Origin of the sequence: Nocardioides potassii, assembly GCF_021648885.1 — a bacterium.
Taxonomy (GTDB): domain Bacteria; phylum Actinomycetota; class Actinomycetes; order Propionibacteriales; family Nocardioidaceae; genus Nocardioides; species Nocardioides potassii.
On sequence record NZ_JAKJHZ010000005.1, the window covers coordinates 333814 to 390948 of the forward strand.

The 57135-nt window shown below is 72.1% G+C and carries 55 protein-coding genes (2 of these 55 cut by a window edge); 43 read left to right on the top strand and 12 right to left on the bottom strand.

Annotated elements, in window-relative coordinates; all coding sequences use genetic code 11:
* The 11 genes from L2K70_RS06075 to L2K70_RS06125 all read left to right on the top strand — a co-directional run.
* Positions 1-214, top strand: partial view of a phosphotransferase gene (locus tag L2K70_RS06075; protein ID WP_236400378.1) — the 3' portion only. It extends 116 nt beyond the left edge of the window; only the last 214 of its 330 coding nucleotides appear in the window; the start codon falls outside the window, past its left edge; it ends in the stop codon at positions 212-214.
* A gap of 194 nt (positions 215-408) precedes the next feature.
* A complete protein-coding gene (rimM, locus tag L2K70_RS06080) occupies positions 409-981 on the top strand; it encodes a ribosome maturation factor RimM (RefSeq protein ID WP_236400380.1) in 573 nt (190 codons plus the stop codon).
* Positions 978-2168: a tRNA (guanosine(37)-N1)-methyltransferase TrmD gene (gene trmD / locus L2K70_RS21570; RefSeq protein ID WP_236400382.1), complete on the top strand. Its 1191-nt coding sequence runs from the start codon at positions 978-980 to the stop codon at positions 2166-2168. The genes rimM and trmD overlap by 4 nt, the downstream gene beginning before the upstream one ends.
* Before the next feature lie 204 nt (positions 2169-2372).
* Entirely contained in the window at positions 2373-2723 is a 351-nt protein-coding gene (gene rplS / locus L2K70_RS06090; RefSeq protein WP_236400384.1) for a 50S ribosomal protein L19, read from the top strand.
* A gap of 117 nt (positions 2724-2840) precedes the next feature.
* On the top strand, positions 2841-3584 hold the full coding sequence (lepB, locus tag L2K70_RS06095; protein WP_236400387.1) for a signal peptidase I: 744 nt from the start codon (positions 2841-2843) through the stop codon (positions 3582-3584).
* Positions 3585-3670: 86 nt separating this feature from the next.
* A complete protein-coding gene (locus L2K70_RS06100; RefSeq protein WP_236401539.1) occupies positions 3671-4387 on the top strand; it encodes a ribonuclease HII in 717 nt (238 codons plus the stop codon).
* Positions 4384-4692 (top strand): DUF2469 domain-containing protein, encoded by a 309-nt coding sequence (locus L2K70_RS06105; protein ID WP_236400389.1) that lies wholly within the window; start codon positions 4384-4386, stop codon positions 4690-4692. The genes L2K70_RS06100 and L2K70_RS06105 overlap by 4 nt, the downstream gene beginning before the upstream one ends.
* A 129-nt stretch (positions 4693-4821) precedes the next feature.
* Positions 4822-5223, top strand: a complete 402-nt coding sequence (locus L2K70_RS06110) for a YraN family protein (protein ID WP_236400391.1) — start codon at positions 4822-4824, stop codon at positions 5221-5223.
* The gene (locus L2K70_RS06115; protein WP_236400393.1) at positions 5223-6824 is read left to right on the top strand and encodes a YifB family Mg chelatase-like AAA ATPase; all 1602 of its coding nucleotides are present in this window, start codon (positions 5223-5225) and stop codon (positions 6822-6824) included. Before L2K70_RS06110 ends, L2K70_RS06115 begins: the two co-directional genes overlap by 1 nt.
* A gap of 113 nt (positions 6825-6937) precedes the next feature.
* On the top strand, positions 6938-8017 hold the full coding sequence (gene dprA / locus L2K70_RS06120; protein ID WP_236400395.1) for a DNA-processing protein DprA: 1080 nt from the start codon (positions 6938-6940) through the stop codon (positions 8015-8017).
* Between the two features lie 28 nt (positions 8018-8045).
* Complete coding sequence (locus tag L2K70_RS06125) at positions 8046-9008, top strand: tyrosine recombinase XerC (RefSeq protein ID WP_236400397.1); 963 nt, start codon at positions 8046-8048, stop codon at positions 9006-9008.
* Positions 9009-9061: 53 nt separating this feature from the next.
* On the opposite strand, the gene L2K70_RS06130 is transcribed toward L2K70_RS06125, so the two are convergent.
* Complete coding sequence (locus tag L2K70_RS06130) at positions 9062-9631, bottom strand: peptidoglycan DD-metalloendopeptidase family protein (protein ID WP_236400398.1); 570 nt, start codon at positions 9629-9631, stop codon at positions 9062-9064.
* A gap of 434 nt (positions 9632-10065) precedes the next feature.
* Between L2K70_RS06130 and rpsB the strand changes: the two genes are divergently transcribed.
* From rpsB to L2K70_RS06170, 8 genes are all read left to right on the top strand, one after another.
* On the top strand, positions 10066-11046 hold the full coding sequence (gene rpsB / locus L2K70_RS06135) for a 30S ribosomal protein S2 (protein WP_236400400.1): 981 nt from the start codon (positions 10066-10068) through the stop codon (positions 11044-11046).
* Positions 11047-11141: 95 nt separating this feature from the next.
* On the top strand, positions 11142-11954 hold the full coding sequence (tsf, locus tag L2K70_RS06140; protein ID WP_236400403.1) for a translation elongation factor Ts: 813 nt from the start codon (positions 11142-11144) through the stop codon (positions 11952-11954).
* A 175-nt stretch (positions 11955-12129) separates the two neighbouring features.
* The gene (pyrH, locus tag L2K70_RS06145) at positions 12130-12843 is read left to right on the top strand and encodes a UMP kinase (RefSeq protein ID WP_236400405.1); all 714 of its coding nucleotides are present in this window, start codon (positions 12130-12132) and stop codon (positions 12841-12843) included.
* Positions 12844-12910: 67 nt separating this feature from the next.
* Positions 12911-13465, top strand: a complete 555-nt coding sequence (gene frr / locus L2K70_RS06150) for a ribosome recycling factor (RefSeq protein WP_236401540.1) — start codon at positions 12911-12913, stop codon at positions 13463-13465.
* A gap of 10 nt (positions 13466-13475) precedes the next feature.
* On the top strand, positions 13476-14393 hold the full coding sequence (locus L2K70_RS06155) for a phosphatidate cytidylyltransferase (RefSeq protein WP_236400407.1): 918 nt from the start codon (positions 13476-13478) through the stop codon (positions 14391-14393).
* 75 nt (positions 14394-14468) lie between these two features.
* Positions 14469-14822 (top strand): hypothetical protein, encoded by a 354-nt coding sequence (locus tag L2K70_RS06160; RefSeq protein ID WP_236400409.1) that lies wholly within the window; start codon positions 14469-14471, stop codon positions 14820-14822.
* Between the two features lie 64 nt (positions 14823-14886).
* The gene (rlmN, locus tag L2K70_RS06165; protein WP_236400411.1) at positions 14887-16020 is read left to right on the top strand and encodes a dual-specificity RNA methyltransferase RlmN; all 1134 of its coding nucleotides are present in this window, start codon (positions 14887-14889) and stop codon (positions 16018-16020) included.
* Between the two features lie 97 nt (positions 16021-16117).
* A complete protein-coding gene (locus L2K70_RS06170; protein WP_236400412.1) occupies positions 16118-17329 on the top strand; it encodes a glycosyltransferase family 4 protein in 1212 nt (403 codons plus the stop codon).
* Positions 17330-17333: 4 nt separating this feature from the next.
* Here L2K70_RS06170 and L2K70_RS06175 read toward each other — a convergent pair whose 3' ends face one another.
* Together L2K70_RS06175 and L2K70_RS06180 are read right to left on the bottom strand one after the other, a co-directional pair.
* A complete protein-coding gene (locus L2K70_RS06175) occupies positions 17334-18404 on the bottom strand; it encodes an LOG family protein (protein WP_236400414.1) in 1071 nt (356 codons plus the stop codon).
* Between the two features lie 76 nt (positions 18405-18480).
* Positions 18481-19383, bottom strand: a complete 903-nt coding sequence (locus tag L2K70_RS06180) for a serine protein kinase RIO (RefSeq protein ID WP_236400416.1) — start codon at positions 19381-19383, stop codon at positions 18481-18483.
* A 176-nt stretch (positions 19384-19559) separates the two neighbouring features.
* Here L2K70_RS06180 and L2K70_RS06185 point away from each other — a divergent pair, with 176 nt between their 5' ends.
* The 8 genes from L2K70_RS06185 to L2K70_RS06220 all read left to right on the top strand — a co-directional run bounded on the left by L2K70_RS06185 (position 19560) and on the right by L2K70_RS06220 (position 27355).
* Positions 19560-20996: a M1 family metallopeptidase gene (locus L2K70_RS06185; RefSeq protein ID WP_236400417.1), complete on the top strand. Its 1437-nt coding sequence runs from the start codon at positions 19560-19562 to the stop codon at positions 20994-20996.
* 16 nt (positions 20997-21012) lie between these two features.
* Entirely contained in the window at positions 21013-21588 is a 576-nt protein-coding gene (locus L2K70_RS06190; protein WP_236400419.1) for an acyl-CoA synthetase family protein, read from the top strand.
* A 33-nt stretch (positions 21589-21621) separates the two neighbouring features.
* The gene (locus L2K70_RS06195) at positions 21622-22728 is read left to right on the top strand and encodes a 1-deoxy-D-xylulose-5-phosphate reductoisomerase (RefSeq protein ID WP_236400421.1); all 1107 of its coding nucleotides are present in this window, start codon (positions 21622-21624) and stop codon (positions 22726-22728) included.
* A complete protein-coding gene (locus tag L2K70_RS06200; RefSeq protein ID WP_236400424.1) occupies positions 22725-24071 on the top strand; it encodes a M50 family metallopeptidase in 1347 nt (448 codons plus the stop codon). Before L2K70_RS06195 ends, L2K70_RS06200 begins: the two co-directional genes overlap by 4 nt.
* Before the next feature lie 59 nt (positions 24072-24130).
* A complete protein-coding gene (gene ispG, locus L2K70_RS06205; protein WP_236400426.1) occupies positions 24131-25282 on the top strand; it encodes a flavodoxin-dependent (E)-4-hydroxy-3-methylbut-2-enyl-diphosphate synthase in 1152 nt (383 codons plus the stop codon).
* A gap of 73 nt (positions 25283-25355) precedes the next feature.
* Positions 25356-26213 (top strand): GNAT family N-acetyltransferase, encoded by an 858-nt coding sequence (locus L2K70_RS06210; RefSeq protein ID WP_236400428.1) that lies wholly within the window; start codon positions 25356-25358, stop codon positions 26211-26213.
* 72 nt (positions 26214-26285) lie between these two features.
* Complete coding sequence (locus tag L2K70_RS06215; RefSeq protein ID WP_236400430.1) at positions 26286-26879, top strand: RNA polymerase sigma factor; 594 nt, start codon at positions 26286-26288, stop codon at positions 26877-26879.
* Positions 26876-27355, top strand: coding sequence for a hypothetical protein (locus L2K70_RS06220; protein WP_236400432.1), 480 nt, complete (start codon positions 26876-26878; stop codon positions 27353-27355). Before L2K70_RS06215 ends, L2K70_RS06220 begins: the two co-directional genes overlap by 4 nt.
* Before the next feature lie 7 nt (positions 27356-27362).
* Here L2K70_RS06220 and L2K70_RS06225 read toward each other — a convergent pair whose 3' ends face one another.
* The gene (locus L2K70_RS06225; RefSeq protein ID WP_236400434.1) at positions 27363-28637 is read right to left on the bottom strand and encodes a S8 family peptidase; all 1275 of its coding nucleotides are present in this window, start codon (positions 28635-28637) and stop codon (positions 27363-27365) included.
* A gap of 80 nt (positions 28638-28717) precedes the next feature.
* On the opposite strand from L2K70_RS06225, the gene L2K70_RS21575 reads away from it, so the two are divergent.
* Positions 28718-31303: a CHAT domain-containing protein gene (locus L2K70_RS21575; protein ID WP_236400436.1), complete on the top strand. Its 2586-nt coding sequence runs from the start codon at positions 28718-28720 to the stop codon at positions 31301-31303.
* A 2-nt stretch (positions 31304-31305) separates the two neighbouring features.
* On the opposite strand, the gene L2K70_RS06235 is transcribed toward L2K70_RS21575, so the two are convergent.
* Entirely contained in the window at positions 31306-32286 is a 981-nt protein-coding gene (locus L2K70_RS06235) for a hypothetical protein (protein WP_236400438.1), read from the bottom strand.
* Positions 32287-32405: 119 nt separating this feature from the next.
* On the opposite strand from L2K70_RS06235, the gene L2K70_RS06240 reads away from it, so the two are divergent.
* Both L2K70_RS06240 and L2K70_RS06245 read left to right on the top strand, forming a co-directional pair.
* A complete protein-coding gene (locus L2K70_RS06240) occupies positions 32406-34184 on the top strand; it encodes a proline--tRNA ligase (RefSeq protein ID WP_236400440.1) in 1779 nt (592 codons plus the stop codon).
* A 118-nt stretch (positions 34185-34302) separates the two neighbouring features.
* Entirely contained in the window at positions 34303-35025 is a 723-nt protein-coding gene (locus L2K70_RS06245) for an HAD family hydrolase (protein WP_236400442.1), read from the top strand.
* A 238-nt stretch (positions 35026-35263) separates the two neighbouring features.
* On the opposite strand, the gene L2K70_RS06250 is transcribed toward L2K70_RS06245, so the two are convergent.
* Entirely contained in the window at positions 35264-35692 is a 429-nt protein-coding gene (locus L2K70_RS06250) for a DUF4439 domain-containing protein (RefSeq protein WP_236400443.1), read from the bottom strand.
* The gene (locus L2K70_RS06255; RefSeq protein ID WP_236400445.1) at positions 35689-36186 is read right to left on the bottom strand and encodes a hypothetical protein; all 498 of its coding nucleotides are present in this window, start codon (positions 36184-36186) and stop codon (positions 35689-35691) included. Before L2K70_RS06255 ends, L2K70_RS06250 begins: the two co-directional genes overlap by 4 nt.
* Before the next feature lie 117 nt (positions 36187-36303).
* Here L2K70_RS06255 and rimP point away from each other — a divergent pair, with 117 nt between their 5' ends.
* The 8 genes from rimP (at position 36304) to L2K70_RS06295 (ending at position 44633) form a co-directional block, all read left to right on the top strand.
* Positions 36304-36825 carry a ribosome maturation factor RimP gene (rimP, locus tag L2K70_RS06260; protein WP_236400448.1) on the top strand — a complete coding sequence of 174 codons (522 nt, stop codon included), beginning with the start codon at positions 36304-36306 and terminating at the stop codon, positions 36823-36825.
* Entirely contained in the window at positions 36825-37802 is a 978-nt protein-coding gene (gene nusA / locus L2K70_RS06265; RefSeq protein ID WP_236400450.1) for a transcription termination factor NusA, read from the top strand. Before rimP ends, nusA begins: the two co-directional genes overlap by 1 nt.
* A gap of 94 nt (positions 37803-37896) precedes the next feature.
* Positions 37897-38190 (top strand): YlxR family protein, encoded by a 294-nt coding sequence (locus L2K70_RS06270; RefSeq protein ID WP_308195773.1) that lies wholly within the window; start codon positions 37897-37899, stop codon positions 38188-38190.
* A gap of 97 nt (positions 38191-38287) precedes the next feature.
* Positions 38288-41032, top strand: coding sequence for a translation initiation factor IF-2 (gene infB, locus L2K70_RS06275; protein WP_236400452.1), 2745 nt, complete (start codon positions 38288-38290; stop codon positions 41030-41032).
* A 128-nt stretch (positions 41033-41160) separates the two neighbouring features.
* Positions 41161-41652, top strand: coding sequence for a 30S ribosome-binding factor RbfA (gene rbfA, locus L2K70_RS06280; RefSeq protein ID WP_236400454.1), 492 nt, complete (start codon positions 41161-41163; stop codon positions 41650-41652).
* On the top strand, positions 41652-42524 hold the full coding sequence (gene truB, locus L2K70_RS06285; RefSeq protein ID WP_236400456.1) for a tRNA pseudouridine(55) synthase TruB: 873 nt from the start codon (positions 41652-41654) through the stop codon (positions 42522-42524). Before rbfA ends, truB begins: the two co-directional genes overlap by 1 nt.
* Positions 42525-42720: 196 nt before the next feature.
* Positions 42721-43656: a bifunctional riboflavin kinase/FAD synthetase gene (locus L2K70_RS06290; protein WP_236400458.1), complete on the top strand. Its 936-nt coding sequence runs from the start codon at positions 42721-42723 to the stop codon at positions 43654-43656.
* Positions 43653-44633, top strand: coding sequence for a hypothetical protein (locus L2K70_RS06295; protein WP_236400460.1), 981 nt, complete (start codon positions 43653-43655; stop codon positions 44631-44633). The genes L2K70_RS06290 and L2K70_RS06295 overlap by 4 nt, the downstream gene beginning before the upstream one ends.
* A 181-nt stretch (positions 44634-44814) precedes the next feature.
* Here L2K70_RS06295 and L2K70_RS06300 read toward each other — a convergent pair whose 3' ends face one another.
* From L2K70_RS06300 to L2K70_RS06315, 4 genes are read right to left on the bottom strand one after another with little or no spacing between them, the layout of a single operon-like run.
* The gene (locus tag L2K70_RS06300) at positions 44815-45057 is read right to left on the bottom strand and encodes an HPr family phosphocarrier protein (RefSeq protein WP_056602465.1); all 243 of its coding nucleotides are present in this window, start codon (positions 45055-45057) and stop codon (positions 44815-44817) included.
* A 49-nt stretch (positions 45058-45106) separates the two neighbouring features.
* Positions 45107-47194 carry a PTS fructose transporter subunit IIABC gene (locus tag L2K70_RS06305; protein ID WP_236400463.1) on the bottom strand — a complete coding sequence of 696 codons (2088 nt, stop codon included), beginning with the start codon at positions 47192-47194 and terminating at the stop codon, positions 45107-45109.
* A complete protein-coding gene (locus tag L2K70_RS06310; RefSeq protein WP_236400465.1) occupies positions 47191-48144 on the bottom strand; it encodes a 1-phosphofructokinase family hexose kinase in 954 nt (317 codons plus the stop codon). Before L2K70_RS06310 ends, L2K70_RS06305 begins: the two co-directional genes overlap by 4 nt.
* The gene (locus L2K70_RS06315; protein ID WP_236400467.1) at positions 48141-48908 is read right to left on the bottom strand and encodes a DeoR/GlpR family DNA-binding transcription regulator; all 768 of its coding nucleotides are present in this window, start codon (positions 48906-48908) and stop codon (positions 48141-48143) included. The genes L2K70_RS06310 and L2K70_RS06315 overlap by 4 nt, the downstream gene beginning before the upstream one ends.
* 96 nt (positions 48909-49004) lie before the next feature.
* Here L2K70_RS06315 and ptsP point away from each other — a divergent pair, with 96 nt between their 5' ends.
* The 4 genes from ptsP to L2K70_RS06335 all read left to right on the top strand — a co-directional run bounded on the left by ptsP (position 49005) and on the right by L2K70_RS06335 (position 54687).
* Positions 49005-50693, top strand: a complete 1689-nt coding sequence (gene ptsP / locus L2K70_RS06320; protein WP_236400469.1) for a phosphoenolpyruvate--protein phosphotransferase — start codon at positions 49005-49007, stop codon at positions 50691-50693.
* A gap of 53 nt (positions 50694-50746) precedes the next feature.
* Positions 50747-52483: an alcohol dehydrogenase catalytic domain-containing protein gene (locus tag L2K70_RS06325; protein WP_236400471.1), complete on the top strand. Its 1737-nt coding sequence runs from the start codon at positions 50747-50749 to the stop codon at positions 52481-52483.
* Positions 52484-52630: 147 nt separating this feature from the next.
* Positions 52631-54136, top strand: a complete 1506-nt coding sequence (locus L2K70_RS06330) for a PTS mannitol transporter subunit IIBC (RefSeq protein ID WP_236400473.1) — start codon at positions 52631-52633, stop codon at positions 54134-54136.
* Between the two features lie 116 nt (positions 54137-54252).
* Complete coding sequence (locus tag L2K70_RS06335) at positions 54253-54687, top strand: PTS mannitol transporter subunit IIA (RefSeq protein WP_236400476.1); 435 nt, start codon at positions 54253-54255, stop codon at positions 54685-54687.
* A gap of 82 nt (positions 54688-54769) precedes the next feature.
* Here L2K70_RS06335 and L2K70_RS06340 read toward each other — a convergent pair whose 3' ends face one another.
* Positions 54770-56905, bottom strand: coding sequence for a molybdopterin-dependent oxidoreductase (locus tag L2K70_RS06340; RefSeq protein WP_236400478.1), 2136 nt, complete (start codon positions 56903-56905; stop codon positions 54770-54772).
* A gap of 116 nt (positions 56906-57021) precedes the next feature.
* Between L2K70_RS06340 and L2K70_RS06345 the strand changes: the two genes are divergently transcribed.
* Positions 57022-57135, top strand: partial view of a DUF6458 family protein gene (locus L2K70_RS06345; RefSeq protein WP_236400480.1) — the start only. 153 nt of this gene lie beyond the right edge of the window; 114 of the gene's 267 nt are visible here — the first part of the coding sequence; its start codon is at positions 57022-57024; its stop codon lies beyond the right edge, outside the window.

Genomic DNA, 57135 nt, shown 5'->3' on the forward strand with positions numbered 1-57135 from the left:
CGGGAACAGGTACGGGTCTGCGCACCCGGCGGCGCTGGCCCGCGCGGCCGGGCTGGCCGCCGAGCTCGCCCGCGACGAGACCGACGAGGTGGTCTGCCACGGCGACCCGCACGCGGGCAACGTGCTCGCCCGCGGGGACGGGTGGGCGTTCGTCGACGCCGACGGGTTCGGTGGAGCGGGTCACCACCGGGCTCTACCTCCACTGGTTCGGTGAGCACGACGAGGCCGAACAACTCCTCGCCGTCGCCGACGTGCTCCTACCCTGAGCGGCGGTTCCGAGGTTCGGATGGGTGGCGGCCCACGAGATGCTCGAGCCCCGAACCGGTGTCGTGTGCCGCCACCCTCGCCGCCGCGCTGGGCTGTGAGTCGCTGGGAGGCTCACAGGCCAGTCCCTCTACGCTTGCGCGCGTGAGTGACGAGGACATCGAGGTCGTGGTCGGCCGGATCGGCAAGCCCCACGGCATCCGCGGCGAGGTCACCCTCGACGTACGCACCGACGAGCCCGAGCGCCGCTTCGCCCCCGGTACGACGTTGCGCGCCCAGCCCCCGGCCGGCGCCGACCGACGCCCGTCCACACTCACCGTCGCCCGCGCCCGCTGGCACCAGAGCACCCTGCTGGTCGCCTTCGAGGAGCTGCCCGACCGCAACGCTGCCGAGGCCGCGCGCGGCACCGTCCTGCACGCCACCATCGGCCACGACGAGGCTCCCGAGGACCCGGACGAGTACTACGACCACCAGCTCGTCGGGCTGGCCGTCGTCGGCCTCGACGGCACCGCCCTCGGCGAGGTCTCTGCCGTGGTCCACGGCTCCGCCCAGGACCTGCTGACCGTCCGCACGCCCGACGGACGCGACGCGCTGGTGCCGTTCGTGTCCGCCCTCGTCCCGGAGGTCGACCTCGAGGCCGGACGGCTGGTCGTGGCGGACCGCCCGGGGCTGGTGTCGCCGTTCCCCGACGAGGTCGACGAGGGGCAGGACCGGTGAGGATCGACGTCGTCACGATCTTCCCCGACTACCTCGCCCCGCTCGAGCTGAGCCTGCCGGGCAAGGCGCGCGACAAGGGCCTGCTCGACCTCGCCGTCCACGACCTGCGGCGGTGGACCACCGACCGCCACCACACGGTCGACGACACCCCCTACGGCGGCGGCGCCGGGATGGTGATGAAGCCCGAGCCGTGGGGCCTGGCTCTCGACGAGGTCGCACGCGGCGCGACGATCGTCTTCACCACCCCCAGCGGGGAGCCCTTCACGCAGGCGCTCGCCCACGAGCTGAGCGGCCACGAGCACCTCGTCTTCGCCTGCGGACGCTACGAGGGCATCGACCAGCGGGTGATCGAGCACGCCGCCACGATCGGGACGGTCCGCGAGATCAGCCTGGGCGACTACGTCCTCAACGGGGGCGAGGTCGCCGCGCTGGCGATCACGGAGGCCGTCGTCCGCCTGCTGCCGGGCTTCATGGGCAACGCCGAGTCGCTGGTCGAGGAGTCGCACGCGGACGGCCTGCTGGAGTACCCCGTCTACACCAAGCCCGCCTCCTGGGAGGGCCGTGAGGTCCCCGAGGTGCTGCTCTCCGGCGACCACGCCCGCATCGCGCGCTGGCGGCGCGAGCAGGCCGAGCGCCGCACGGCGGAGCGGCGCCCGGACCTCCTGCCGGCGACCGGCGCGGTCGGCGGCCTCGACGACCTCGACGTACGCCCTGCCGTGCCCGCCGACGCCGGGGAGCTGTTCACCCTGCAGCGCGCCTGCTGGCTGCAGGAGCTGGAGGCCAACCCGGGGGTCGAGATCCCGGCGCTGCGCGAGTCCCTCGACGACGTGCGTCGCGGGCTGGAGGGCTGGGTGGTCCGCGTCGTGCGGGAGCCGTCCTCGGGCCGCCTCGTCGGCGCCGTCCGCGGCAAGGTCGACGCGCACGGGGAGTGGGACATCGGCCGCGTCATGGTCGCCCCCGACCTGCAGGGGCGTGGGCTCGGCCGGGGACTGCTCGAGCTGGTGCAGGACCTGGCTCCGGCGGAGGTCGAGACCTACGTCCTGTTCACCGGGGAGCGGTCGTTCGACAACCAGCGGATGTACAAGAAGGCCGGCTTCCGGCTGCGTCCGGACCGGAAGGCGCCGCCGGGCGCCGTGGTGATGACGAAGCGGGCCCCGGCACGTCCGGAGCAGCGGATTTCCGGCTGACCGGCGCCTCTGGCAGACTTCTCCACTGGTCTGCTCGAGGCCAGGGTCGCCCGGACGCACCCACGCCCACCGCGTGGTGCACCGCCCCGGGGTCCGCCGTACCGCACCTGCCACAGGGGGCGCACCGGCACGGCCGCACCGAGCGCCGGACACGTCCATCACCACACACCGCGGCTGACCTGTGGCACTCGCGAGGAGCAGCACATGACCAACCTCATCACCGAGCTCGGCAACTCCATCAAGCGCGACGACGTCCCGGACTTCCGCGCCGGCGACACCGTCAAGGTCCACGTCAAGGTCATCGAGGGCAGCCGTTCGCGCGTCCAGGTGTTCCAGGGCGTCGTGATCCGCGTCCACGGCTCGGGCATCGGCCGCACCTTCACCGTCCGCAAGGTCTCCTTCGGCGTCGGTGTCGAGCGCACCTTCCCGATCAACTCCCCGATCTTCGAGCAGATCGAGGTCGTGACCCGTGGTGACGTGCGCCGCGCGAAGCTCTACTACCTGCGCAACCTCCGCGGCAAGGCCGCCAAGATCAAGGAGCGCCGCGAGGCGTGATCCCGACCAGGGACTGGTTAGTCTCTGCGCGTGACTTCTGATGACCGCGGTCCTTCGTCCATCTCCACGGACGAGGGACCGCGGTCTTCTGGTTCCGGCGGGCGTCCGGCGGAGGGCGTGAGCGACACGCCGCGGCGCTCGAAGCGCAAGCAGCTGCCGCTGTGGCAGGAGACCATCCTGCTGCTGGGGGTGGCGCTGGTCCTCGCGATCGTCATCAAGACCTTCTTCGTCCAGGCCTTCTACATCCCGTCGGAGTCGATGGAGCCGGGCCTCATCCTCAACGACCGGATCCTCATCCAGAAGGTCTCCTACTGGGGCGATGGCACCCCCGAGCGCGGCGACGTCGTCGTCTTCAAGGACCCGGGCGGCTGGCTGCCGCCCAACGAGAGCGCGGGCCCGAGCAACCCGGTCGCGAAGGTGATGGCCAAGATCGGTCTCTACCCGACCGGCGGGCACCTCGTGAAGCGCGTCATCGGCGTCGCCGGCGACACCATCGTGTGCTGCGACGAGAAGGGCCGGCTCTCGGTCAACGGGCAGCCGCTCAACGAGTCCTCGTACGTCAAGCGCATGGGCGCCAAGTGCAACGGCCCGATGCCGACGGGCGGCCGGTGCGACGAGGAGTGGTCCGTCGGTCCGATCCCGGAGGGCCACATCTTCGTGATGGGCGACAACCGCTCGCGCTCGGCCGACTCCTCGCAGAAGATGTGCCGCCCCGACGAGACCGAGTGCGTGCCGGGCGACGAGTTCGTCCCGGTCGACCTGGTCGTCGGCAAGGTATTCGTGCTGCTCTGGCCCGCCGACCGCTTCCGCTGGAACACCCGTCCGGCCACGTTCGAGGACGTGCCGGACCCGTCCTCGTGAGCCTCGTGACCGGGTCGACCGGGTCGACCATCGCGGTCGCCTCCTCTCTGTCCGTGCCCCTGCCCGCTCCCGCGCGCTCGGAGCGCGTGACCGTGCGCCGCGACGCCGGGATCTACGGCTACGAGCGTGCCCTGCGCCGCGCGGGCCTCGACCCGATCGCCGGCGTGGACGAGGCCGGTCGGGGCGCGTGCGCCGGCCCGCTCGTCGCGGGCGCCGTCGTGCTCCCGCCGGGCAAGGCCGGCATCGTGCCGGGCCTGGCCGACAGCAAGCTGCTCACCGAGGCGGCCCGCGAGCGCGTCTACGCCCAGGTCGTGCGCCGCGCGCTCGCCTGGTCGGTCGTCGTCATCGAGTCCGAGGAGTGCGACCGGCTCGGCATGCACGTCGCCAACCTCGAGGCGCTGCGACGCGCGGTGGCCCGCCTCGGGACGCGTCCGTCGTACGTCCTCACGGACGGGTTCCCCGTCGACGGCCTCGGCGTCCCCGGCCTCGCGGTGTGGAAGGGGGACCGGGTCGCGGCCTGCATCGCCGCGGCGTCCGTGATCGCCAAGGTCACCCGCGACCGGCTCATGGTCGAATTGCACGAGCGGTGGCCGCACTACGACTTCCGCACCCACAAGGGCTACTGCACCGCCGAGCACGACGCGGCGCTCGCCGAGCACGGCCCGTGCCCGCAGCACCGGATGCGCTTCGTCAACGTACGACGCGCCGCCGGGCTCGAGCCGCTCGCCGAGGCATCGGCCACTAGGGTCGTCGATGGCGCTCCCGGCGGGGCCGGGGACGAGTCGACGGAGGAGGACGCATGAGCGCGGAGGATCTCGAGAAGTACGAGACCGAGATGGAGCTCACCCTCTATCGCGAGTACCGCGACGTCGTCGGCATCTTCAAGTACGTCGTCGAGACCGACCGCCGGTTCTACCTGTGCAACCAGGTCGACGTGAAGGCCCGCTCGGAGAGCGGCGACGTCTTCTTCGAGGTCTCGATGACCGACGCCTGGGTCTGGGACATGTACCGCCCCGCCCGCTTCGCCAAGAACGTCAAGGTGCTCACCTTCAAGGACGTCAACGTCGAGGAGCTCGCGCCGCGCGACATCGACCCGCCCAAGGACTGACCTCCAACCGTCCACAGCCGGGCCAGTCAGCCCCTTCTCCACAGGACCCGGGCCCGGTCGCCGCCTGGTGTCCGTGCCGCGCGATCTGCTGGTGCCTTCCCGCACCTGACAGAGACGGTAGGCACCCCGATGGCTCGATCCGCAGCAGCGTCCCCCTTCACGCCCGACCCGGCCGCCGAGCGCAGGCGGCTGCTCGGCGAGCGCGGCGAGACCATCGCCGCCCGTCACCTCGTTCGCGGGGGCATGGAGCTCCTCGACCGCAACTGGCGCTGCGACGCCGGCGAGATCGACCTGGTCCTCCGCGACGGGCGGGTGCTGGTCATCTGCGAGGTCAAGACCCGTAGCTCCGAGGCGTTCGGGACGCCTCTCGAGGCGGTCGGCCCGGCGAAGGCCGACCGGCTCCGACGGCTCGCCGTGCGGTGGCTCCGTGCGCATGACGTCCATCCCGACGACGTGCGCATCGACCTGGTCGGGGTGCTCGCACCGCCCGGCGGTCCGGTCGAGGTCGAGCACGTCGAGGGGGTCGGCTGATGGCCTTCGCGACCGCCCGGTCGCTCGCCCTTCGCGGTGCGGTCGGGCACGTGATCGACGTGCAGGTGGACGTCTCGCCCGGGCTGGTGACCACCACCCTCGTGGGCCGGGTCGACAAGAGCCTGTCCGAGGCACGCGACCGGGTGCGGATGGCGATCAACAACGACTGCGGCCGCTGGCCGGCGACCAAGCGGGTGACGATCCTGCTCGCTCCCGCCGACCTGCCCAAGACCGGCACCCACTACGACCTGGCCATCGCGATCGCGGTGCTGGCGGCCGACCAGCAGCAGAAGGACCTCACGCCCGACCTGCTCGACGGCTGGGCCTTCATCGGCGAGCTGTCCGTCTCCGGCGCCCTGAGGCCGGTGCCCGGCGTGCTGCCGATGGCGATCGCCGCGGCTGCGCACGGCATCACTCGCGTGTTCGTGCCCGAGCCGCAGGCCGCGGAGGCGGGGCTGGTGCCGGGCATGACGGTGTTCGGGGTGCGGTCGCTGGCCCAGGTGTCCGCCGTGCTGCGGGGTGCCGAGGTGCCGGACGCACCGCCGGTCGTCGCTGCGTCGGCCACCTCCCTCAGCACGTGGAGCGGAGAGGGACGGCTCGACGACGTGGACATGACCGACCTCGACGGCCTCGAGGACGTCCGCTACGCCGTCGAGGTGGCGGCCGCCGGCGCGCACCCGCTGATGCTGGTCGGGCCGCGCGGCACCGGGAAGACGTCGATCGCCGAGCGGATCCCCTCGATCCTCCCCGACCTCACCATCGAGCAGTCGCTCGAGGTCACCGCGCTGCACTCCGTCACGGGTGTCCTGCCCGACGGGGCCGGCCTGCTGCGGCGACCTCCGTGGTTCGCGCCGCACCACTCCGCGAGTGCCGCGAGCGTGCTCGGGGGCGGCACCGGCAAGGTGCGGCCCGGGCAGGTGAGCCTGGCCCACCACGGGGTCCTGTTCCTCGACGAGTTCCCGCACTTCCGGTCCGACGTGATCGAGGCGATGCGCCAGCCTCTCGAGTCGGGGGAGGTGACGATCGCGCGGGGCGAGGAGACCGCGACCTACCCGGCTCGCTCCCTCGTCGTCCTGGCGGCGAACCCGTGCCCGTGCGGCAACTTCCACGGCCTCACCGGCGGATCCTGTGACTGCACCGAGCAGCAGCGCGCCCACTACCGCCGCAAGCTGTCCGGGCCGATCCTGGACCGCGTCGACATCTGGATGGAGGTGCGGCCGCAGCATCGGCGGCGGTCCGGCTCGTGGGGTGAGCCGCCGGAGTCGTCTGCGGACGTGCGTGCGCGCGTCACGGAGGCGCGGCTACGACAGGCGCACCGGTTCCGGGACTGCACGTGGGAGCTCAACTCGTCCTGCCCGGGGCCTGCCCTCGCCGAACGCTGGCCGCTCGAGCGCGACGCGCAGCGGCTGGTCGACCAGGAGCTCGCTGCGGGGACGTTGACCAGGCGCGGTCTGACCCGCGTCCAGCGCCTGGCGTGGACGGTGGCCGACTGCGCCGGGGTGGACCGACCCGGTGAGCCCGAGGCGCGGATCGCGCTGGCGCTGCGCTCGGACGACGCGTCCCGGGCCCTTCCGGCACATCTCATTCGGGTGGCGTCGTGAGCGCGACCCGTCCAGGCGCCGGTCGGGCCGGCGGGGAGGGCGGGACCCCGCTGCGGTCCGTGCCAGCTGTTACGGACGCCGACCGGTTGGCCCGCGTGACGCTGAGCTGTGGCGTGGAACCGGGCGACGGTACGACGTCGTCGCTGGTCCGCCAGATCGGAGCCGTCCGGGCGCTCGAGCAGTCGCTGGTGGCGACCAGCGAGACCGGCGTCGCCGAGCAGCTCGCCGCCCGGTTGTCCGAGGTCGACCCCGAGCGCCGGCTCGACCAGGCCGCGCGGTGCGGCATCCGCTTCGTCGTGCCCGGCGACCCCGAGTGGCCGGTCGGGCTCGACCAGCTCGACCCGGCGATCACCAAGGACGGGTTCGGCGGTACCCCGCCGGGGCTCTGGGTCAAGGGCCCGATGCCGCTCACCGAGCTGGGGAGGTCGGTCGGTGTGGTCGGTTCCCGCGCCGCCTCGGTCTACGGCGTGGAGATGACGCGCGCCATCTGCGCGCACCTGGCGGCGGCCGGTGTCCCGGTGGTGTCGGGTGGCGCCCTCGGGATCGACTTCGAGGCGCACGACGCGACGTTGCGCGCCGACGGGGCGACGGTGGCGGTGCTCGCGTGCGGCGTGGACCGCGTCTACCCCGCGCAGAACCGCAGGCTCCTCCACCACCTCGCCGCCGAGTTCGCCGTCGTCTCCGAGCAACCGCCCGGCTCGGCGCCCACCCGGCTGCGGTTCCTGGCCCGCAACCGCCTGATCGCCGCGCTGACCGCCGGCACCGTCATCGTCGAGGCGGCGCTGCGCAGCGGCGCGCTCAACACCGTCGGGTGGGCGGAGGCGATCAACCGGCAGGTGATGTGCGTGCCGGGCCCCGTCACCAGCTACACCTCGCAGGGGGTCAACCACCTGCTGCGCGAGGGCCGCGGCACGGTGGTCACCGGCGGGGCGGAGGTCCTCGAGCTGGTCGCGGAGGCAGGGGAGCACCTGGTCGAGGAGCCGCGCGGTGAGACCCGGCCGCGCGACTCCCTCACCCGGGTCGAGCAGCAGGTCATCGAGTGGGTGCCGGTCACCGAGCGCGCGCAGGTGGACTCGATCGCCCGGCTGGCCGGACTCCACGTCCGGACGGCCGAGGGAGCGCTGCGCCGGATGAGGGAGAAGGGCTTCGTCGTGCTCGACGACCACGGGTGGCGGGTCGCGCCTGACGTGTGAGGCGGCCCCGCCCGCCTACGCTGCGAGGGTGACGGAGAGCGCAGCGCGACGCGACGGCGGAACGGAGCCCGACACCGGCCTGCCGGAGGGCTTCGCGCGGCTGCTCGGCGACTACGAGCGTCACCTCGTGTCCGAGCGCGACCTGGCCCCGCACACGGTCCGCGCCTACCTCGGTGACGTGTCCAGCCTGCTGGACCACTGCGGGCGCCTGGGCTCCGTCGAGGTGACCGACCTCGACCTCCGCACCCTCCGCAGCTGGCTCGCGAGGCTGCAGACCACCGGTCGCAGCCGTACGACGATCGCGCGACGTGCGACGGCGGCGCGGGTCTTCACCGCGTGGCTCCACCGGACCGGACGGCTGCCGAGCGACCCCGGCGCAGCCCTCGGGTCACCCAAGAAGCACAAGACGCTCCCGCCCGTGCTCCGCCCCGACGAGGCCGAGGCGCTGATCCGGTCCGCGGCAGAGCTCGCCGACGACGGCACGCCGGTGGGGCTGCGCGACGTGGCGATGCTCGAGCTGCTCTACGCGACCGGCATCCGGGTGGGCGAGCTCGTCGGCCTCGACATCGACGACGTCGACGACGAGCGCCGCGTCGTACGGGTCTTCGGCAAGGGACGCAAGGAGCGCTCGGTGCCCTACGGCACGCCTGCCGGCCGGGCGATCGACCGCTGGCTGGCCACCGGTCGCCCGGCCTTGCGGGTCGAGGGATCGGGCGCCGCGCTCTTCCTGGGCGCCCGGGGCCGCCGGATCGACCAGCGGGCGGTCCGCACCCTGGTCCACCGGCGGATCGCAGACGTCCCGGGTGCGCCCGACATCGGCCCCCACGGCCTCCGGCACACCGCGGCCACGCACCTGCTCGAGGGCGGTGCCGACCTCCGGTCGGTCCAGGAGCTCCTCGGCCATGCCTCGCTCGCCACGACGCAGCTCTACACGCACGTCACGACCGACCGCCTCCGTCGCGCCTACCAGCAGGCCCACCCCCGCGCGTGATCCTCGGCACTGCCGCGGCGGCGGCCCGCCGACGTACGACGGCGTGCACGGCCTCAGGCGAGGAAGTCGAGCTGGCGGCTCCACCGCTGGAGCGCGGGAGCCCACGGTCCTCGCGCCTCGACGGGGTCGTCGCGCCAGAGCGGCAGCAGGCGCACCGGACCGCCGCCGACGAGCGTGAGGGGGTCGAGGTAGACCTGGTCGCCGCCCGAGCCCTCGATCAGGCCCCAGTGGAGGCAGGCCGCCGGGAAGCAGTGGCTGTCGATGACGACGAGCCGGCCCAGCACCTGTCCAGCCGCGACGACGTCCCCGGCGCCGACAGCAGCCACCACGGGCTCGTAGGTCGTGCGCCGGCTGCCGTGCACGACCGTGACCACCGGCTTGCCGCCGATCGACCCGGCGAAGCCGACCCTGCCGGGGAGCGCGGCCAGGACCGGCTGCCCGGGCGTGCCGGCCAGGTCCACGCCGCGGTGCCCCGAGGCGTACGGCGACGGCGGCGGCTCGAAGCCGCGGACGACCTGCGGCTCGGGCGCGAGCGGCCACCTGCCCGCCGGGTCAGGAGAGCTCGCGCGGGCGGGGGAGGCCCCGACCACCAGGACCACGAGGACGACCACGAGGACTCGCACGCACCGATCCTCGGGCCCCCACGCGGCACGGGCGTCGTACGGTGAGCGAGCCTGTGGACGACCGCCCCGCGACCCCGCCTGTGGACGACTGCGGGACCGCTCGTCCCCTGCTCGTCCCCTGCTCGCCGTGAGCGTGCCCAGCGATTCGCTCCCGCGGGTCTGCGTGCGTACGATGTGCGGAGCAGTCCTCATGGGCTGACTTCGCACGCTCGCAGACCGCGTCGGAATGCATCCCTGGTTCCGGACCGCCCGTGGGCGTCGGTCCTCAGTTCCGCCCCAGCCTCACCGGGGCGGATCGGACCGGCGCGTGAGCGTCAGGGCACCCGGCACCCGCCGGGCGCACGAACTGAAAACCAACAGGAGCCCCGCTCCGGGCTCGACCTGCCGAAGGTCGGGCACGTCCGCGAGCGCGTTCCGCAACAACAGGAGAACCCATGGCAGTCGTCACCATGCGCCAGCTGCTCGAGAGCGGCGTCCACTTCGGTCACCAGACCCGTCGCTGGAACCCCAAGATGAAGCGCTTCATCATGACCGAGCGCAACGGCATCTACATCATCGACCTGCAGCAGTCGCTCGCCTACATCGACCGCTCCTACGCCTTCGTCAAGGAGACCGTCGCCAAGGGCGGCGTCATCATGTTCGTCGGCACGAAGAAGCAGGCCCAGGAGGCCATCGCCGAGCAGGCGACGCGCGTCGGGATGCCCTACGTCAACCAGCGTTGGCTCGGCGGCATGCTCACCAACTTCCAGACCGTCCACCAGCGGATCAACCGCCTCAAGGAGCTCGACGAGGTCGACTTCGACAACGTCGCCGGCTCGGGTCGCACCAAGAAGGAGCTCCTGCAGATGAAGCGGGAGCGCGACAAGCTCGACAAGACCCTCGGCGGCATCCGCGAGATGTCCAAGGTCCCCTCCGCGGTGTGGATCGTCGACACCAACAAGGAGCACCTGGCCGTCGAGGAGGCGCGCAAGCTGCGGATCCCGATCATCGGCATCCTCGACTCCAACTGCGACCCCGACGTCGTCGACTTCCCGATCCCGGGCAACGACGACGCCATCCGCGCGGTCGGCCTGCTGACCCGCGTGGTCGCCGACGCCGTCGCCGAGGGCCTCGTGGCCCGCTCCGGCGCCAAGGCCACCGACGGTGACGAGACCGTCGGCGCCGAGGAGCCGCTGGCCGAGTGGGAGCGCGAGCTCCTCCAGGGCGACGCCGAGAAGACCGCCGTCGCCGCGACCGGTGGCGACGCCACCACCGAGGCCCCGGCCTCCGAGGCGACCGGTGCCGCTGCCGAGGCCCCGCAGGCCGACGCCGCCGCCGAGGCCGCGACCGACGCCCCCGCCGAGACCGAGGCCCCGGCCGAGTCCGAGGCGGCCGAGGCGCCCGCCGCCGACGCGGAGACCGCGAAGCAGGACTGATCACGGACGCCGGCCGCGGGGACACCCCCGCGGCCGGGCGCCGCGCGTCCGGCCCCCCCACCCCTGTTCGACACAGCTCTTCGGGAAGAGGGACCATGGCTGACTTCACCGCCGCCGACGTCAAGAAGCTCCGCGAGCTGACCCAGGCCGGGATGATGGACTGCAAGAAGGCGCTCACCGAGGCCGACGGCGACTTCGACAAGGCCGTCGAGCTGCTCCGGGTCAAGGGCGCCGCCAAGGCCGCCGCCCGCGGCGCCGAGCGCGAGACCGCCGCCGGCCTCGTCGCCACGGCCGGCAACGCGCTGGTCGAGCTCAAGAGCGAGACCGACTTCGTCGCCAAGAACGAGGACTTCATCGCCAAGGCGCAGCAGATCGCCGAGAAGGCCAACGAGGTCAAGGCCACCGACACCGAGGCGCTCAAGGCCGCCGAGCTCGACGGCAAGACCGTCGGCGAGGTCGTCGAGGACCTCGCGATCACCATCGGCGAGAAGATCGAGCTCGGCGAGGTCGCCTACTTCGAGGGCAACACGGTCACCTACATGCACAAGCGTGCCGCCGACCTCCCGCCGGCCGTCGGCGTGCTGGTCGAGTTCGAGGGTGACGAGGCCGCCGCCCGCGGCGCCGCGATGCAGATCGCCGCGATGAAGGCCCAGTACCTCACCCGCGACGAGGTCCCCGCCGACGTCGTCGAGACCGAGCGCAACATCGCCGAGCAGAAGACCCGCGAGGAGGGCAAGCCCGAGCAGGCGATCGCCAAGATCGTCGAGGGTCGCCTCGGTGGGTTCTACAAGGAGATCGTCCTGCTCGAGCAGGAGTCGGTCACCGAGTCGAAGAAGTCGGTCAAGGCCGTCCTCGACGCCGCCGGCACCACCGTCAAGCGGTTCGCCCGCTTCGAGGTCGGCGCCTGAGGCACCGCACCACCCGACACCGCGAGGGGTCGTACGCCGTCGGCGTACGACCCCTCGTCGCGTCCCCGGGCGCCCAGTGCGCTGCTGGCACACGATCGGGTGGAGCGGGTTCGACCGCCGACCCCACCGGCCGGTAGGTTTCTGGGGACCACCTGGCGTGTGTGAAGGGAACGATGTGACGGCCTACAAGCGAGTCCTCCTCAAGCTCTCCGGTGAAGTGTTCGGAGGTGGTGAGGTCGGGCTCGACCTCGACGTCATCAACGCGTTGGCCGGCCAGATCGCCGAGGTCGCCGCGTCGGACGTGCAGATCGCGATCGTCGTGGGCGGCGGCAACTTCTTCCGCGGCGCGGAGCTCCAGCAGCGCGGCATGGAGCGGGCCCGCGCCGACTACATGGGCATGCTCGGCACCGTGATGAACTGCCTGGCCCTGCAGGACCTCATCGAGAAGCACGGCCGCGAGACGCGCGTGCAGACGGCCATCACGATGGGCCAGGTCGCCGAGCCCTACATCCCGCGCCGCGCGATCCGCCACATGGAGAAGGGCCGCGTCGTGATCTTCGGCGCCGGCGCCGGCATGCCGTTCTTCTCCACCGACACCGTCGCCGCGCAGCGCGCCCTCGAGACGCGTTGCGAGGTCATCCTGATGGGCAAGCAGGGCGTCGACGGGGTCTTCGACTCCGACCCCAAGACCAACCCCGACGCCCAGATGTTCGACCGGCTCACCTACGACGAGTACCTCGCACGCGACCTCAAGGTCGCGGACGCCACGGGCATCGCGATGGCCCGCGACAACAAGATGGACATGGTCTTCTTCAACCTCTCCACGCCCGGCACGATCGTGCGCGCGGTGCGGGGTGAGAAGATCGGCACGCTGGTGACCTCGGCCTGACCCCGAGGCGCACCACCACCCCCGCACCACCCGCACCACGGACGTACGACGAGAGAGAGCCGCTGTGATCAACGACGTCATGAACGATGCCGACGCCAAGATGGGCAAGTCGGTCGAGGCGACCCGCGAGGAGTTCGCCACGATCCGCGCCGGTCGCGCCAACCCCGCGATGTTCGCGAAGATCACGGCCGACTACTACGGCACGCAGACCCCGCTCCAGCAGCTCGCGAGCTTCACCTCGCAGGACGCCCGCACCATCCTCATCCAGCCGTTCGACGTCGGCGCGATGGGCGCGATCGAACGCGCGATCCGCGACTCCGACCTCGGCGTGAACCCGGCCAACGACGGCCGCGTGCTCCGCTGCGTGTTCCCCGAGCTGACCGAGGAGCGCCGCAAGGAGTACATCAAGCTCGCGCGGCAGAAGGCCGAGGACGGCCGTGTCTCGGTGCGCAACGTGCGCCGTACGGCGAAGCAGGCGCTGGAGAAGCTCGAGAAGGACGGCGAGGTCGGCAAGGACGACGTCACCGGGGCCGAGAAGCGCCTCGACGCGGTCACCAAGACCCACACCGACAAGATCGACGACCTGCTCAAGCACAAGGAATCCGAGCTGCTCGAGGTCTGAGCCCCCGCCCATGACGACTCCCGAGCCGCCGCCCAACAGTCCGCCCCAGCCGCCGATCGAGCCGGCCGAGGCGATCAAGAGGGACCACGGACGGGCCGGCCGTGACCTGCGCGCCGCCGTCATCTCCGCGGTCGTGCTGGTTGCGGCGATCCTGCTGTCGCTCTTCTTCTGGAAGACCGCCTTCATGGGGATCGTCGCGATCGCCGTCGTCGTCGCCGTGTGGGAGCTGCACCAGGGCCTGTCCGCGAAGGACATCGACATCCCCGAGCAGCCGCTCATGCTCGGCGGTGTGGTCATGGTGGTCGTGGCCTACGTCTGGGGGGCGCCGGCGCTCGTGACCGCCACCGCCGTGACTGCGCTGGTGATCATGCTGTGGCTGCTGCGACGCGGCGTCGACGGCTACGTCAAGAACGCCACCGCCTCGGTCTTCACCCTGGTCTACGTCCCGTTCCTGGCCTCCTTCGTCGCGCTGCTCCTCGGCGAGGGCGGCACCGACCCGGCCGTCGCCTTCACCGTCGACGACCCCGGGGTGCGCGGGGTCGTCACCTTCATCGCGATCACGGTGGCGTCCGACACCGGCGGCTACGCGGCCGGCGTGCTGTTCGGCAGGACCCCGATGGCCCCGGTGATCTCGCCGAAGAAGTCGTGGGAGGGGTTCGCGGGGTCGATGGTCGCCACCATCGCCGTCGGTGTGTGGCTGGTCAGCTCGTTCCTCGACGGCGACTGGTGGGTCGGCGTGATCCTCGGCGTGATCGCGGCCGTGATGGCCACGCTCGGCGACCTGTGCGAGTCGGTCATCAAGCGCGACCTCGGGATCAAGGACATGAGCCAGGTCATTCCGGGCCACGGCGGCCTGATGGACCGGCTCGACTCCCTCCTCGCCACGATCGCCCCGATCTGGCTGGTGCTCTACTACCTCGTCTTCTGAGGCAGGGATGCACGGAATTCCCGTGCACCGCGTGCCCAGCGCCGCCGTACCCGGAGGACGTCCTACGCTGGTCGGGTGGAGACGCAAGAGGTGCACGCGACCGAGGTGCCGCCGCAGGACCGGCAGCGCTTCGCGTGGTGGCACGCCAGCCACCCCACGTTCGCGGGCATCACCGGCTTCTTCGCCGGCATGCTGTTCGTCACTGCCCTGCCGGGGGCGTTCGTCGGGTTCCTGCGGCTGCTGTTCAGCTACGAGACCGCCGAGCAGCTCTTCCCGTTCGTGCTGCTAGCCCTTGCCCTGCCGATCTTCCTGCTGGTCAAGCGCAAGACCCGCCGCTTCGCGCAGTTCATGTTCGTCGGCATGGTGGTCACCGCGCTGGTCGTCCTCGGCGTCACCTCGCTCGTCCTCTACTTCATGGTCGACGCCTGAGCGAGCTCGACCGCAGCGTCGGTGAATCGCCCCGGTGACCGCCGGGGTGGGAGACTGGGACGCGATGTCCGAGACCGTTGAGCCCATCAAGACCCTGCCGCTCGTCTTCGACGAGCCGCGTGGCCGCAAGAAGCCGCCGCGCCACCTCGCCGACCTCGACGAGGCCGGCCGCAAGGCGCTGCTCGAGGAGATGGGGCTCCCCGGGTTCCGGGCCAAGCAGCTCTCGACCCACTACTTCGGCCGCCTCGTCGACGATCCCGCGGAGATGACCGACCTCCCCGCCGGGCAGCGCGACGAGCTGGTCAGCGCGCTGCTGCCCGACCTCATGACCCCGCTCCGCACGCTGGAGGCCGACAAGGGCACGACCCGCAAGACCCTCTGGAAGCTCTTCGACGGCGCCCTCGTCGAGTCGGTCCTCATGCGCTACCCCGACCGCGCCACCGTCTGCGTCTCCAGCCAGGCGGGGTGCGGCATGGCCTGCCCGTTCTGCGCGACCGGCATGGGCGGCCTCCAGCGCAACATGACGACCGCCGAGATCGTCGAGCAGGTCGTCGCCGGTGCCCGTTCCATGGCCCGCGGCGAGGTGCCCGGCGGACCGGGCCGGGTGTCCAACGTCGTCTTCATGGGCATGGGCGAGCCCCTCGCCAACTACAAGGCCGTCATCGGCGCCGTACGCCGGCTCACGGACCCGTCGCCGGCCGGACTCGGCATGAGCGCGCGCGGCGTCACGGTGTCCACCGTCGGCCTCGTGCCGCGGATCAACCAGCTCGCCGACGAGGGCATCCCGGTGACCCTGGCCCTGAGCCTCCACGCACCCGACGACGAGCTGCGCAACGAGCTGGTGCCGATCAACACCCGGTTCTCGGTCGCCGAGACCGTCGAGGCGGCCTGGAACTACGCCGCGAAGACCAAGCGCCGCGTCTCGATCGAGTACGCCATGATGCGCGGCATCAACGACCAGGCGCACCGCGCCGACCTGCTGGGCGACGTGCTGAACTCGTACGGCGACTGGGGGTGGGTGCACGTGAACCTGATCCCGCTCAACCCGGTCGAGGGCTCGAAGTGGACGGCGTCCGACCCGGCCGACGAGCGCGAGTTCGTCCGCCGCCTCGAGGCCAAGGGCATCCCGACCACCGTCCGCGACACCCGCGGCCGGGAGATCGACGGCGCCTGCGGCCAGCTCGCCGCCAAGGAGTAACCAGCCCGACCGGGCGCGGGCAGGCGTCGCAGACCGTTCACGTGTCGTCTGCCCGCCGCAGGGTGTCCGTTGCCGTGCGCTTCCTAGCGTCCGGGACATGGACCTGCTCGAGAGGCGGCGTCGCAGCCGCACCGCACCGGCACCCGTCATCCCCCTCCCGTCCACCTCGAGCCCGCACGCCACGCGCAGGCTCCGCGTCCTGGTCGTGACCGAGTCGTTCCTGCCCCAGGTCAACGGCGTCACCAACTCCGTACGGCGCGTGCTCGAGCACCTCGCCGGCGAGGGCCACGACGCCGAGCTGGTCGCCCCGACCGGTCCGACGACGTACGCCGGCTTCCCCGTCACCCTCGCCCGCGGGGCGAACCTGCCCTTCTACGCGGAGTTCCGGATCGGGCTGGAGACGCGCCGGCGGCTCCGGCTGACGATGGAGCGGTTCGCGCCCGACGTGGTCCACATCGCCTCGCCGGCCGCCCTCGGCTACCAGGCCGCGAAGGCGGCCAGGTCGCTCGGCATCCCGACGGTCGCGACCTACCAGACCGACCTCGTCGGCTTCGCCGAGCGCTACCCGCTGCCCGGTGGCGCTCGCGCGATGGAGGCGCTCACGCGGCGCATCCACCTCGGCGTCGACCGGACGCTCGCGCCGTCGACGGCCAGCATCGACCAGCTCGCCCGTCTCGGCATCGTCGACGTCGCGCGCTGGCCCAGGGGAGTGGACCAGGAGCTCTTCCACCCCGGGCGTCGCGACGAGGAGCTGCACCGTGAGCTCGCCCCGCACGACGAGGTGCTGGTGGGCTACGTCGGCCGGCTCGCGCCCGAGAAGGAGCTCGAGCTGCTCACACACGTCGACCGCATCCCGGGCGTCCGGCTGGTCCTGGTCGGCGGCGGACCGGAGGAGGCACGGCTGCGGGCCCTCCTGCCCGACGCCGCCTTCCTCGGCGTGCTGCACGGGGATGAGCTCGCACGGGCCTACGCGACCCTCGACGTCTTCGTCCACACCGGTCGCCACGAGACCTACTGCCAGTCGGCGCAGGAGGCGCTCGCCAGCGGGGTGCCCGTGGTCGCACCGCGGTCCGGAGGTCCGATCGACGTCGTCGACGACACCGTCGCCGGACACCTCTACGCCCCCGGCGACGCCGACGAGCTGGTGCGTCACGTTCAGCGTCTGGTCACCCACCCGGTACGACGCCGCCGGATGGCGGTCGCCGCGCGCCACAGCGTCCGCGGCCGGACCTGGCAGGCGGTCAACGACCTGCTCGTCCAGCACTACCGCGACGCCAGCGCGCCCGTCGGACGGCGTCGCGCCGGGTGAGGACTCACCCCGCGACCACCGCGACGGCCTCCTCCACGCTGTCGACGAGGTGGACGTGCTGCTCCATCGCGCGGCCGCGGGCCAGCGCCCGCAGGAGGGGCCAGACGGGCAGCTCCTCGGTCCAGTGGGCCCGGCCGAGCAGCACCATCGGCGCCACCGACGACTCGTCGGCGTAGTAGTTCTCGCAGGCGTCCTGGAAGACCTCCTGCACCGTGCCGCCGGCACCGGGGAGGAAGACGATGCCGGCGTTGCAGATCTCGAGCAGCAGCGCCTCGCGCGGCGCGTTGCTGAAATACTTCGCGATCGAGGTCGCGAACGGGTTGGGCGGCTCGTGGCCGTAGTGCCACGTCGGGATGCCCAGCGACTCGCGTCCGTCCGGGGTGGCGTCCACGACCTCGAAGGCGGCCCCGACCCACGCGCCGATGTCGGGCCGGAAGCTCGGCACCCGCGCCACGCCCTCCAGCGCAGCCGGGAGGTCGCCCGGGACGAAGGCGCCGAGGTTGGCGGCCTCCATCGCGCCGGGACCGCCGCCGGTGGCGACCGTGTGGCGCGCACCCAGCTCGTGGCCGAGGCGCGCCGCGTGGGCGTACGTCGGTGTCCCGCGCTCGACCGCGTGGCCGCCCATCACGCCGACGATCTCGCGCCCGCGCACCCAGTCGGCCATCGCGATGTCGATCTGGTGGTCGTGCAGCGCCCGCGCGAGGGTGTCGTCCGGGGTGGCCGGGCGCCGCGACCAGGCGTAGGCCCGGGCGTCGAGCGAGTCCTCGTAGCGCGGCGTGTCGTAGAGCTCGCGCGGCGAGTAGAGACTGGTGCGGTAGGCGTCGACCGGGATGTTCGGCAGCTCGTGGAGGACGATCCCGCCCGCGCGGCGTACGGCGTCGTCGTCACCGTCGGCGAACTCGCACCCGAGGAACAGCGACTGGGCCAGCGACCGCTCGAGCAGCTGCGGCCCGCGCTCGGTCAGGTCGAGGCCCACGACACGCCACCCCGCGAGCGAGCGGGTGCCCGCCGCGAGACGGCGGTCGAGGTCGGCGAGGGTGGTGACGTCGAGGACCCGTCCGCGGCTGTGCTTCACGAGCGTCAACCTATGCCGCTGGCCCCTGAGTCCCTCGGAGACTCAGCAGGGGCTCAGGGTCGGCGACCGGTCCGTCTCAGAACGCGTGCGCCATCAGCTCCCCGAAGAGCTCCTGCTCGTCGACCGGGAGCCCTCGCGAGCGGAACCAGCCGCACATGTTGGTGCAGTCGCGGAGCAGGAAGTCCATGCCGCGCGGGTTGCCGACCAGGTCGACGACCTGGGGCAGGTCGATGATGACCAGGCGCTCGCCGGCGGCGAGCGTGTTGTAGGGCGAGAGGTCGCCGTGCACGATCCCCGCCTGCACCATCGTGCCGAGCGCGTCGCGGAGCTGCTCGTAGTAGCTCTCGACGAGGTCCGGCTCCGGTCGGACCTGCGCGACGCGCGGCGCCGTCTCGGTCTCTCCGTCGACCGTGACGGTGATCCACTCCATCATCAGCTCGGTCTCGTCGATCTGGACCGGGTAGGGGACGGGCAGGCCGAGCTCCCAGCACCGGCGCAGGGCGTTCCACTCCGAGATCGCCCACTCACCAGCGGCGACCTGCTTGCCCCAGGTGGACTTGCGCTTGAGGGCGCGCTCGTCGCGCGAGCGCTTCATCGAGCGGCCCTCGGTGTAGGCCGCGGCTCGGTGGAAGGTGCGGTGGTCGGTGTCCCGGTAGCGCTTGGCCGCCATGACGACGGCGCTGCCGGGGGTGTGCGGGTCCTCGCGCTCCACGAGGAAGACGTCGGCCTCCTTGCCGGTCTTGAGGACGCCGAGCTCGGTGTCGATGGCGCCGCTGGACTCCACGACCCAGTCGGGTCGCGGCTCAGGGCCGCGCATGAGGGCCTCGAGGTCCTCCCAGCGCGACCAGCGCTGGCCGTCGCCGAGCTCGTCGGCGTAGGTGTCGAAGTCGAAGATGAACGACTCGTCGATGCCCTCGAGGGGCGAGCGGTCGTCAGGACGGAGGAAGTCCTCCGGAAAGTGTGGGTCGTGCGTGTGCAACGTCGGTGCTCCGTGTCTGCGAGAGGTGGTCGGCGGGCAGGCCGAGGACAGTGATCGACATGTCACGACTCCTCTCGGGTCACGGGCAGCGCGGATCGACGCCCGGAGTACGAGGCCAGTGTGGCGCACCGGCTCGGTCCGGTGCACGCGAATTACCGGTGGGCTAGGTTCGGGCGGTGACCACACGACCCGTGTCCCGCACCCTGCTCGCGTCCGCGACTGCCGCGGTCCTGACCATCGGGCTGACCGGTGCGGCGGCGACGGCAGAGGCCCCGCTCGCGCCGGCCGACGGGGCGCCCGGGATCGGCGACCCCTACTGGCCGCTCGACGGCAACGGCGGCATCGACGTGTCGTCGTACCGCATCCGCAACAGCTACGCCTTCGACTCCAGGCGGCTCGCCGGCCGGACCCGCGTCGAGCTGACCGCGACCAGCGACCTGCGCAGCTTCTCCCTCGACTTCCTGCTCGACGTCTCCCAGGTGAGCGTCGACGGCGAGGCTGCCGGATTCACGAAGACCGACGGCGACCACGAGCTGCGGATCACGCCCGCCCAGCCGCTCGCCGCCGGAACCGACCACGTCGTGGTGGTGCGGTACGCCGACCACCCGGCGTCGCACTCCTACGCCGGTGAGACGAACTGGCTCGCCAACGGCCGCGAGGTCGTGGCGATGAACGAGCCGCACATGGCGCCGTGGTGGTTCCCGAGCAACGACCACCCGCAGGACAAGGCGATCGTCGACGTGCGGATCCGCGTGCCGAAGGGCCGCGAGGTGGTCTCCAACGGGGAGCTGAAGGGCAGGCGGGTCGGCAAGCGGTCGACGACCTGGCACTGGCGCGCCGACGAGCCGATGGTCCCCTACCTCGCGTTCTTCGCCGCCGGCGACTTCACGATCGAGAAGGGCGTGCACCGCGGGCTGCCGTGGCTCGTCGCGGTCTCCCAGGGCCTGGGCCGGGCCGACGAAGAGGCCAGCATGCGGCTGATGCGCAGGACGCCGATGGTCGTCGCGGGACTCGAGAAGGACCTCGGGACGTACCCGTTCTCCGTGGTCGGTGGGCTGACCACGTCGCTCGACGTCGGCTTCGCGCTCGAGAACCAGACCCGACCGACCTATCCCGCGGTCGGCAGCAGCTACACCAGCCTCGTCGTGCACGAGCTCGCCCACCAGTGGTTCGGCGACGACGTCGCGGTGCAGCAGTGGCGCGACATCTGGCTCAACGAGGGCTTCGCGACCTTCATGGAGTGGCGCTGGGCGGAGACCCACGGCGGCCGCACCGCCGCGCAGACGCTGAAGGACTACTACTCCAACGTGAGCGCCTCGTCGGACTTCTGGGACGTCGTCGTCGCCGACCCCGGCGCGGACAAGGTCTTCGACGACTCGGTCTACGGGCGCGGCGCCATGACCCTGCAGGCGCTGCGCAACCGCGTCGGCAACGAGGTGTTCTGGCGCATCCTGCGCTCGTGGCTGCGCGAGCAGCGCGGCGGCAACGGCTCGACCGAGGAGCTCGAGGCGCTCGCGGCGCGGGTCAGCGGGCAGGACCTCTCGTCGTTCTTCACCGCCTGGCTGCACACGCCGGGCAAGCCGGCCGCGACCGCCGACAACGGCCTCGGCTGAGAAGTCCGGGTCACCGATGGCACCCGTGAACTGGTTCCGGCCGCCGGCCGACGGCGATCCCGGCACGCTCAACGCCTGCTACGAGGCGCTCGACATCCACGTCGTGCGCGGGCGGGCCGACGACGTCGCCGCGACCGTCGGCGGGCAGGAGCGGACCTTCGCCTGGCTGCTCACCGAGGTCGCCGCCTGCGCCGGGGTGCTGCGCGCCTTCGGCGTCGGTCTCGGCGACCGGGTCGTGGTGGGCGAGCTGTCGCCGGAGCACCACCTGGTGGTGCCGCTCGCGGTGGCTCGCGTCGGTGCGTTGGCGGCGTACGACGACTCGGCGGGCGCCGAGGGCAAGGTGCGCGTCGACGCCTCGGGCTTCGCGGTCGACGGCGACGAGGTGCCGTGGGACGTCGCGATGCGGGCCGGGCGGACCGACCCGGCGGGCTGTGCCGACGTCCCGGGCGACTCTGTGCTGGCGACCCACGGCGACGACGTGCTGACCCTGCTCGAGGCCGTGGGCGAGGCCGGCCACCCCGCGAGCGCGCCGGACGGCGCCGCCCTCGTCGAGGTCGGCGGCGTGAGGTTCTGGGTGTTCGGCACGCCCTGAGCCCGCCGCCGCCCACCTGACACACTGGCGCCCGTGACCGCCCGCGACATCGTGATCCTCGGCTCGACCGGCTCCATCGGCACGCAGGCGCTCGACCTCGTCCGCGCGAACCCCGACCGGTTCCGGGTCGTCGGGCTGACCGCGGGTGGCTCCAACGAGGAGCTGTTCGACGCACAGGTGGCCGAGTTCGCGCCCGCCTTCTCCGGGCTGGGGGAGGAGGCGTCCACCGAGGCCGCGGCGCGCGCGTGCGACGTGGTCCTCAACGGCATCACCGGTGCCGTCGGGCTCCGGCCCACGCTGGCCGCGCTCGACGCCGGCAACACGCTCGCGCTGGCCAACAAGGAGTCGCTCATCATGGGCGGCTCCCTCGTCACCGACCGCGCGAAGCCGGGGCAGGTCGTGCCGGTCGACTCCGAGCACTCGGCGCTGGCGCAGTGCCTGCGCGCGGGCTCGCACGGCGACGTACGGCGACTCGTGCTGACCGCGTCCGGCGGGCCGTTCCGCGGGCGCACCCGAGACGACCTCGCCTCGGTCACGGTCGAGGAGGCGCTGCAGCACCCCACGTGGTCGATGGGACCGGTCATCACCATCAACTCGGCGACGCTGGTCAACAAGGGCCTCGAGGTCATCGAGGCGCACCTGCTCTTCGACATCCCGTTCGACCGGATCGACGTCGTCGTCCACCCGACCAGCGACGTGCACTCGATGGTCGAGTTCGTCGACGGCTCGACGATCGTCCAGGCCAGCCCGCCGACGATGATGATCCCGATCGCGCTGGGCCTCGCGTGGCCCGACCGCGTGCCCGACGCGGCTCCGGCCTACGACTGGACGACCGCCCGCAGCTGGGAGTTCTTCCCACTCGACGACGACGCGTTCCCGGCCGTGTCGCTGGCGCGCACCGCGGGTGGGCTCGGCGGCACGGCGCCGGCGGTCTACAACGCGGCCAACGAGGAGTGCGTCGAGGCGTTCCGCACCGGCCGGCTCCGGTTCGTGGACATCATCCCCACGGTTGCCGGTGTCCTCGACACCCACGACGTACGATCGGGGGAGCACCTCACCGTGGACGACGTCCTCGCCGCCGATGCCTGGGCGCGCGCGGAGGCGGCGGCCCTGATCGCCCAGAAGGACGCCCCTGCATGACCGCCTTGCTCTACACCCTGGGTGTCCTCGCCTTCGTCGTCGCCATCCTCGCCTCGATCGGCCTCCACGAGTTCGGCCACCTCGTCCCGGCGAAGAAGTTCGGCTGCAAGGTGCCGCAGTGGTTCATCGGTTTCGGCCCCACCGTGTGGAGCAAGCAGATCGGCGACACCGAGTACGGCGTCAAGGCGATTCCGCTCGGCGGCTACGTCAAGATCGTCGGCATGCTCCCGCCCGGGGCGCAGGACCTCGTCGAGGAGACGACGTACGACGAGGACGGCGAGCCGGTCTACAAGGTGCGGCGCTCCAACACCGGGCTCTTCACCCAGCTGATCTCCGACGCCCGCGCGGCCGAGTGGGAGTACGTCAAGCAGCACGACACCGACCGGCTCTTCTACCGCCTCGCGTGGTGGAAGAAGGTGATCGTCATGGCGGGCGGCCCGATGGTCAACATCGCCATCGCGTTCTCGCTCTTCACGGTGCTCTTCTGGACCTACGGCAACCCGCGCGACCAGGTCGTCGAGCCGACCGTCGCCGACGTGCCGGCCTGCGTGATCCCCGTCGCGGACGCCGGCCGCGCGTGCACGGAGGACGACCCGGAGTCCCCGGCCGCGAAGGCCGGCATCGAGCCCGGCGACGTGATCGTGAGCTTCAACGGCACGCCGTTCACCGACTGGGACCGGTTCCAGGCGCAGATCCGCGACAACGCCGACGGTGACGCCGTCATCCAGGTCCGCCGCGACGGCCGACTGCTCACGCTGGAGACGAACACCACCGTGACGCTGCGGCAGACGTCGCTGGAGAGCGACCAGCTGACCGAGGTCGGCTTCCTCGGCGTGCAGCCCGAGGTCAGCCTCGCGACCGGCGGCCCGCTCTACACGCTCGAGCAGATGGAGACCATGACCGTCGAGACGGTCCAGGCGCTCGGCCAGCTGCCCGTCAAGGTCTGGGACGTGGGCCGCGCGATCGTGGGGCTGCAGGAGCGCGACCCCGAGAGCCCGGTCTCCATCGTCGGCGGCGGCCGCTTCGCCGGCGAGGCCGCGGCGAGCGACGCCTTCCCGATGACCGAGAAGCTCGTCACGCTGCTCTTCCTCGTCGCGAGCTTCAACTTCTTCATCGGCATGTTCAACTTCGTGCCGCTCCTGCCCCTCGACGGCGGCCACATCGCCGGCGCGCTCTACGAGGGCCTCAAGCGCGGGGTGGCACGCCTCCGCGGCCGTCCCGACCCCGGGCACGTCGACGTCGCCAAGCTGCTCCCCGTGGCGTACGTCGTCGGGCTCGCGATGCTGGTGATGGGCGTCGTGCTGATCGTCGCCGACCTCGTCGTACCCCTGCACCTGAGCTGACCCTCCTCCGCACCCTCGCCGACTCGGGGGAGCGGGGGTCGCCCTCCTAGACTGTGGCCATGACTTCCGTCGGCCTGGGCATGCCCGCACTCCCGCCCCCGGTCCTCGCTCCGCGCCGCAAGACCCGCCAGATCAAGGTGGGGTCCGTGGGCGTCGGGAGCGACTCGCCGATCTCCGTGCAGTCGATGACGACGACCCTCACCTCCGACGTGAACGCCACGCTCCAGCAGATCGCCGAGCTCACCGCGACCGGCTGCGACATCGTGCGCGTGGCGTGCCCCAGCCAGGACGACGCCGACGCGCTGCCCGAGATCGCGCAGCACTCGCAGATCCCGGTCATCGCCGACATCCACTTCCAGCCGAAGTACGTCTTCGCGGCCATCGACGCCGGCTGCGCCGCCGTACGCGTGAACCCCGGCAACATCCGCAAGTTCGACGACCAGGTCAAGGAGATCGCGAAGGCCGCCAAGGACCGCGGCACGTCGATCCGGATCGGCGTCAACGCGGGCTCGCTCGACAAGCGGATCCTCGACAAGTACGGCAAGGCGACGCCCGAGGCGCTCGTCGAGTCGGCCGTGTGGGAGGCGAGCCTCTTCGAGGAGCACGACTTCCACGACTTCAAGATCTCGGTCAAGCACAACGACCCGGTCGTGATGGTGCGCGCGTACGAGCTGCTCGCGGAGGCCGGCGACTGGCCGCTGCACCTCGGCGTGACCGAGGCCGGTCCGGCGTTCCAGGGCACCATCAAGTCCTCGGTCGCCTTCGGGGCGCTCCTCTCGCAGGGCATCGGCGACACGATCCGCGTCTCGCTGTCCGCGCCGCCGGTCGAGGAGGTCAAGGTCGGCCTGCAGATCCTGGAGTCGCTCAACCTCCGCCCGCGTCGCCTCGAGATCGTGTCGTGCCCCTCGTGCGGCCGTGCGCAGGTCGACGTCTACAAGCTCGCCGAGGAGGTCACCGCCGGACTCGACGGCCTCGAGGTGCCGCTCCGCGTCGCCGTCATGGGCTGCGTCGTCAACGGCCCCGGCGAGGCCCGCGAGGCCGACCTCGGCGTCGCCTCCGGCAACGGCAAGGGCCAGATCTTCGTCAAGGGCGAGGTCGTCAAGACCGTCCCCGAGTCGCAGATCGTGGAGACCCTCATCGAGGAGGCCATGCGCATCGCCGAGGGCATGGAGCCCCTCGAGGGCGGCGAGCCCGTGGTCAGCGTCAGCTGACCACTGCTCGCCGGCCTCTGAGGAATCTCTCGGGTGGAGGCCACCGTCTCGGTCTCGTGAGTAGGCTCCGAGGGTGCTGAGGACCCGCGGGCTAGGACAGGTGCGCGTGCTGGGCCCGGGCGACCGGGACAGCTTCGTGGCGCTCGCGGAGCAGGACCCGGTGGTCAACGTCTTCGCCGACTACCGCGCCCGCCTCACCAACCTCGACGAGCGCTGGCTCGGCGGCCAGGTGTGGGGGCGGTTCGAGGACGACCGGCTCGTCGCCGGCTGCCACCTCGGCGCCAACCTCGTACCGGTGCAGTGCACGCCCGAAGACGTCGACGCGTTCGCCGACGCCGCGCTGCGTCGCCGCAACAGCGTCGGCACGATCGTCGGTCCGAGCGACGTCGTGGCGTCGCTGTGGCAGGTCCTCGAGCCCCGGTGGGCCCGGCCACGCGAGATCCGCGCGCGGCAGCCGCACCTCCAGATGGACCGGCCCTCGAGCATCGCGGGCGACCCGCAGGTGCGGGTCACGACGCCCGCCGACCTCGAGGTCCTCTACCCGGCCTGCGTGGCGATGTACACCGAGGAGGTCGGCGTCTCGCCCGAGAACGACGCGGGCGGCGGCGACCTCTACCGGGCGCGGATCCGCCAGCTCATCGGCCGTGGCTGGTCGATGGCCAGCTTCGACGACGCGGGTGTGGTGTTCAAGGCCGAGGTCGCGTGCGCGACGCCGTACGCGGCCCAGGTGCAGGGCGTCTGGGTGCGGCCCGACCGTCGGGGCGAGGGACTCAGCGTGTCGGGGATGGCCGCGGTGGTCGACCACGTCCTGGGGACCGGCATGGCGCCAGTCGTCTCGCTCTACGTCAACGAGTGGAACGAGCCCGCCCGCGCGGCCTACGCCCGGGTCGGGTTCGTGCAGACCGCGACCTTCGCCACGATGATGTTCTGAAACCGGTTCCTCATCCCGTGTATCAGCACGGCGGTGGGACACACCTGTAGTGACATGGGGACAATGGTCACCATGTCGGAGAACCGGAGGGCTGAGGGGCAGCTCGATCAGTCACCGTGGAACAGGGCCAGCGAGGCGTTCATCGCGTGGAGGTCGGGGGACCCCACCGCCGTGGACGAGCTGGTCGCCACGATGACACCGGTCCTCTGGCACGTGGTGAGGGCGTACGGGCACGACCGTCAGGCGTCGGAGGACGTCATCCAGGGGACGTGGCTCGGGTTCGTGCGCCTGCACCAGACCATCGAGGACCCCAAGGCGGTCGCGTCCTGGCTGATCACCTCAGCCAGGCGCGGCGCTGCCGCCCATGCCAGGACCGCGCGACGTGCGGCCCCGGTGCAGGACGAGACCCTGCACGACGCGCTCCCGGACGAGGAGCCGGCGGAGGAGACCGCCCTGCGTGACGACGAGGCGTCACGGCTGTGGGGAGCCGTGGCGTCCGTCGACGAACGCTGCCGCAAGCTGCTGCGGGTCGTCGCCTTCCTGGACCGGCCCGACTACCACTCCCTGAGCCAGGACCTCGACATGCCCGTCGGGAGCATCGGACCCACGCGGGCCCGCTGCCTGGCGAAGGTCCGGACCGCACTGACGAAAGGAGGCGGGCGATGACCGACCGGGATGCCGACGACACCGCGCAGGACCTCGCTCTCCTCGAGGAGCTGCGCACGATGTGGGTGACCTACGACCCGCCGCCGCCCGACCTGACCGCGACGATGATCGCCGCGGTGGCCGCCGCCGGCCTGGACGACGAGTGGGAGATGCTCACGCTGGTCAGCGACTCCGCCGACGGCCCGGTCGCGCAGGTGCGCGGCCTGAGCACGTCCCGCGTCCTCTACTTCAATGCCGCGGCCGGCTGGTCGCTCGAGGCCGAGATCGACGGCACCGACGTCAAGGGCCAGCTGCTGGACCACCCCGGCGACATGGATTCGGTCGAGGTCGCGCTGGAGACGCGCGACGGCGCGTCCTGGACGACCGGCGTCGACGAGGTCGGCTTCTTCGCCCTCACCGCCACGCCCACCGGATCGGTGCGCTTCGCGGTCACGATCGGCGGGCGGGTCGCCCGCAGCCGCTGGCTCGACGTCTGAGGGCGTCTCACTCGAAGTCCGGGTGCAGCTCCAGGTGCGGTCCGACCACGGGGTCCGAGTCGGGGGTCGCCCCGGCCAGCACGGCGTCGCGCGCCTCCGCGGCCGTCGATCCGGTCTCGCTGATGTGGCGGGCGATCAGTCCTGCCACGACGGGGGCCGCGAACGACGTACCGCTCCAGCGGGCCAGTCCGGTGCTGAACACCCGTACGTCGCCCTTGCTCGGGCTCTCGTGGCACACGAAGGTGCCGTCGGGGAACGCGTTCACGAGGTTGCGGCCGAGCGTGAAGACGTCGGCCGAGACGCCGTAGTTGCTGAAGTCCGAGACCCGGCCGTCGCGATCGAGCGAGCCCACCCCGACAGCCCACGGGAACGCGGCCGGCCAGAACGGCGCCGCCCACGAGTCGTTGCCCGCGGCGGCGACCAGCACGCAGTCCCGTCGGCGCAGGCGGGTGCGGTGGAAGACCTCGAGCGCGATCGACGGCAGGTCGTCGCGGGTGCGGCAGCCGGCGGACAGGTTGATCACCTGCGGGTCGTGGCCGAGCGCCTCCTCGAGCTGCCCGACCAGGTCGGACTCCAGGATGCCGCCGCCCCCGATGCCGCCGACGGCGAAGCCCTCGACGAAGACCGCCGACGTCGGTGCCATCGATCGCACGACGCCGGCGATGAACGTCCCGTGGCCGGCGTACGGCCGCAGCTCGGGGCCGTTCTCCTCGTCGTCGCCGGTGACGCCGTCGAGCCACGGCGTGCGCGGGTCGCTGCCCGACGGTGGGTTCCACCCGGTGTCGACGACCACGACGCTCACGGTGCGGCCGCGCTTCTGGGGAGCCAGGCGCGGCCACGGCTCGGTCAGGCCGGTCTCCTCCGGCTCGGTCGCCGGGCAGGCCGACCCTCCGCCGCCACCACCCGGGGCGACGTGGACCCAGTGGTCCGGTGACACGGCACCCCGGCGGAGCCCGGCGCGCTCGAGCAGGTCGAGCAGCTCCGGGACGGTCTCACCCCCCGGGCGCCGCGGCAGGACGTAGCGGACGAGCTGGCCGTCGAGCAGCTCGGCGTCCACCCGCGGCGACTCCTCGAGCACGCCCTTGTCGAGCTGGGCGACCGCGCGCTCGAAGTCGGCGGTGTCGTCGGACCGCATGAGGACGCGGTCGGGGTGGAACAGGTAGGTGAAGTCCGCCGGTGCCTCGGTGTCCCAGGCCACGCCACCGTCGTTGGCGGCTCGCAGGTCCCGGAGCTGGTCCGTCGTACGTCGTCGTGAGTCGTTGCCGATCTTCCAGTCGCTCATGGCGCGACGCTAGCGGCGCCGATCGCCTCGCGGGGTGGAATCCCGGCCACGGCCGGATCCCGATCGGCGAGGATGGAGCCGTGGACCGGGCCGAGGCGGACGAGGTGCTGCGCACCCTGTTCACCGACCCGGCGGCGGCCCGCGCGACGGCCGAGTCCGAGCTGGTGCCCGACCCCGATCCGTACCTGGCCTCGATCGGCCACCAGGTGGTCGGCATCGTCCTCCGCGACCTCGGGCACGCCGACCGCGCCCTGGCCGAGCTCAGGACCGCGCTGCGGCTCGCGCGCCGGTGCGACGACGCCGAGCGGTGGCCAGAGGTGCTGGCCACGTACGGGGCGACGCTGGCGATGGCCCGGCGGGCGAGCGAGGGACTCCGACACCTCGACCGCGCCGCGGCGGCCCTCGACGGCGTGCCCCGCGGCCGCGTGCTGGTGCGTCGTGCCTTGGTCACCGGGCACCTGATGGCCCGCTTCGAGGAGAGTGCTGCCGACCTCCGCGAGGCGCGCCGGCTGTTCGCCGGCGCGGGCGACGAGGTGTGGGAGGCGCGTGCCCTCAACCTCGAGGGGCTCGCCGACGCCAAGCTCGGCGCGCTCGACTCGGCGGCGGAGGCCTTCGAGCGGTTCGAGGACCTGTCCGTGCGGTCGGGTGAGCACTCCGCTGTCGCGACCGCGCGCCACAACAGGGGCTGGGTGTCCTACCTCCGGGGCGACCTGCCCGAGGCGCTCGAGGCGTACGCCGACGCCAGGGCGCAGTTCGACGCGCTGGGCATGACCAACGTCGACCTCGTCCTCGACCAGGCCACGTCCTACCTGGCCGGCGGCCTGGCGAGCGACGCCCTCGCCGTCGTCGAGCAGGCCCTGGTCGCGCGCCCCCTCCTGGCTCGCGAGCGCGCCGACCTCCTCGTCTCGGTCGCCGAGTCGGCCCTCGCGGCGCGAGACTGGGAGCGTGCCGCCTCGGCGGCCGACGAGGGGGCGTCCCTCATGCGTGCCCAGTCGCGCCATGCGCCCAGCCTCGAGGCCGACCTCTTCGCGACAGCCGCACGCGCCGAGCTGGGGCACCCCTCCGCAGCACTGCTGCGCCGCGCCGAGCGCGTGGTCACGCGGATGCGCGAGGCGCGGATGCCTCAGCTCCCGCAGGCGCTCCTGCTCGGTGCGCGGCTGGCGCGGGCCGTGCGGTCCCCGCGGGCTGCGGCCCTGGCCGACGCGTGGCTCGACGAGGCGTCCGGCTACCGCCGGGCCCCCCACCGCGCCGTCCGGGCACTGGGGTGGCTCGCCCTGGCGCAGCGTCGTGACGCCGCGGGCGACAACGGGGGCGTGCTGCGGGCGTGCGACCGCGGCCTGCGCGCCCTCGACGAGCACCAGGCGAGCCTCGGCAGCCACGAGCTCCGCGCGCTCATGTCGGGGCATGGTGCCGCGCTGGCCGAGCTCGGCACCCGCACCGCGCTCGCCTCCGGCGACCCGCGCCACCTGCTGCAGTGGTCCGAGCGCTGGCGCGCCAACGCGCTCGTCGTACCGTCGACCGCCGGGGCGCAGGACCCGGAGACCGCCGCCGACCTCGCCGCCCTCCGTGCCCAGCACCAGGCGCTCGCCGCCGCGCGTGCGCAGGGCGAGCGCACCGACCAGCTGCAGGCGCGCGTCACCCGCCTCGAGCAGGCCGTGCGTCGCCGGCTTCTCAACGCACGCGGGTCTGGCGTGACCGCCTCCGCGCTGGACGTCGGCGAGCTCGTCGACGCGTTGCGGGCGGACGACACGGTCCTCGTCGAGCTGACGGAGGTCGACGGCGTCCTCCACGCGCTCGTCGCGGGGCGTGGGCGCGTCCAGCACCACGAGGTCGGTCCCGCAGCGGCAGCGGCCGCAGCCGTCGACTTCGCCCTGTTCACCCTCCGCCAGGCGGCCCGCGGCCGGCGCGCGCAGCTCGACGTGGCGGGCGCTCGTCTCCAGCGCGCGTTGCTCGGCCCGTCCCTCGACGGGGTGGGGGAGTCCCGCGTCGTCGTCTCCGGCACCTCATCCCTCCAGGGCGTGCCGTGGGGGTTGCTGCCCGCACTCGCCGACCGCCCCGTCACCAGTACGCCGTCCGCGCGGCTGTGGCTGCGCTCGCGGTCGGCCGCCGCCGACACCGACCGTCGCGTGATGCTCGTCGGGCCCGGCCTGGGCAGCGGTGGGGCAGAGGTGCCCGCCATCGCGACCGAGGACCCGCGCGCCGAGGTGCTCGGCGGTGACCGGGCGACCGTGGCCGCCTCGCTGGCCGCGCTCGACGGTGCCGCACTCGTCCACGTCGCCGCCCACGGCCACTTCCGCGAGGACAGCCCGCTGTTCTCGTCCCTCACGCTGGCCGACGGCCCGTTGCTCGTGCACGACCTCCAGCACCTGGCGCGCCCGCCGCACCGGGTCGTGCTGTCCGCCTGCGAGTCGGGAGTCATGGCGCCGGTCGGCGACCAGGAGCTGCTGGGTCTGGCCGCGGCGCTGCTGTCGATGGGCACGGCGGGTGTCGTGTCCAGCCTCGCCGAGGTCGACGACGCGGCGACGGTGGAGGTGATGGTTGCCCTGCACGCGGCCCTCCGCGCGGGTGCCGGCCTCGGCGATGCCCTGCTCGCCGCTCGTCAGGTCTCGGCCGGCGACCAGGTGCTGGCCGCCACCGCGGCGTCGTTCACCGTCCTGGGGACCTGAGGTCAGGGCGACTGCACCTTCACCGGGTCGGTGGCGTTCTCGCAGTCGGCGAGCACGCAGCGCACGGTGGCCGACGTCCGCGCGCCGTTGACGTCGAGCAGCACGGCCTCCGGCGACTCCCACCGCCAGCCGTCGAACCAGCTGGTGGTCCACGTGGCGAGCTTCTTCCCGTCCGTGCGACGCAGGGTGACCTCGCCGGGCCCGACGCCGTCGGTGAGGATGCCGATGGTGATCATGGTGGCGCCGTCGGGGGAGAAGGCGGCGACCCGCTCGCGGCACGAGCGCCACCGCACGGTTGCCGGGCGCTGCAGCCGCACGACCTGGGCGCAGCCGCCGAGGTAGGGGTCCTTGGTGAAGGTCTGCAGGAGGTCGTGCTGGACGTTCGCGGGTCCGGCGGGCTTCGTCGTGAGCGGCTTGCGCACCTCGTCGCGGGCGAAGTTCCACCAGAAGGTGCGGGTGGTGGTGCGGATCAGCGCCTTGACGCCGTTGACCGCAAGGACCTCGGGGTAGCCGCGGAAGCCGCGCTCGCCCGAGGGGGAGGCGTCCGTCGACACCACGCCCCAGACGGTGACCGTGCCTCGTGAGCGGCTGGGGTCCAGCACGCCGACGAGGTAGGAGCCGTCCTCCCCGAGGACCAGCGACATCGGGTCCACGCGACGGGCGAGCGTGACGACGTTGCCGGACGTGTCGACCTTGACCACCCGGCCACCGAGCCGCTCCCCGACGGCGTTGGTGCGCCAGGTCCCCACGACCCAGCCGGTAGGGGTGTCGCCGATGACGGCGCCGTCGTTCCCCGGCAGGTCGACGCGACGTCCACCGTCGACGAAGACGCCGTCCTCGACGCTCGGGCCGGCGACGTCAGGTCCGCGCTCGAGGCGCTGCGGCTGCAGGTCGGTGGTTGGAGCGGCAGCCCCGGCGGGCGCGGCGAGCGCGAGGCCGGCGGCGAGTGCCGAGATCAGTGCGGTGGCCGTCGTACGGCGCATGCGGTTCCCCCTGGTGTCGGTGTCTCAGGTGGTGACGTGCGGGGGACCGGGATGGTTGCGCCGACCGGTGGAGGAATCTGGTTCGCAGCGCGCGGAGGCCCCCACCTATCCTTGCGCGCATGGCCGCCCGCATCCTCCGCATGTCGTCCCTCTTCGTGCGCACCCTGCGCGACGACCCGAACGACGCCGAGGTGCCGAGCCACAAGCTGCTGGTCCGGGCCGGCTACATCCGCCGCAACGCGCCGGGCATCTACACCTGGCTGCCCCTCGGTCTCCGCGTCCTGCGCAAGATCGAGGACATCATCCGCGAGGAGATGGACGACATGGGCGCCCAGGAGCTGTCGTTCCCCGCCCTGCTCCCCAAGGAGCCCTACGAGGCGACCAACCGGTGGACCGAGTACGGCCCCAACATCTTCCGCCTGCAGGACCGCAAGGGCGCCGACTACCTCCTCGGCCCCACGCACGAGGAGATGTTCACCCTGGTGGTGAAGGACCTGTACTCGTCCTACAAGGACCTGCCCCTGTCGATCTACCAGATCCAGACCAAGTACCGCGACGAGGCGCGTCCCCGCGCGGGGCTGCTGCGCGGGCGCGAGTTCATCATGAAGGACTCCTACTCCTTCGACGTCGACGACGCCGGGCTCGAGGAGTCCTACCGCAAGCACCGCGACGCCTACATCCGCATCTTCGACCGCCTCGGCTTCGAGTACGTCATCGTCAAGGCGACCTCCGGTGCGATGGGTGGCTCGGCGAGCGAGGAGTTCCTGGCCAAGGCCGAGGTCGGTGAGGACACCTACGTCCGCTGCACGCACTGCGACTACGCCGCCAACGTCGAGGCCGTCACCGTGCCCACGCCCGCCCCCGTGCCGTACGACGACGCGCCCGCCGCGCACGCGGAGGACACCCCCGGCACGCCCACCATCGACAGCCTGGTCGACCACCTCAACGCAGCCTTCCCCCGCGACGACCGGCCGTGGGTCGCCGGCGACACCCTCAAGAACGTGCTCGTCGTGCTCAAGCATCCAGACGGCACGCGCGAGCCGCTGGCCATCGGCGTGCCCGGCGACCGGGAGGTCGACCAGAAGCGCCTCGAGGGCCAGCTCGAGCCCATCGAGGTCGAGCCCATGGACGAGGCCGAGCTGGCCAGGCACCCGGCGCTGGTGAAGGGCTACATCGGCCCCGAGGTGCTCGGGGAGGAGTCGAAGTCCGGCATCCGCTTCGTCGTCGACCCGCGCATCTCCGAGGGCACCCGCTGGGTCACCGGCGCCAACGTCCACGGCTCGCACGTCATCGACATGGTCGTCGGTCGCGACTTCACCCCCGACGGCACCATCGAGGCCGCCGACGTGCGTGACGGCGACGCCTGCCCGAACTGCCACGAGGGCACGCTCGAGTCCGCCCGCGGCGTCGAGATGGGCCACATCTTCCAGCTCGGCCGGAAGTACGCCGACGCGTTGGGGCTGAAGGTCCTCGACGAGAACGGCAAGCTCGTCACCGTCACGATGGGCTCCTACGGCATCGGACCGTCCCGTGCCGTGGCCGCGATCGCCGAGGGCACCCTCGACGAGCTCGGTCTGTCCTGGCCCCGCAACGTCGCACCGGCCGACGTGCACGTGGTCGCCGCGGGCAAGGACGACGTGATCCTCGGCGCGGCGGAGCAGCTCGCCCGCGAGCTCAAGGACGCCGGGCTCGACGTGCTGCTCGACGACCGCACGGGGAAGATCACGCCGGGCGTGAAGTTCAAGGACGCCGAGCTCATCGGGGTGCCCACGATCGTCACGGTCGGCCGTGGTCTCGCCGACGGCACGGTCGAGGTCCGCGACCGTGCGTCGGGCGCGCGCGAGGAGGTCGCTGTCGAGCGGGCCGCGTCGCACATCGTGGGTGTCGTACGGGCCTGACCGGTGGGACACCAGGCAGGCAGTTCGTCGCCGTGCGCCGACTGCTGGGCGTGGATCGGCCCGTCAGCGTCGCGAACTGCCTTCATGGTGCACGTACGCGCCCGATAGGTTCGCGCACATGGCGCGCATCGAGGCTGTCATCTTCGACTGGGGCGGCACGCTCACGCGGTGGCACGACGTGGACTTCCACGCCGAGTCCGTCGCGCTCGCCCAGGCCGTACGACGTACGCCGTCCCCGGACGACGACCACCACGCCCACGCCGAGAGGCTCCACCGCGCCGGCGAGGTGATCTGGGGACGCAGCCGCGACCACCAGCAGAGCTCGACGATCGCCGACCTCTTCACCGAGGCCGGGCTCGAGCACGACCCCGACCTGCTCCGCGCCTACTACGACTTCTGGGAGCCCCACACGCTCACCGACCCGGAGGTCCGGCCGATGTGGGAGGAGCTCAGGTCGATGGGCGTCAAGGTCGGGGTCCTCTCCAACACCGTGTGGCCGCGGGAGTGGCACGTCGGCTTCTTCGAGCGCGACGGGGTGTACGACCTGGTCGACGGCGACGTGTACTCGAGCGAGGTCCCGTGGACCAAGCCGTCGCCGCTCGCCTTCGAGGCGGCCATGCGGGCCGTCGGCGTGACCGACCCGGCCGCCTGCGTCTACGTGGGGGACCGGCTCTTCGACGACGTCTGGGGCGCCCACAACGCCGGCCTCCGTGCGATCCACGTCCCGCTCAGCACGATCCCGGCGACGCAGGTCGGGCACACCGAGGGCGAGCCCGACGCGAGCATCACCTCCCTGCTCGAGATCCCGGCCATCGTCCGCGGCTGGGACAGCGAGAGTTGAGGCTGCTCCGTCCTGCAAGTTTGTGCGGTGCAGGAACATGCAAGTCGGATGCGCTATCGCAACCGCTGGATCGAATGCATGATTGTGCATGCGGCTCCACCACCCCCACAGGAGGAGTTCGCACAGGGTGATGCTGACCAACCCCATCAGACGGTCCGCGTCCTCGGCCCTTGGGAGAGATCTCGGGACTTTCCCAAGGGTTGAGGCCGCGGGCCGTTTCTGTTCGTGAGCGCTGCGCTCAGCCGAGCTCGGGAGCGCCCGGCCAGGTCCGGGCCTCGCCGCCGAGCTCGAGCTGCCAGGTCGCCGACCAGGTCGCCTCGGTCAGCGCCCACTCGCGCACCGGGCCGACCGACTGTGCGACCAGCGCGAGCAGCGCCTCGGTGCTGGACTCCTCGATCGTGACCGCGGCCGCCTCGACCTGCGCGGCGCGCAGGAGCGGCCCGTCGAGCTCGTAGGCCGCCGCTGCCGCCACGGGGACGCCACCGGCCTCCTCGACGAGCACCCGCAGCCGGTCGCGCCGCGCGCGGTGGCGTCGGTAGCCCGCGGTGAGGGCGTCGTAGAGGTCCGGCGTGGCCGCCTGCGAGGTGCGGGCGCCGAGCACGCCGTAGGTGTACAGCGCCGCGTGCTCGCCGGCGAGGGTCTCCTGCAGGGCGTCGAGGACGCTCATCCGGCGCTCCCCGTGAGGGCGGCGGCGTGCTGCGACGTGGAGGCCGCGACGCTCGCCAGCACGCGCGCGAGGTCACCACTGCGGGCGTCCAGGCATCCGGTGCGCGCGGTCCGCAGCAGCCGCTGCTCCGACCGCTGGACGTTCGCGAGCACGGCCGCCGGGCGTGGAGGGAGCGACGGGCGCGGGGCCGTCGGGACCTCGGAGTCCGGTACGGCGCCGACGAGGACGTCGAGGTGGGCCGCATGGGCATCGGCGACCGGGGCGAGCACGGGCGCGAGGTCGGGAGCAGCCGAGAGTGCTTCCTCGAGCACGCCCCGGGCCCGGACGAGGGCGGCGACCACCGTGGCGACGAGCTCGGCGTCCTCGGGCGGCTCCGGCGTGGCCGACGAGGTCGGGTCGGAGGGCGGCGGGTCGATGTCGCAGGCCGCGAGGACCAGAGGTGCGGCGAGCGCCGAGCCCAGCGTCGTACGACGTGAGAGCGGGCGTCCGGGCACCCCCGAACCCTAGATGAGCAGCCGGCCGGACCGGACCAGCCGGCGGCCGTTCGGCCCCGTTGCCTCCCGGCCGCTATCGTGACCCCTTCGACAACTTCACAGGAGGTCGCAGCCCCCATGAGCACTGCCCGCCAGGACGCCACCCGGGACCGCATCGAGGCGGAGCTGGTCGACCCCTTGAGCGCGTTGGGCTTCGACGTCGAGGCCGTCGAGGTGACTCCGGCCGGCAAGCGCCGCGTGCTGCGCGTCGCGGTCGACAAGGACGGGGGAGTGACCCTGGACGACGTCGCCGACGCCACCCGTGAGGTCTCCCGGGTGCTCGACGAGTCCGACGTGATGGGCGAGATGCCCTACACGCTCGAGGTCACCTCGCGCGGCGTCGACCGCCCGCTCGCCCTGCCGCGCCACTGGCGCCGCAACCAGGACCGCCTGGTCAGGGCCACGCTCGCCGACGGCAGCGAGGTGACGGGCCGGATCGTCGGGTCGGACGACACGGCCGCGACGCTCGACGTCGACGGCGAGCAGCGCGAGGTGGCCTACGCCGAGGTCACCAAGGCGCTGGTGCAGATCGAGTTCAACCGCCCGAAGGGCGGCGCGCACGACCAGCACGACCAGCACGACGACGAGGAGAACGACTGATGGACATCGACCTGAGCATCCTGCGGATGCTGGAGCGCGAGAAGGAGATCTCCTTCGAGGTCCTCGCCGAGGCGATCGAGCAGGCCCTCCTCACCGCCTACCAGCGCGCCACCGAGTCCCAGCACCCCGCGCGCGTCGAGCTCGACCGCACGAGCGGGCACGTCACCGTCTGGGCCCGGGAGGTCGACGAGGACGGCACCGCCGGCCCGGAGTACGACGACACTCCCGAGGGCTTCGGCCGGATCGCCGCCACCACCGCCAAGCAGGTCATGCTGCAGCGGCTGCGCGACGCCGAGGACGAGATCCGCTTCGGCGAGTTCTCCGGCAAGGAGGGCGACATCATCTCGGGCGTGATCCAGCAGGGTCGCAACCCCGACGACGTGATGGTCGACCTCGGCAAGCTCGAGGCGCTGCTGCCGGTGAGCGAGCGCGTGCCGGGGGAGAAGTACGTCCACGGCGAGCGCATCAAGTGCCTGGTGACCTCGGTCCGCAAGGGCATGCGCGGTCCGCAGATCACGCTGTCCCGGTCTCACCCGACGCTGGTGAAGAAGCTCTTCGCGCTCGAGGTGCCCGAGATCGCCGACGGCACCGTCGAGATCGCCGGCATCGCCCGCGAGGCCGGTCACCGCACCAAGATCGCGGTCCACTCTGCCGTCCCGGGCGTCAACGCCAAGGGTGCCTGCATCGGCCCGATGGGCCAGCGCGTGCGCAACGTGATGAGCGAGCTGCACGGCGAGAAGATCGACATCGTCGACTGGGCGGAGGACCCCGCCGAGCTCGTCGCCCACGCGCTGTCCCCGGCGCGGGTCACCTCGGTCGAGATCATCGACCTCGCGTCCCGCTCGTGCCGCGTCGTCGTACCCGACTTCCAGCTCTCGCTCGCGATCGGCAAGGAGGGCCAGAACGCCCGCCTCGCCGCGCGCCTGACCGGCTGGCGCATCGACATCCGGTCGGACGAGGCTCCCGAGCCCGAGTGAGGCTCAGTTCGTAAAGCACTGGTGCCACGCAGTAGAGTGGACGTCAGTGGCCACCACGTCCGACACACCTGCGCCCGGACCCGTCCGGACCTGCGTGGGTTGCCGGACCAGGGCCGCTGCGAGCGAGCTGCTGCGGGTGGTCGCAGGCTCGGACGCCGAGGGCCGACCGGCCCTGGTGCCCGATCCGGACCGCCGGGCACCCGGTCGCGGGGCGCACCTGCACCCCACGTCCGAGTGCTGGGAGCTCGCGGTGCGTCGCCGCGCATTCCCCCGGGCACTCCGCTCGGGAGCCCCGCTCGACGACACACTGCTGGCCGACCACCTCACCGCGCTCGCCACATTCACACCACATCAGCACCGACCAGGAACTGGAGCACACAGCTCATGAGCACTCGATGAGTAACTCGTAATGAGGCTGTTCACCCACTAGCTGTTCCGTTTCCCCTCCTTCTGGGGTCACGGACCAGAAGGAGAAGTAACGCACCGTGGCAAAGACCCGAGTCCACGAGCTCGCCAAGGAGTTCGGAGTCGAGAGCAAGTTCGTTCTCGAGAAGCTCAAGGAGATGGGTGAGTTCGTCAAGTCGGCTTCGTCGACCGTCGAGCCCCCCGTCGAGATGCGCTTCAAGAAGCAGTACGGCGACGAGCTGAAGGCCGCAGCGGCCTCCGCCCCCGCCGCCGAGGCGCCGGCCGAGAAGCCCGCCGCCAAGAGGGCCGCCCCCAAGCCCGGCCCCAAGCCGGCCGCAGCGCCCGAGGTGCCCGCCGAGGCCCCCGCGGCCGAGGCGCCCGCTCCCGCCGCCAAGCCCGGTCCCAAGCCGGGCCCGCAGGCGCCGGCCGCCCAGCCCACGCCGCCGCCGGCCGAGCCCGAGGCCCCCGCTGCACCCGCGGCGAAGGCGCCGTCCCCGGCTCCCCGTCCGGTCGGTCGCCCCGGCGCCCCGCGTCCGGGCAACAACCCGTTCGCCTCGAGCCAGGGCATGGGCTCGCGTCCCGCCCCGCGCACCTCGAGCGGCGACGACAACCGTCCCCCGCGCCCGCCGGCCGGCGGCGAGGGCCGTCCCGGCATGCCTCGCCCCAACCCGGCGATGATGCCCAAGTCCCCGGCCGCCTTCGGCAACGGTCCCGGTGGCCGTCCGGCCCGCGGTGGCCCGGGCGGAGGCCCCGGTCGTCCGGGTGCTCCCGGTCGCGGTGCCCCGGGTCGTGCCGGCGCGCCCGGTGGTGCCCCCGGCGGCGCTCCGGGTCGTCCCGGTGGCTTCGGCCCCTCGGGCGGCGGTCGTCCCGGCGGCGGTCGTCCCGGCCAGCGTGGCCAGACCCAGGGTGCGTTCGGTCGCGCCGGAGGTCCGTCGCGTCGTGGACGGAAGTCCAAGCGCGCGCGTCGTATGGAGTTCGAGGCCATGGAGGCCCCGACCATCGGTGGCGTGCGCGTCCGCAAGGGCAACGGCGAGACCGTCCGTCTCCCGCGTGGCGCCTCGCTGACCGACTTCGCCGAGCGCATCAACGTCGACGCCGCTGCCCTCGTGCAGATGCTGTTCTCGCTCGGCGAGATGGTGACCTCGACCCAGTCGGTCGGTGACGAGACGTTCGAGCTGCTCGCCGAGGAGCTCAACTACGTCGTCCAGATCGTGTCCCCCGAGGACGAGGACCGCGAGCTGCTCGAGACGTTCGACCTCGAGTTCGGTGCCGACGAGGGCGACGAGTCCGACCTGGTCGTCCGCCCGCCGGTCGTCACGGTCATGGGTCACGTCGACCACGGAAAGACCAAGCTCCTCGACGCCCTCCGCGACGCCAACGTCGTCGACAAGGAGGCCGGCGGCATCACCCAGCACATCGGTGCCTACCAGGTGCACACCGAGGTCGAGGGCGAGGACCGTCGCATCACCCTGATCGACACCCCCGGTCACGAGGCGTTCACCGCCATGCGTGCTCGTGGTGCCCAGGCGACCGACATCGCGATCCTCGTGGTGGCGGCCGACGACGGTGTCATGCCGCAGACGGTCGAGGCGCTCAACCACGCCAAGGCCGCCGACGTGCCGATCGTGGTCGCGGTCAACAAGATCGACAAGCCGGAGGCCGACTCCACGAAGGTGCGCGGCCAGCTCACCGAGTACGGCCTGATCCCCGAGGAGTACGGCGGCGACGCGATGTTCGTCGACGTCTCGGCCAAGGCCGGTCTCAACCTCGACAAGCTGCTCGAGGCCGTCGTGCTCACCGCCGACGCGTCGCTCGACCTGCGGGCCAACCCCGACCAGGACGCCCAGGGCCTCGTGGTCGAGGCGCACCTCGACCGCGGCCGCGGCCCGGTCGCCACGGTGCTGGTCCAGCGCGGCACGCTCCGCGTCGGCGACTCGATCGTCGCCGGTCCGGCCCACGGCCGTGTCCGCGCGATGCTCGACGAGCACGGCAACGAGATGACCGAGGCAGACCCGTCGCGTCCCGCGATGGTGCTCGGCCTGAGCGCCGTACCCGGTGCCGGGCAGAACTTCATCGTGGTCGAGGACGACCGGATGGCACGCCAGATCGCCGAGAAGCGTGAGGCGCGCGAGCGCGCGGCCATGCAGGCCAAGCGCCGTGTCCGCCGCAGCCTCGAGGACTTCATGGCCTCCATGGAGAAGGGCGAGAGCCAGGAGCTCAACCTCATCCTCAAGGGCGACGTGTCCGGTTCGGTCGAGGCGCTCGAGGACGCCCTGTCGCAGATCGACGTCGGCGACGAGGTGTCGCTGCGCGTCATCGACCGCGGTGTCGGTGCGATCACCGAGACCAACGTCGACCTCGCCGCCGCCTCCGACGCCATCATCATCGGCTTCAACGTCCGCCCGCAGGGCAAGGCGAGCCAGATGGCCGACAAGGAAGGTGTCGAGATCCGCTACTACTCGGTCATCTACCAGGCGATCGAGGAGATCGAGGCGGCGCTCAAGGGCATGCTCAAGCCGATCTACGAGGAGTCGACCCTCGGGCAGGCGGAGATCCGCGAGATCTTCCGCTCGTCCAAGGCCGGCAACATCGCAGGCTGCATGGTCACCTCGGGTGTCGTCCGCCGCAACGCCAAGGTCCGCGTCCTGCGCGACGGGGCCGTGGTGGCCGACAACCTCGACCTGGCCTCGCTCCGCCGCGAGAAGGACGACGCCGCCGAGGTCCGCGAGGGCTTCGAGTGCGGTCTGGTGCTCCGCAACTTCCAGGACATCAAGATCGGCGACATCGTCGAGTCCTTCGAGATGCGCGAGATCGCCCGCACCTGATCGGATCGGGCCGTGCAGGAGTCACCGCTGAGGCGGTGACTCCTGCACGGACAGGCCGTTGCAACGGCCCAACCGCGCAAGACTTCCCCCACCCGGTGCGCCGGGCGGCGACTTGAGAGAGTGGATCCATGACCAACCCCCGCGTCCGCAAGATCGCCGACCGGATCCAGGTGATCGTCGCCGAGATGCTCGAGCGGCGGATCAAGGACCCGCGGCTCGGGTTCGTGACCGTGACCGACGTCCGCGTCACCGGCGACTCGCAGCAGGCCTCGATCTTCTACACCGTGCTCGGCGCCGACGACGACCTCGCCAGCACCGCCGCCGCGCTCGAGTCGGCCAAGGGCGTCATCCGCTCCGAGGTCGCCAAGCAGCTCGGCATGCGCATCGTGCCGTCGCTGACCTTCATCCCCGACGCGCTCCCCGAGAGTGCCCGCGCGCTCGACGAGGTGCTCGCGCGCGCCCGCCAGCAGGACGAGGAGGTCGCCGCCCGTCGGGTCGAGGCCTACGCCGGCGACGCCGACCCCTACAAGAAGCCGCGCGTGGTCGAGGACGACGACGAGCTGGACGAGCTGGACGAGGACGACGAGCTCGACCCGCTCGACGAGGGCGACCGCGACTGATGGTCGACCCCGGACTGGTCGTCGTCGACAAGTCCCCGGGCATGACCTCGCACGACGTCGTCGCCCGGGTGCGCCGGCTCGCGGGCACCCGTAAGGTCGGCCACGCCGGCACGCTCGACCCGATGGCGACGGGCGTCCTGGTCCTCGGCGTCGACCGCGCCACCCGCCTGCTCGGCCACCTCGTGCTGACCGAGAAGGCGTACGACGCCACCGTGCGGCTCGGCGTCTCGACGACCACCGACGACGCCGAGGGTGAGGTGGTCGCCGCCACCCCCGCCTCCTCGCTCCAGCCGGACGCGGTCCGGGAGTCGCTCGAGCAGCAGGTCGGCGAGATCATGCAGGTGCCGACCGCCGTGTCGGCCATCAAGGTCGACGGCAAGCGGGCCTACGCCCGCGTGCGGGACGGCGAGCAGGTCGAGCTGAAGGCGCGACCCGTGACGATCCACTCCCTCGAGGTCCTCGACCAGCGGGTGGTCGGCGACCGGCTCGACGTCGACATCCGAGTGCGGTGCTCGTCGGGCACCTACGTCCGCGCGATCGCCCGCGACGTCGGCGCGGCGCTCGGTGTCGGCGGCCACCTCACGGCGCTGCGTCGTACGGCGGTCGGGCCCTTCGACCTCTCCGTCGCCCGCACCCTCGACGAGCTCGCCGACGACGTCGCCGTGCTGCCGATCGCGGACGCGGCGCGGGCGACGTTCCCGGTACTCGACCTCGACGACGAGCAGGCCGCGCACGTGCGCTTCGGTCGCGCCCTCGACCTCGAGCTCCCGAGCACGGGACCGGTCGCGGTCTTCGCCCCCGACGGTGAGTTCCTCGCCCTCTACGAGCAGCGCGGGTCCCGGGCGAAGCCGGTGGCAGTCTTCGTCCAATGATCGTCCCCTCGCAGGGGTGGTCGCTGGGCCGGTCCGTCGTTTTCCGGATGTACGAGCGGCGGACGGCTGGCGCAACCTGAGGGTGTCCCACCAGGGGCATCCGCGCCGACGCACGGCAGTGCCGACGCGGGGCCGGGCCATCCGAGTGGGGGACCGGCGGCGCGGGGTGGGGCCCCCGCGCCGCTACTCTCTTCCGGTGCAGATCTGGCGTGGAGTCGACGACGTGCCGGCCGACCTCGGCCGCACCGTGGTCAGCATCGGGAACTTCGACGGCGTGCACCTCGGGCACGCCCACGTGCTGCGGGAGGCACGCAGGACCGCGGACCGCCTCGGCGTCGACACCGTGGTCGCGGTGACCTTCGACCCGCACCCCATGGCGGTGCTGCGGCCCGACCACGCGCCGCCCACCCTCACCTCGATCGAGACCCGTGCCGGTCTCCTCGAGCGCGCCGGGGTCGACGCGGCGCTGGTCGTCGCCTTCGACCGGGACGTCGCCGGCTGGTCGCCCGAGGAGTTCATCGACCGCGTCCTCGTCGGCACCCTCCACGCCTCCGCGGTCGTGGTCGGCGCCAACTTCCGCTTCGGGGCGAGGGCCGCCGGTGACGTCGCCACCCTGGCCGAGGCGGGTGCGTCACGGGGGTTCGAGACCGTCGGCGTCGCGCTCGACGGCGGTCCGCAGGTGTGGAGCTCGACCTACGTCCGCCAGTGCCTCGCCACCGGCGACGTCGCTGGTGCCGCCGAGGCGCTCGGCCGCCCCTTCACCGTCCGCGGGACCGTCATCGAGGGTGACAAGCGCGGTCGCGAGCTGGGCTACCCGACGGCCAACGTCCCGATCCCTCCGGTCGATGCCGCGCCCGCCGACGGGGTGTACGCCGGCTGGCTGACCCGGCTCGACACGGGGGAGCGCTACCCGGCCGCGATCTCCGTGGGCACCAACCCGACCTTCGACGGCGAGCGCGAGCGCCGCGTGGAGTCCTACGTCCTCGATCGCGACGACCTCGAGCTCTACGGCGTCGAGGTCGTGGTCGAGTTCGTCGACCACCTGCGCGGACAGGTGAAGTTCGAGGGCGTCGAGGCGCTCATCGAGACCATGGACGACGACGTGCGTCGCGCGCGCGAGCTGCTCGCGTGACCACCCGGCACACGCCTGTCGAGGAGTGGTTCCTCGCCCACGGCCTGCCCTACTTCGTCGCCGAGGAGCGTGCCGCGGCCCGGGCCGGACTCCGGGCCCGGCGGCTCGTGCCGCTGCTGGTCCTGCTGGCGCTCGTCGCAGCCGCGGCGGGCGCGCTCCTGGGCTGGGCGGTCGACACCTACAGCGCCGGCCCCGCCGTCTGGATCACGGTCGTGTTCCTCGGCCTGCTCTGGTACGCCGCGACGGCGCTGCACGCCCGCCCGATCCTCGGGTTCGCCCTGTCGCGCACCCTCGGCAGCCTGCGCTACCTGGTGCCGATGGCCTCGCGCGCCCTCCCGCTGCTCCTGGTGTTCGTGACCTTCCTGTTCGTCAACGCCGAGGCGTGGCAGATGACGAGCAACCTGCGCTTCGGCACGCTGTGGTTCACCGTCCTGCTGATGCTCGGCCTGGCGGTCCTGTTCCTCATGACGCGCCTGCCCGAGGAGGTCGACCGGGTCGACGACGAGGTCGACGGCGCGTTCGTCGTACGCGCGTGCGCCGGCACACCGCTGGAGCAGGCCAGCCGCGAGGTGGCTGCTGACCCGTCGATCGATCCGCAGGACCACGCCCAGGTCGACGGGTTCGAGCGCTGGAACCTCATCCTCGTGCTCCTGGTCATCCAGACGGTCCAGGTCGTGCTGCTGTCGGCGACGGTCTTCGTGTTCTTCATGCTGTTCGGCTCGCTCGTCATGGAGACCGAGACGCAGAAGGCCTGGACCCAGCTCGACACCCTCAACGAGGTGCCCGGGTTGTCCCACGTGACGTTCTCGCTGCTGAAGGTCTCGCTGTTCCTCGCCTCCTTCAGCGGCTTCTACTTCACGGTCTCGGCCGTCACCGACGACACCTACCGCCGGCAGTTCTTCTCCGTCGTCGAGCGGCAGCTGGAGCGGGCCGTCGGCATGCGCGCGGTCTACCTCGCGACCCGCGACCGCGACTGACGTACGCCCGCCCTGGCGCTGGCAGCGGTGGTCCACCCACATTCCTGGGGCGCAGAAGGTGGCTGGACCACCGCTCATGGGCGTGTCGAGCCCGGACACGCCGATGGGCGGTGACCCAGCCACAGTTCCGCCGTACGGAATGTGGCTGGACCACCGCCCATCAGGACGTGGTGTCAGGACCTCAGGCGTCGAGGTCCTGCTCGACGAGCGCGGCGATCGCGTCGACGGCGGCCTGGTCGTCGCCCGCCACCTCCACGGTGTCGCCGTTGCCGGCACCGAGGGTCATGATCATCAGCGACGAGCTGGCGTCGACGCCGTTGATGGTGACGTCCGAGCCGAGCTCGCCGGCCTTCTCGGCGATGATCGCGGCGGGACGGGCGTGCAGGCCGACGGCGGAGCCGACGACGACGGACTTGCTGGGCATGGTTCTCCTTGAGGGTTGGTGTCGGGTCGGATCAGAGGGGCGAGACGGGTCAGACGGTCGCCACGTCGGCGTCGGAGCGGCCGATGCTCTTCAGCACGATCACGAGCGCGGCGGCGACCAGCGTGCCGGCGAGGAGGGCGACGACGAACCACAGCTTGTTGTCGACCGCGAACAGCACGAAGATGCCGCCGTGCGGCGCGCGGAGGCCGACGTCGAGGCCCATCGACAGGGCGCCGGTGACGGCGCTGCCGGCCATGATCGACGGGATCACGCGCAGCGGGTCGGCCGCCGCGAACGGGATCGCGCCCTCGGTGATGAAGGACGCGCCCATCGCCCAGGCGGCCTTGCCGTTCTCGCGCTCGGGCACCGTGAACAGGCCGGGACGTACGACGGTCGCCAGCGCGAGCGCGAGCGGGGGGACCATGCCCGAGAGCATGACCGCGGCCATGACCTTGAGCTCCGGGGCATCGGTGGCGGTGGCCGCGGCGCCGAGGCCCGCGGTCGCGAAGGCGTACGCGGTCTTGTTGAGCGGACCGCCCATGTCGAAGGCCATCATGAGCCCGAGGATGATGCCGAGCACGACCGCCGAGCCGCCCTGCAGGCTGTTGAGGCCGTCGGCGAGGTTGCTCATCAGCGCGGCGAGCGGCTTGCCGAGCAGGACGACCATCACGAAGCCGCTGATCAGCGTCGCCAGCAGGGGGATGACCAGCACGGGCATCAGGCCGCGCATCCAGGTGGGGACCTTCCAGCGGGTGATCCACAGGGCGACGACACCGGCGAGCACCCCGCCGACGATGCCACCGAGGAAGCCGGAGTTGAGCGTGCCGGCGATGGCACCCATCACGAAGCCCGGTGCGATGCCGGGGCGGTCGGCGATGGCGTACGCGATGTAGCCGGCCAGCGCCGGGACGAGGAAGCCGAAGGCCGCGGCGCCCAGGGTGAAGAGCAGGGCTCCCAGGTAGGCGAACAGCGAGCTGCCGAACAGGGCGTGGTCGAGGCCGAACTCGTTGACGTCCGGCAGGTTGAACAACGTGTTGTCCACCGCGATGGACTGGCCGTCGTTGACGATCTCGTAGCCGCCGAACAGGAAGCCGAGGGCGATCAGGAGACCGCCCGCCGCGACGAACGGGATCATGTAGGAGACGCCGGTCATCAGGACCCGGCGGACGGTCGCTCCGACCGACTGCTTCGCGGTGGACACGTCGCCGCCCTCGGTGGCCGTGCCCTCCACCTTGGGGGCGCTCGTCGGGTCGGCGGCATAGCGCAGCGCCTCGGCGATCATGGCGTCGGCGTCGTCGATCGGGCGCTTGACGCCCGAGCTGACCATCGGCTTGCCCGCGAAGCGCGCCCGGTCCCGCACGCCCACGTCGACCGCGAAGATGACCGCGCCGGCGGCGGCGATCGTCGACGGGGCCAGGGGCGTCGATCCCGCGGAGCCCTGGGTCTCGACCTGGAGGTCGACCCCGGCCCGCGTGGCGGCGGCCTCGAGGGCCTCGGCGGCCATGTAGGTGTGGGCGATGCCGGTCGGGCAGGCGGTGACCGCGACGAGCGACGGCTTCGCGCCGGTGCCGGAGGTGACGGGCGCCGCGGCGGCAGCCGAGCCCGCGGCGGGCGCGACCTCGCCCTGGGTGGGCGTGGCCGTCCCGGAAGGAGCCCCGGAGGCAGGGGCGGCCTTGGCGGGGGCCGGCTCACCGAGCTCGTGGGTGACGAGGTCGACGACCTCCTCGTCCGAACCGGCGGAGCGGAGCGCGTCGGTGAAGGCGGGCTTCACCAGCGCACGGGCGAGCTTGGTGAGGATCGTCAGGTGGTCCGCGTCCCCGCCGGCGGGAGCCGCGATGAGGAACGCGAGGTCGGCCGGCCCGTCCTTGGCGCCGAAGTCCACCGGCGGCTCGAGCCGCGCGAAGGCGAGGGTCGGCGTGTCGACCCCCGTCGTCCGGCAGTGCGGGATGGCGATCCCGCCCGGGAGGCCGGTCGACGAGGTCGACTCGCGCGCGAAGGCGTCCGCGACGAGCTGGTCGCGGTCGGTGGCCCGTCCGGCGTCGTCGACGACCGCGGCGAGGGCACGGATCACGTCGTGCTTGTCCTGGCCCCAGTCGGCGCCGAGGCGCACGAGGTCGGTGGTGATGAGGTCGGTCATGCGGTGTCTCCGAGGGGGGTGACGCCCACCAGGTCCGCGCGGACGTGGTCGGGCTGGGGGATGGTGGTGCCGGGCAGACCTGCGGCGGCGCTGCCGTAGGCCACAGCCAACGCCAGGCGGTCGGGGGCCGCAAGACCCCTGATGTCGCCGAGCAGGTAGCCGAAGAGGGAGGAGTCGCCCGCACCGACGGTGCTGACGACGGTGGTGGGCGGCGGGGTGGCGTGCCAGGCGCCCTCGCTGGTCACCAGCACGGCGCCGTTGCCGCCGAGGGTGGCCAGCACGGCGCCGACGCCGCGTTCGATGAGCTGCCGGGCGGCCGCGGCCGTGGCGGCGGGGTCGGACTCGAGCTGGTCGGCGTCGCCTCCGGTGAAGGAGGCGAGCTCCTCGCCGTTGGGCTTCATCAGGTCGGGCGCCGACCCTGGCAGCGCGTCGACGAGGGCCTGCAGCGGCGCCTCGCTGGTGTCGACCGCCACGCGGCCGCCGACCTCGCGCAGGCGTCGTACGAGCTCGGCGTAGAACCCGGCGGGTGCGCCGGCGGGCAAGGAGCCCGCCAGCACGGTCCAGTCGGCGCTCGAGGCGCGGACGAGCACCGCCTGGGCCATCAGCTCGAGGTGCAGCGGGAGCACGGCGGCGCCGGGGGAGTTGAGCTTGGTGGTGGTGCCGTCGGGCTCGGTGATCGTGAGGTTGACGCGGACGTCGCCGGCAGGCTGGACGGGACGGCAGTCGATGCCGGCGGTCAGCAGCTCGAGGACGAACGGGTCGTCCTTCGCAGCCGGTACGACGGCGATGCTGGGGATGCCGGCGCTGATGGCGGCGCGCGAGATGTTCACTCCCTTGCCGCCGCCCTGCGAGGTCACCGAGGCGACGCGGTGGACCTGGCCGCGCGAGAGCTCTCCGTCGAGCGCCACCGTGCGGTCGATGCTCGGGTTGGGCGTCAGGGTCAGGATCATGCGACCACCACCTCGATTCCTGCGTTCTCCAGGGCCCGGCGGTCCACGGCCTCGATGGCGCTGTCGGTCACCAGCACGTCGATGCTGTCGAGGGTGGCGAACCGCACCGCGTTCTCCACGCCGAGCTTGGTGGAGTCGGCGAGCACCACGGTCCGCCGCGCGCAGGCGATGATCGCCCGCTTGCTGGCCGCCTCGTCGCTGTCGGGGGTCGTGAGGCCGTGCCCGACGGTGAGTCCGTTGGTCGCGACGAAGGCGACGTCGGCGCGCAGCTCGGCGAGTGCGGCGACGGTCTCCGACCCGACCGCGGCGTGCGTCGCGGGACGGACGCGCCCGGGCAGGAGGTGCAGCTCGATCTGGGGGAGGCCGGCGAGACGGGTGGCCACGGGGACCGCGTGTGTGATGACGGTCAGCCGGTGGTCGCGGGGGAGTGCGGCCGCGAAGCGCGCGGTGGTGGTGCCGGCGTCGATGACCACGACCGAGTCGGGCGGCGGGAGGAGTGCGACCGCGGCGTTGGCGATCGCCTCCTTGGCCTGCGTGTTGGACTGGTCGCGCTCGATGATCCCTGATTCGATGACCGTCAGGGACCCGGCGGGCACCGCGCCGCCGTGGACCCGGCGCACCACACCCATGCGGTCGAGGGTGGAGAGGTCACGGCGCACGGTCTCGGTCGTGACCTCGAACTCCTCGGCGAGCTGGACCACCGACAGCCGGCCGCGTCGACTGATCAGCTGGGCCATGGCCTGCTGTCGTTCCTCGGCGTACATGGTCCTCCTCTCCCGAGCGGTGCGCGGATCTGCGTATGTGTTGTTTTAGTCCCGAATGTGTTGCATGTCAACTACGGCCTGTTCTACGGTGTGTCCATGACCACACCCTCTGGCCCCAGCGGCAGCTTGAGCGGGACCCCGGTCGTGCCGGGCGTCGCGGCCGGCCCCGTCCTCCACGTCCGCGGCGAGGTCTCACCCGAGGCGATCGCTCGCTTCGGCGACGGTGACTTCGCCGACGCCGACGCAGCCCTGGCCGCGTACGACGACGCGGCGGGCGCGGTCGCGGACACCTTCACCTCCAAGGCGGAGTCCGCCCAGGGCGCGGCGGCCGAGGTGCTCACCGCGAGCGCCGGGCTCGCCCGCGACAAGGGACTGCGCGGCGCCGTCAGCAAGAACCTGCAGGCCGGGCAGGGACCCGTCGCCGCGGTGCAGGGCGCCGTCGACCAGTTCGTCACCATCTTCACCACCATGGGCGGCCTGATGGCCGAGCGTGTCACCGACCTGCGCGACATCGAGCGCCGCGTGGTCGCCCACCTCGTCGGCGAGCCGCCGCCGGGCGTCCCGACCCCGAGCGAGCCGTCGATCCTGGTGGCCGAGGACCTCGCCCCGAGCGACACCTCGGGCCTCGACCCTGCGCTGGTGACCGCGCTGGTCACCGAGCGCGGTGGCGCGACCAGCCACACCGCGATCATCGCCCGGCAGCTCGGCATCCCCTGCGTCGTCGGTGCGGCCGGTGTCATGGAGCTCGACGCCGGCACCTTCGTCGTCGTCGACGGCGAGACCGGCGCCATCGAGCTCGGCGCCGACCCCGACGAGGCCCGCGGCCGCGTCGACGAGAGCCGTCGACTGCGCGAGGAGCTCGCCAGCTGGACCGGCCCCGCGGCCACCCTCGACGGGCTGCCGCTCAAGCTGCTCGCCAACGTCGCCGACGGCGCGTCCGCGGAGTCCGCGGGCGTCGAGCCCGTGCAGGGAGTGGGTCTGTTCCGCACCGAGCTCTGCTTCCTCGACCGCAAGGAGGAGCCGAGCGTCGAGGAGCAGGCCGACATCTACAGCGCGGTGCTCGCGCCCTACTCCGACGGTCGCTACGTCGTCGTCCGCACGCTCGACGCCGGCTCGGACAAGCCGATCGCCTTCGCCACCCACGCCGGCGAGGAGAACCCGGCGCTCGGCGTGCGCGGGCTGCGGCTGAGCTTCGACAACCCCGGCCTGATGGAGCGCCAGCTCGACGGCATCGCCGCGGCGGCCGAGCGCACCGGCACCGAGACCTGGGTGATGGCACCGATGGTCGCCACCGTCGCCGAGGCGTCCGACTTCGCCGAGAAGGTCCGCTCCCGCGGCCTCAAGGCGGGCGTGATGGTCGAGATCCCGAGCGCCGCGCTGCTCGCGCACCGGATGCTCGAGGTCGTCGACTTCCTGTCGATCGGCACCAACGACCTCACCCAGTACGCCATGGCGGCCGACCGGATGGCGACCGACCTCGCCCACCTCACGGACCCGTGGCAGCCCGCCGTGCTCCAGCTGATCGCGATCACCGCCCATGCCGGCACGGAGGCCGGCAAGCCGGTCGGCGTCTGCGGCGAGGCCGCGGCCGACCCGCTCCTCGCGACGGCCCTCATCGGCATGGGCATCACGTCGCTGTCGATGGCGGCACGCGCCGTACGACCTGTTGGCGCCCAGCTCAGCCGGGTCTCGCTGGAGACGTGCGAGGCGGCGGCCGAGGCCGCGCTCGGAGCTCCCGACCCGATGGCGGCCCGCGCCGCCGTCCGCGAGGTGCTGGGCCACTGAGCCCCGCGCCCTCCCATCCACCCACCTCCCATCCATCCCTCTCGGAGGAACCCATGACATCTGCGTACGACGACTACCGCGCCGCCGACTCCGACGTGCCCGAGCAGGCCTGGGCCTGGCTCCTGCACGGCGCGGGGGAGGACAACATGGGCAAGGACAGCTCGCCCGAGCTCGTCCCGATCCCGAGGCCCGACGCCGACCACATGCTCGTGCGCATCGACAGCGTCGGCCTCTGCTTCTCCGACGTGAAGATCATGCGCCAGGGCGGCAGCCACCCCAAGCTCTACAACCGCGACCTGGCGAAGGAGCCGACCCGGCTCGGCCACGAGGTGAGCCTCACGGTCATCGAGGTCGGCGACAACCTCAAGGACCGCTACCACGCCGGCCAGCGGCTCGCCGTGCAGCCCGACATCTACCAGGACGGGATGAGCACGGCCTACGGCTACACCATCCCCGGCGGCCTCATCCAGTACCACCTGATGGGCGCGGAGATGCTCGAGACCGACGACGGTGCCTGCCTGCTGCCGCTGCCGGACTCGATGGGCTACGCGGAGGGCTCGACGCTGGAGCCGTGGGGGTGCGTGATGGCGGCCTACACACAGCGCCGGCGCCTCGAGCCGAAGCCCGGCGGCACGATGTGGATCGTCGGGCGGCCCGGTGACGAGCGGGAGTACGCCTTCTCGTCGGGCCTGGACGCCCCCGCGACCATCGTGCTGACCGACGCGCCCGCGTCGGTGGCGGCGCTCGCCGAGGCCACGTCCGCCACGGTCGTCGTGCGCGACGGCCTCGGCACCGGGGACTACCAGGCACTCGTGGACGAGCTCACCGACGGCGCCGGCTTCGACGACATCGTGGTGCTCGACCCGCGCTCCGCGGACACCGTGGGCGCCATCGCGACCCACATCGCGCGGCGCGGGACGATGAACATGGTCGGAGAGACCGCCCTCGACGGCCTGGTGAGCACCGACGTGGGCCGCCTGCACTACGACTACACGGCGTACATCGGTGGGCGCGGTCCGGACATCGCCGACTCCTACGGGGAGGCACGCAACCGCGCCGACCTGCGCCCCCGCGGTACGACGGTGTTCGTCGGCGCCGGCGGTCCGATGGGGCTGATGCACGTCCAGCGGGCCATCCAGCAGAGCGACGGGCCTCGCACCATCGTCGCCACCGAGGTGAGCGACGAGCGCCTCAGGGCGCTCGAGGACCGGCTGGCCCACCTCGCCGCGAGCAACGACTGCGAGCTGGTGACCTTCAACTCCCAGACCTCCGAGCAGTCGCTCCGCGACTTCGTCATGGGGCTCACGGACGGCAAGGGCGCGGACGACGTGGTCGTGAGCGTCCCGATCGCGGACGTGATGGCCGAGGCGGACACGGTGATGAACGCCGACGGCATGCTGGTCTTCTTCGCCGGCGTCCCCAACGGCACGCTGGCACCGCTCAACCTGAGCGCGGTCTACCTCGACAACGCGCAGTACACCGGCACCTCGGGCCTGACCATCCACGACCAGCAGAAGGTCGTCGACCTGGCGACCTCGGGCGAGCTGTCCCCGGGCTCGATCGTGGGTGCCGTCGGCGGCATGTCCGCGGCCAAGGACGGTCTGCAGGCCCTGGTCGACGCCCGCTACTCCGGCAAGGTCCTGATCTTCCCGCAGATCCACGACCTGCCCCTGACGGGCGTCGACGAGCTGAAGGACTCCTTCCCGGACGTCGCCGCCAAGCTCGGCGCCGGCGACACGTGGAACGACGAGGCGGAGAGGGCCCTCTTCGAGGCCAATCTCGGCCGCTGATGCCCTGAACCTGCCCGTTTTCCGGGTAAAGCCACAAATTCGGGCACGAATTCGTGCCCGGATGCTTGGCAACAGGCCCGGTCGTGTGGTGTGATCCCCTCATCATGTGATGGGGGTCACCCCACGTTCCAATGGAGGAAGCTCAGCATGGCGACGACGACCACACCCACCGCCGGATCCGGGGCACGCGTACGCGTGCAGAAGTTCGGCACGTTCCTGTCCAACATGGTCATGCCCAACATCGGCGCGATCATCGCGTGGGGCCTGATCACCGCGTTCTTCATCCCCGTCGGCTGGACGCCCAACGAGAAGATCGCCACCATCGTCGGGCCCGGCATCTACTACTTGATCCCGCTCCTCATCGCCTACACCGGCGGCTACAACATCTACCGGATCCGCGGCGGCGTCGTCGGTGCGACCGCGACGATGGGCATCATCATGGCGACCAGCTCGCCGCTGTTCAATGAGGTCTACTCCGAGACCGGCGGCTCCCCGATGTTCCTCGGCGCCATGATCATGGGCCCCCTCGGCGGCTACGTGATCATGAAGCTCGACGGGCTCTGGGAGGGCAAGATCAAGCCCGGCTTCGAGATGCTCGTCAACAACTTCTCCGCCGGTATCGCCGGTGCCCTCCTCGCGATCGGCGCGATGTTCATCCTCGGCCCGATCGTGCGCTTCGTCATGGAGGTCCTCGGCAACGTCGTCGAGTTCCTGATCGACAACAGCCTGCTGCCGTTCACCGCGATCTTCATCGAGCCCGCCAAGGTGCTCTTCCTCAACAACGCGATCAACCACGGCGTGCTGACGCCGCTCGGCCTGGACCAGGCCAAGCAGCTCGGCCACTCGGCCCTCTTCCTCCTCGAGGCCAACCCCGGCCCGGGTGCCGGCATGCTTCTCGCGTTCATGGTGTTCGGCAAGGGCGTCTCCAAGGCCACTGCTCCGGGCGCCCTCGTGATCCAGTTCCTCGGCGGCATCCACGAGGTCTACTTCCCCTACGTGCTCGCCAAGCCGCGCCTGCTGCTCGCCCTCATCGCGGGCGGCGCGACCGGCACCCTGATGAACGTCATCTTCGACTCGGGCCTCGTCGCGCCGGCTGCTCCGGGCTCGATCTTCGCGGTCTACTCCTCCGTGGCCAAGGGCAGCGTCCTGGGCGTCACGCTCTGCTGGTCCAGCGCCCTGATCGTCTCGTTCCTCGTGTCGGCCGTCCTGCTCAAGCTCGACAAGAGCGAGGACGACGTGGACCTGGCCGCAGCCACCGCGCAGATGGAGGCCAACAAGGGCAAGAAGTCGTCGGTCGCCAGCGCGCTGACCGGCACCACCGCCGGTGCCGCCACGGGCACCGCCACGGCCACCAAGGAGATCCGCACCATCGTCTTCGCCTGCGACGCCGGCATGGGCTCGTCGGCGATGGGCGCCTCGGTGCTCCGCAAGAAGATCCAGGCCGCCGGTCACCCCGAGGTGACCGTGGTCAACAAGGCGATCTCCACGCTCGAGGACGACGTCGACCTGGTGGTCACCCACCAGGACCTCACCGACCGTGCCCGCGAGCGGACGCCGTCCGCCGTGCACGTCTCGGTGGACAACTTCATGGCCAGCCCCAAGTACGACGAGATCGTCGAGCTGGTCGAGCAGAACAACTCGTCCAGCTCCTGAGGACCGGCACACACCCCTGAGCCCGGCCCTCCGCGGTTGCGGAGGGCCGGGTGCCGGTCATGATGGAACAGGCAGTCTTGACCAGACCCACGACCAGTGACAGAGAGAGGCACCAGATGAGCGACGTACTGAGCCGGGAGTCCATCGTCCTCGGCGGTCAGGCCACCGACCGCGACGGAGCCATCACCGAGGCGGGGCGGCTGCTGGTCGCGAGCGGTGCAGTGGACGACGCCTACGTCGACGCGATGCACGAGCGTGAGACCTCGGTGTCGACCTTCATGGGCAACGGCCTGGCGATCCCGCACGGCACCAACGAGGCCAAGGCCCTGATCCGCCAGACGGCCATCTCGTTCGTCCGCTACGACCAGCCGATCGACTGGAAGGGCAGCCCCGCGAAGTACGTCGTCGGCATCGCCGGTGCCGGCGACGACCACCTCACGGTCCTCCAGGCGCTCGCCGGCGCGTTCACAGACGACGAGAGCATCGCCCGGCTCGACGCGGCGCAGACGCCCGACGACGTGCTCGCCGTCCTGGGCGACGTCAGCACCTGACGTCCGCGCCCGCCTGAACCACAGGAGCCCCCGCCAGCTGTCCAGCCCGGGGGCTCCTGTGCGTCACGGCAGCGTCACGACGTCAGGCAGGAGTGACGGCGACCGGTACGCCGTTGAGCGCGGCGTTGCCCGAGACGTCGAGCAGCTCGGGGTCGGTCAGGTCGTTGATCGAGACGCCGGGCACCTCGCGGCTGCGGCTCATCAGCACGCCGTCCCTGGCGTGCCCGTAGCCGTGGGGGAGGGAGACGACGCCGGGCATCAGGTCCTCCGAAGCGGCGACCTCGACCTCGACCGACCCGGTCCGCGACGTGATGCGCACGCGCGCGCCATCGGCGAGGTCGCGGCGCGCGAGGTCCGTGGGGTGCATCAGCAGCTGGTGGCGCGGGCGGCCCCTCGTGAGCCGCTCGGAGTTGTGCATCCACGAGTTGCAGTCCTGCTTGTGCCGGCGTCCGATCAGCAGCAGCTCCAGCCCGTCGTCCTCCGGCGTGGGCACCGCGGCGAGCCGGGCGACGTCGGCCGCCACCAGGGAGGGTGCGAGGTCGACGCGCTTGCCCTTCGAGGGGAGCCGGCCGGGGAGCTGCCCGCCGCGCAGCGGCCCGAGGTCGATGCCGGCCGGCCGGGCCCGCAGCTTCCTCAGGGTGACGCCGCTCGACCCGCGGCGCAGGAGCTGGCCGACGAGGAAGGTCGGGCTGGCCGTGAGGCGGGCGCGCTGCACCAGGCGCTTCTTCAGCCCGGCCTTGCGGTCCAGCCGCGCGGTCGTGCGCAGCGTGATCTCGCGGAAGATCTCCCAGTCGTGGCGCTGGTCGGCCTCCTTGTCGAAGACCGCGGGTGTGAACCGGGCCGTGTCGCGGACGGCGAGCAGGTGGAACACCAGGTCGTAGTGGTCCCGCTCGAGCGCGGTCGTCGGCGGCAGGATCACATCGGCGTGGCGGGTGGTCTCGTTGACGTAGATGTCCACCGCCGCCATGAACTCGAGGCCCCGCAGGGCGGCGTCGAGACGCGAGCCGTCGGGCGTGGACAGGACCGGGTTTCCCGCCACTGTCAGCATCGCGCGCACCTGGCCCTCGCCGGGCGTCTCGATCTCCTCGCGCAGGGCGGCGACGGGCAGCTCGCTGGCCGTCTCCGGGAGGCCGCGGACCCGCGAGCGCCACGCGTCGTGGTGGCCGCGGCCGATGAGGCCGGTGCCGACGGCGTCGATGGCGGGGGAGGTGAACATCGCGCCGCCCACCCGGTCGAGGTTGCCGCTGAGGACGTTGAGGCAGTTCACCGCCCACTGACAGACCGTGCCCCACGGCCCGGCGGAGACCCCGATCCGGCTGTAGACGACCCCGGCGTCCGCGGCGACGAGCTCGCGGGCGAGCCGGCGGACCTCGTCGGCCGGCAGCCCGCTCATCGCCTCGGCGCGTTCGGGGGTGAAGTCGGCGACGAGGTCCACCACGGTCCTCAGCCCGTCGACGTACGGCGGCACGGTCGGACCTGCACCGGTGCCAGCCTCCGTGGTGAGGACGTGCAGCATCGCGAGCAGCACCCAGGCGTCGGTGCCGGGCCTGACGAAGTGGTGCTCGTCGGCCACCTTCGCGGTCTCGGTGCGCCGTGGGTCGAGCACGACCATCCGGCCGCCGCGGGCGCGGAGGTCGCGCACGCGCCGCGGGAAGTCGGGCACCGTCATCAGCGACCCGTTGGAGGCCATCGGGTTGGCCCCGACCACCAGGAACCACGACGTGCGGTCGATGTCAGGGATCGGCAGGAAGAGCTGGTGGCCGAACATCAGGTGGGCCACGAGCTGGTGGGGGAGCTGGTCGACCGACGTGGCGGAGTAGCGGTTCCTCGTCCGGAACGACTTGAACATCGCGGTGCCGTGGGTGAGCGAGCCGAGGCTGTGGGCGTTGGGGTTGCCGAGGTAGACCGCGAGCGCGTCGTCGCCGTGCTCGTTGATCACCCGGGCGAGGTTGTCGGCGACCAGGTCGAACGCCTCGTCCCAGCCGATCTCCTCCCAGCGCGCGGACGCGCCCTCACCGACCCGCCGCACCGGTCGTCGCAACCGGTCCGGGTCGGCGTACACGTCCGCGATGGCGACGCCCTTGGGGCAGATGTGGCCGCGCGACAGGGGATCGGCCGGATTGCCCCGCACGCCCACGACGTCGCGGCCCCGGACGGTCAGCTCGAGTCCGCAGATCGCCTCGCACAGGTTGCAGACACCGATCCGTCGCTCGTCCATGGTGCGATGTTCGCACGCGCGCCCCCCTCCGGGGGATGACAGCCGACAGGGGAGCGGACAGACTCTGCCCCGCCCACCCGGTCACGGGTCGGCATCCCGAGAGAATGGAGAGAGTCATGGGTTTCGGAGGACCGATCGGCCTCATCGTCGTGGGCCTGATCCTCGCGTTCGCGCTCAACGACCAGGAGGTGGGTCCCCTCAACATGTGGACCCTCGGCATCATCCTCGCG

Bases quoted from the DNA above. Each gene is read 5' to 3' on its own strand.
- L2K70_RS06330 (WP_236400473.1), top strand. From the start codon at position 52,631: ATGGCGACGACGACCACACCCACCGCCGGATCCGGGGCACGCGTACGC.
- L2K70_RS06155 (WP_236400407.1), top strand. From the start codon at position 13,476: ATGACGACTCCCGAGCCGCCGCCCAACAGTCCGCCCCAGCCGCCGATC.
- L2K70_RS06225 (WP_236400434.1), bottom strand. From the start codon at position 28,637: ATGAGCGACTGGAAGATCGGCAACGACTCACGACGACGTACGACGGAC.
- L2K70_RS06305 (WP_236400463.1), bottom strand. From the start codon at position 47,194: ATGACCGACCTCATCACCACCGACCTCGTGCGCCTCGGCGCCGACTGG.
- rpsB (WP_236400400.1), top strand. From the start codon at position 10,066: ATGGCAGTCGTCACCATGCGCCAGCTGCTCGAGAGCGGCGTCCACTTC.
- L2K70_RS06215 (WP_236400430.1), top strand. From the start codon at position 26,286: ATGTCGGAGAACCGGAGGGCTGAGGGGCAGCTCGATCAGTCACCGTGG.
- rplS (WP_236400384.1), top strand. From the start codon at position 2,373: ATGACCAACCTCATCACCGAGCTCGGCAACTCCATCAAGCGCGACGAC.
- rlmN (WP_236400411.1), top strand. From the start codon at position 14,887: ATGTCCGAGACCGTTGAGCCCATCAAGACCCTGCCGCTCGTCTTCGAC.
- tsf (WP_236400403.1), top strand. From the start codon at position 11,142: ATGGCTGACTTCACCGCCGCCGACGTCAAGAAGCTCCGCGAGCTGACC.
- L2K70_RS06340 (WP_236400478.1), bottom strand. From the start codon at position 56,905: ATGGACGAGCGACGGATCGGTGTCTGCAACCTGTGCGAGGCGATCTGC.
- L2K70_RS06315 (WP_236400467.1), bottom strand. From the start codon at position 48,908: ATGTACGCCGAGGAACGACAGCAGGCCATGGCCCAGCTGATCAGTCGA.
- L2K70_RS06190 (WP_236400419.1), top strand. From the start codon at position 21,013: ATGGCACCCGTGAACTGGTTCCGGCCGCCGGCCGACGGCGATCCCGGC.
- L2K70_RS06300 (WP_056602465.1), bottom strand. From the start codon at position 45,057: ATGCCCAGCAAGTCCGTCGTCGTCGGCTCCGCCGTCGGCCTGCACGCC.
- truB (WP_236400456.1), top strand. From the start codon at position 41,652: ATGGTCGACCCCGGACTGGTCGTCGTCGACAAGTCCCCGGGCATGACC.
- L2K70_RS06170 (WP_236400412.1), top strand. From the start codon at position 16,118: ATGGACCTGCTCGAGAGGCGGCGTCGCAGCCGCACCGCACCGGCACCC.
- L2K70_RS06105 (WP_236400389.1), top strand. From the start codon at position 4,384: ATGAGCGCGGAGGATCTCGAGAAGTACGAGACCGAGATGGAGCTCACC.
- rimP (WP_236400448.1), top strand. From the start codon at position 36,304: ATGAGCACTGCCCGCCAGGACGCCACCCGGGACCGCATCGAGGCGGAG.
- L2K70_RS06240 (WP_236400440.1), top strand. From the start codon at position 32,406: ATGGCCGCCCGCATCCTCCGCATGTCGTCCCTCTTCGTGCGCACCCTG.
- nusA (WP_236400450.1), top strand. From the start codon at position 36,825: ATGGACATCGACCTGAGCATCCTGCGGATGCTGGAGCGCGAGAAGGAG.
- ptsP (WP_236400469.1), top strand. From the start codon at position 49,005: ATGACCACACCCTCTGGCCCCAGCGGCAGCTTGAGCGGGACCCCGGTC.
- L2K70_RS06310 (WP_236400465.1), bottom strand. From the start codon at position 48,144: ATGATCCTGACCCTGACGCCCAACCCGAGCATCGACCGCACGGTGGCG.
- L2K70_RS06115 (WP_236400393.1), top strand. From the start codon at position 5,223: ATGGCCTTCGCGACCGCCCGGTCGCTCGCCCTTCGCGGTGCGGTCGGG.
- rbfA (WP_236400454.1), top strand. From the start codon at position 41,161: ATGACCAACCCCCGCGTCCGCAAGATCGCCGACCGGATCCAGGTGATC.
- L2K70_RS06245 (WP_236400442.1), top strand. From the start codon at position 34,303: ATGGCGCGCATCGAGGCTGTCATCTTCGACTGGGGCGGCACGCTCACG.
- L2K70_RS06235 (WP_236400438.1), bottom strand. From the start codon at position 32,286: ATGCGCCGTACGACGGCCACCGCACTGATCTCGGCACTCGCCGCCGGC.
- ispG (WP_236400426.1), top strand. From the start codon at position 24,131: ATGACTTCCGTCGGCCTGGGCATGCCCGCACTCCCGCCCCCGGTCCTC.
- L2K70_RS06200 (WP_236400424.1), top strand. From the start codon at position 22,725: ATGACCGCCTTGCTCTACACCCTGGGTGTCCTCGCCTTCGTCGTCGCC.
- L2K70_RS06220 (WP_236400432.1), top strand. From the start codon at position 26,876: ATGACCGACCGGGATGCCGACGACACCGCGCAGGACCTCGCTCTCCTC.
- L2K70_RS06335 (WP_236400476.1), top strand. From the start codon at position 54,253: ATGAGCGACGTACTGAGCCGGGAGTCCATCGTCCTCGGCGGTCAGGCC.
- L2K70_RS06325 (WP_236400471.1), top strand. From the start codon at position 50,747: ATGACATCTGCGTACGACGACTACCGCGCCGCCGACTCCGACGTGCCC.
- L2K70_RS06250 (WP_236400443.1), bottom strand. From the start codon at position 35,692: ATGAGCGTCCTCGACGCCCTGCAGGAGACCCTCGCCGGCGAGCACGCG.
- L2K70_RS06110 (WP_236400391.1), top strand. From the start codon at position 4,822: ATGGCTCGATCCGCAGCAGCGTCCCCCTTCACGCCCGACCCGGCCGCC.